Origin of the sequence: Methylotenera sp. (assembly GCF_029946165.1) — a bacterium.
Taxonomy (GTDB): Bacteria; Pseudomonadota; Gammaproteobacteria; order Burkholderiales; family Methylophilaceae; genus Methylotenera.
Genome location: NZ_JAQSDZ010000026.1, coordinates 54,717 through 112,387, shown reverse-complemented (window position 1 = coordinate 112,387; position 57,671 = coordinate 54,717). Strand labels below are relative to the sequence as shown.

The following is a 57,671-nucleotide window of genomic DNA, read 5'->3' as shown; positions in this document are numbered from 1 at the left end:
GCTTTCGCGTTGCATGGTCTTTTCTACAGTTTCCATGTCGGCAAGTGCAAGTTCAGTGTTAATCACTTCAATATCTGAGAGTGGGTCAATTTTGTTTGATACGTGAATCACATTTGCATCTTCAAAGCAGCGTACCACGTGCGCAATAGCATCGGTTTCGCGGATGTTAGCTAGGAATTTATTACCTAAGCCTTCGCCTTTTGATGCGCCTGCTACCAAGCCAGCAATGTCTACAAATTCAACAATTGCAGGTTGTACTTTTTGCGGTTTTACAATGTCGATGAGCGCTTTCATGCGCGTATCGGGCACTTCTACGATGCCTACGTTTGGCTCAATGGTGCAGAACGGGTAGTTTTCTGCCGCAATACCCGCATTGGTAATGGCGTTGAATAGTGTGGACTTGCCCACGTTTGGTAAACCAACAATTCCGCATTTCATATATGTCCAATCAATTGTACTTTGTCATTTCGTGCTTTGGCGTATGAATAATGCGCTTTAGCACATATATTCTTACGGACAAGACCTTTACGGTCTGAAACGGAATCTAGCGCCTTTAAATGCAAGCCACTAGATTCCGACTTTCGTCGGAATGACATCAGTATGTTTATTTTTTAGTATGCAATTTTAACATTGCGCTTTCAAAATTACCTGCAAGAAATAAATCTATAAGCTTGGTGCTTTCATACACCTTTTCATCTATAGCGGCTTGCTCGTCTTTTGTTGCTGCTTTTAGCACAAAATTAATCACTTCATTTCGATCACCTGGATGGCCAATGCCTAATCGCAAGCGCCAGAAGTCTTTTGTACCAAGTGCCGCTTCAATATCTTTTAAGCCATTGTGGCCACCATGGCCGCCACCAACTTTGAGCTTTAAACCGCCTGCTGGTAAATCAAGTTCATCATGAATCACTAATATTTCAGCAGGTGTAATTTTGTAATAATTAGCTAAAGCGGCTACTGATTTGCCGCTGCCGTTCATAAACGTAGTGGGTTTAAGTAGCCAAGTGTCTGGCTTAGCGTTGAGCTTGCCAACTACGCCGAAAAACTTGGCATCCAAAGTTAATTTACTATTGGTTTGTGCGGCGACTTCATCTATCCACCAAAAGCCCGCGTTGTGACGCGTTGCGATGTATTTCTCACCGGGGTTACCCAAACCAACGAATAATTTTATGCCACTCATCATGCAATAGTACCAATAAAAAACGCGCACTTCATAGTAAAGTGCGCGTTAGTTAGCATACTTATAAATTAAGCTGCTGGTGTTTCTTCGGCGGCATCTGCAACGCCACCACGTGTTTTAGCAATAGCTGCAACAGCTGCGTCAGTACCATGAGCTAATTGAACAAACTCAACGCCTTTTGGCAATTTAATTTGTGACAAATGAACAGAGTTACCCATTTCTAGACCAGCTAAATCAATCTCAATGAACTCTGGCAAATCTTTAGCCAAGCAACTTACGTCAGCTTCAGTCAAAATGTGAGCAACGATACCGCCGCCAACTTTAACGCCTGGAGCGATGTCAGCATTGATAAAGTGGAATGGCACTTTAACGTGGATTTTTTCAGTAGCACTTACACGTTGAAAATCAATGTGTTGAATAGTGTTGCGAACTGGGTGCATTTGGAAATCACGTAACAATACGCTTTCTTTTTTACCATCTAGGTTCAGAGTTAATACTGAAGCATGGAATGCCTCATGGCGGAACTCTAAGAACAATTCTTTAGCGTTAATTTCAAGTGTTACAGCCTCTTTACCTGCGCCATAAACAACACCTGGAACTGTACCTGCGCGACGTAGACGGCGGCTCGCACCCGTACCTTTAAGATCACGCTTTACTGCATTAATTTCGATAGACATTTTACTACTCCTAATTTGATACTACTTTTACTGCTAGGCTTTTGATGGCCTTACTACACAAAAACTGCACACCGCGACCAGTATGCAGGGTTAAAAACTTTTAATCCATAAACAATGAGCTAACAGAATCTTCACTACTAATTCTGCGAATCGTTTCAGCTAATAATTCAGCTGTGCTTAATTGGCGAATTTTTCTGCAGTTGGCTGATTCAGCACCAAGCGCAATGGTGTTGGTCACCACTAATTCATCTAATTCAGAATTCATAATACGTTCAGCAGCACCGCCAGATAATACTGGGTGTGTTGCGTATGCGATTACTTTTTTAGCGCCAAATTTCTTAAGTGCGGCGGCGGCTTCGCATAGTGTATTTGCGGTATCCACCATGTCATCCATAATCACGCAGGTACGGCCTGTTACATCACCAATAATGTTCATCACTTTAGCAACGTTTGGCTTAGGACGGCGTTTATCGATAATCGCTAAATCAGAATTTAATTGTTTAGCCGCTGCACGCGCACGGACTACCCCGCCCACATCAGGCGAAACGATCATTAAATTTTCATGATTTTGCTTTAATAAATCTGTTAGCAAAATTGGTGTGGCGTAAATATTATCAACAGGAATATCAAAGAAACCTTGAATTTGATCTGAGTGCAAATCCATTGTTAATAAACGATTAACACCAACACCGGTGAGCATATTAGCAACAACCTTAGCGGTAATTGCTACACGCGCTGAACGCGGACGGCGATCTTGTCGTGAGTAACCAAAGTAGGGGATAGCAGCAGTGATACGGCCAGCAGAAGAACGACGAAGCGCATCTACCATGACCATGACTTCCATTAGGCTGTCATTGGTTGGGTGGCTTGTTGATTGCAATACGAATACATCTTTACCACGGACGTTTTCAAGCAGTTCTACAGTGGTTTCACCGTCGCTAAATGTGCCAACGTGTGCTTGACCAAGTTCAATGCCTAAGTGCTTAGCTACTTCTTGCGCAAGCACTGGATTAGCCGTGCCTGTAAAGACCATTAAGTTGCCGTTAGACATCTGTTGATTTTCCTATTAAACCGTGCCTGTAAACACTGTGCTTAAAGCCTCAGCACAAACTATCAATTAAAACTTGGTAACAATAACTTTAAAAAAATAAAAAGCGCGTAAATCAAAAATCTACACGCTTTGTATTTTAAGCAAAAGCAGCTTTAATTCTGCTTTCTAAATTTTGGCTGAGGAGGAAGGACTCGAACCTTCGGATGCTGGGATCAAAACCCAGTGCCTTAACCAACTTGGCGACTCCCCAATATTTTAATCAGTCTAATTAATTAACCATATGGTTATCCATAAGATTTATTAAAGGGTGCTGACTCAACCCTTTTGCAACAAATCCCTGAATGTTTTTAGGTTTTTTGTTGCATATTTCTACCGCAGTTTTTTCATCGGCTACTTCTAAAAAAACCGAAGCGCCTGATCCACTCATTCTTGCATCGCCAAATTGACTGAGCCAATTTAAACAACCCAAAACAGCGGGGTATTCACTGCAGACTATTTTTTCTAAGTCATTTATAAAATCAGCATTTAAATTACTTACTGTTAATTTAGCCGTCCCAGAAAAGTCCGACATTGTCTTAGGATTCGTATTTTTTGTCAATTGCTTATTGGCAAATATTTGTGCTGTTGACACATGTATATTCGGATTCAGCACAACATAGTATGAATCGCGTAGATTAATCTCGGTTAATTGTTCTCCAATACCTTCTGCCCATGCATTTTTGCCAAAAATGAAGAAGGGCACATCGGCGCCTAATTTCAATCCTAGTGACATCAATTCTTTACGACTTAAGTTAAGTTGCCACAAACTATTTAAAGCTAATAGCACCGTTGCAGCATCTGAGCTGCCACCACCTAAGCCGCCGCCCATAGGGATGTGCTTCTCGACTAAAATATCTACGCCAAGTGTGCAATGGGTATGTTGCTTTAATAGATTGGCTGCACGCACACACAAATCTTGTTCTGCTGGCACACCAGCTACATCATTGACGCGCTTTACAATGCCGTCAGTGGTAGACTTAAGTTTTATGGTGTCATACAAATCAAGTAGACGAAAAACCGTTTGTAGCAAATGGTAACCATCTGCCCGTTGACCTGTAATGTGGAGGAATAAATTAACTTTTGCGGGTGCTAAAAATGATTGAAATTCTTGCATAGGCCAATATTTTAACGCAAACAGGCTGTAATGAGGTTGGGGAAATTAACTTTAAGCGCCATCTTTAATTTTTTTAGATTTTTTTGCCTACTGAATAATCACACGACCATTCAAAGCCTGTACTGGACGATTGTTGCTGTGATGCACTGCCTTCTTAAAGGCATCAATTTGTTCTTTAGAGGCTGTGATAGGGTTTTTCATTAATAGCCAACGTACGCCTTCGCTACATGGTGGTGTGGTCAATGAGCCGCTAAAGCGAAAATAGCCTTTATCTTGTGGCATGAAGTCATTAGGCATGACGCGATTTTTTAATATCACTGGTAGCCCTTCTGTGTCAGGTAACTGCTCCCAAAGTTTTGCTAACGCTGGGTTAGATTTACCTTCGGTGAACATCACGCCTATCACAGCCAGATTTCCTTTAGAATCAGCATGCATAAAGTGAGCTTCCAATGGGAAAGATTTGCCTTGTATAGTATTTTCGCTAGGGGCATGGAACTGCACTTGCTTCAACTGGAAAGCGCCGCTATCAAGTGCAAGCATGTTGCCTTCTTTAAAATTAACTTGCACGGTATGACCATTATTAAAAATATCTTTTGCGGGAAATTTTTGTATCACTCTTAAAGCTTTAATTGCGGCATGAATGCTACCTTCAATATTGATGGGTGACTGATTGCGGCCCGCCTCACAAATTGTATATTCAGGACTAAGTTTAGCCCAATTCTCAGGACCTTCTTTGCCTTCGTAAGTCCAGCGTGGTGTTGGACCAACTTTTTTGGTTTCAGTCACTTTTATTGGAGCTGATTTAGCATTCACCGAGACGGCTTTAGTTTCAGTCGACTTTACTGCTACAGCTTGGGCGGGTACTTCAGGTTTTATTTCTGTGGTTTTTTGCGTATCTATATTTGTTTTGGCTGATACAGGTTTTGACACAGTGGGTGCAATTGTCGGTTTTTGTGCTTGGCAGACATAACGCATGGCTATGTCCATGTCTGTTTCGGGCACTGGCTCAATAAATTCAGCATTTTTAGAATCGATACCTGCTGAGTAAATCAGCTCGCTATTTAAATATTGAAACACTTGAGAAGTGGCAGTTTTTTGTGCGGTACAGTCAAAATACCAAAGTAACTTTGATAAATTATATTGTTTATCGATAGTTTCTGGATTTCTTTGTGGAGTTTTGTATTCAACCTTAACCCAAGCTCTTTTGTATTTATCTTGTTGCAAGATGGATTGCTTATCCAACATTATTTTTTCAACATTGTTATCGCTGAGTTTCACCCATTGCGCCGCTTGGCTATTGTTGCATATAGCAAAGCAGAGCATGAGTACTGAGATTAATCTTTTCATTGCATTCCAACCCTCAACAAATTTATTTCAGCCTAAATTATGCTGAATTAGCCATAATTTTAATGCCGAAGTACGGCTGGGTTTCGACCTTAATTCCTAGGATTGGAGTTTTCTGAATTGAAATTGTGGGGGAGGGCTAAACGCCTTTGAGTTTATTACTTTTAATCGATTGAAGTGAGTTTATAAAACTGGGGCTGGAAATAACGTCCAGTTTTCAACTAATAACTTTAAATAGACTTTTTCGTTTCTAAGTAAGATTTTACTTGGTAAAAAATGACCATTTTGCGCTACATAATTCTCATATTGAATATCCCAGCCATCTTGCTTTAAGGTGCTTAAATGCCCTTGTTCATCCCATGTGCTCGCTTGAACAGTGCTGTTTCTCGGGCGACCTAATGCCCAATCAGCAAGACCCGCTAACGGCAATTGCCAGCCGAGCGTGTTTTGAGTAAGTGTTTCAGTGTCTGCGGCAGTAATACTATTGCCTTTAGCATCTTCTAAAGTAACGTTTTCAGCAGTTTTTTTAATGCTGGCCAGTTGTCCCCCAAGCGGAGAATATAGCGCGATGTCATCGTTCAATTTACGATGTTGCCAGCTTAAGCTGCCTGAAAAGCCTTTACCTTCAGCTTGCACACCTAAGCGGCCTTTAATGCTGAATTGGTCTATGCCAGCAATATCTTGCAAGTGCGCCTGCTGGCGTACTTGTGAAGCGTCAGAAGTGCTTGGCTTTGGTAGTGTGGTACAACTGGCTACCAAAGCAATAAGGCTAAGCGTAAAAAATAAACGTAATAATTTCATCTGTAAATTTTAATTTTTAAATCTTGAGTGAAAGATTTAAGATTTGAATTTACTGGCTGTAGTCATTAACACTTCATTATTTGGATTTCTGCTCAACGCATCATTCCATATCTTTTTTGCCTCATCACGCTTACCTTTTTTCCATAAAACCTCACCCAAATGCGCGGCTATTTCAGGGTCTTGATTCACTCGGTAAGCTTGTTCCAAGTAAGTAATTGCCTTATCTAACTTACCTTTTCTGTAGTAGGCCCAACCGAGGCTGTCGAGCATGTAATGGTCATTTGGACTAATTGATAAAGCTTTTTCTATGAGACTCACTGCTTCATCTAACTTGATGTTGCGATCAGCATATGAGTAACCCAGTGCATTGTAAGCTGCAGCAAAATCTGGTTTTGAGGCTATAGTTTTGCGTAACTCACTTTCCATAATATCTAGTTTGTTAACTCGCTCAGCCGCTAGGGCGTAGTCGTAAACCAATTCTGGAGTATTGGGTAAGTTTTTAACGGCTTTATCCAGTAAATCAAATGCATCTTTATCACGCTTCGCCTTTGCGAGTAATGAAGCTTGCGTTTGAATCACTATAATTTGTTGTTCGGTAGTTAAATCATCAACCGCATCTAGTTTTTCAATAGCTTTATCCACAGATTGGGTGCGTGCAATTAAGTTTGCTAAACCAATTTGCGCTTCTAAAAAGCGGGGACCAGGTTGCACTTTATTAAACCAAGCGATTGCATCTGCTTCACGATTTTGTTTTTCAGTGACTTGTGCCAAATATATATATAGTTGGTCAGGTTCTTTAAATTCTTGAGCTAAGGACTGCTGAAAATACGCTTCCGCAGCATTAAAGTCGCCAGCTTGAAATGAGATTAATCCAACAACCGCTGTGACTTCTGGACTACCTTTACCGTATTGTATGATGATTGGAAATTGCTTTTTAGCAGCGTCATATTGCTTTTGGCTCACCATGATTTTTGCCATGTTGACGCGAACTTCATTTGTATCGGGATATTGGTCTAAGAATGACTGGTAATAATCTATGCCAGATTGCGGTGCTTGATTGAATAAAACTTGTCCTTTTAACAATGCTGCCAAGTTCCAACCTGGTTTAAGTGCTTCGGCTTTCTCTAGCGCTTGCAATCCTACCTTAGTTTGATTTGCCGCATACGCAGCCTGTGCAATGGCGAATTGCGCTTCAGCTAAGTCTGGATAAGGAGCAGCTAGCGATTGCACTAAATTCAAAACGCCCATTTTATCTTTGCTACGGCTGAGTATATTGTTTAGATATAAAAAACCGCCGGGGCGGGTTTCTTCTTTATCGAAAAGTTTCGCCAAATGTGGTTTTGCTGCTTCTAATTGGTCTGTTGCAATCAGAATCTCCGTCATGGCTTGTTGCGCTTCGGTAGAAGTTGGGTCAAGTTCAGACCACAACTTTATACTTGGAGCCGTCATGCCTGGCACATTGCCGTAAGCTGCAACTTTGGCTGCCCGCTCTGCTAGACTAGCGTCTTGGGAAAGTATCGCCAGTTCATAAAAAACTTTACTTGAAGTAGCCAAATCACCGCGTTGCCCAGCAATTTCAGCGACTAGATATTTGAATACAAAGTCCGCTTCAGCATTGGCTGGATTGGATTGTGCCGATTGGCTGCCTGGCCCCCGAGCGACTGATGCACAACCGCTTATTAATAAGGCGCCTGCTATAAGACTTGTACCTATTATATTTTTAACCTTAAACAAATTACTGTTCGATTGGAGTTTAGTTTTCGATAGAAGAGGCATGGGGCGCATAAGTTATTCTGTAATTATTAAGTATGAGTGGGAATTAGCTTCAAAAATAAGGTTTAATAGTCGCGGCAAATTAATAAGTAAGATAATAAGCCATTACTACGGTATTGTACTGTTCTATTTCTTAGTCCGTGACAGGTGCTGCAAGTTCCTACATAATTATGGATTGACTGCAATGAATGTCAATAGAACTTACTGTATTGCTGTTCTCAATGAATTGCAATTCTCAATTAAAGAATAGATTTTTAGCGCTGACAGGCTTGTGATTTATAAAGATAACTGATTGATTTTTAGTCACAATAACCTGTATTTTTGTAATAACAAATAGAGTAACTATTAGAGTAACTATGAATAATTTTACAGTAGAGGCAAACGAGCTCACACGGCTATACGGTGGCAGAGAAGCTGTTAGTAATGTGAGTTTTACTTTAAGCAAAGGTCAAGTTTTAGGCTTTTTAGGTCCAAACGGTGCAGGTAAATCAACCACCATGAAGATGCTGACAGGAAATCTTGCGCCAAGTAATGGCTCTGTCAAAATTTGCGGTATTGATATGATGGAGAGCCCAAAAGAAGCTAAAGCGCTCATTGGATACTTGCCTGAAATGCGCCCTCTATATAAAGAGTTGACTGTAGATGAGTATTTAACCATCGCCGCTAGATTGCATAGAGTAAGCGCTGGCAGCATCAAAAAAGCGGTGGAAGTGGCAAAAGACCGCTGCGGATTAGGTCATATGAGCAAGCGTTTGATTGAAAACTTATCAAACGGTTATCAACAGCGCGTTGGTATTGCTCAGGCTATTATTCATAATCCGATGGTTGTGATTCTAGATGAACCAACCGTGGGATTAGACCCAATTCAAATTCGCGATATTCGTGCCTTGATTCGTGAAGTAGGCGCCGAGCGCAGTGTCATTATCTCAACCCATATTTTGCCTGAAGTTGAAATGGTCTGTGACCATGTGCAAATTATCGATAAGGGTAAGTTGGTCTTTAATGGCGCGATTGACGTGCTTAAAAAACACCGTATCGGCAATAAATTATTAATCGGCATGCACAACGCGCCATCTACAGAAGAAATGTTAAAAATCGCTGGCATCATTGAAGCTGAAAACGTTTCTGCGGGTTTAATGCGAGTTCGTTTTGCTGAAGATGCCGCGCCAGCTGAATCTATCGTACAAACAGCGGTTCAAAATGGTTGGGGCTTGTATCAAATTGCGCCGGATCAAACCAGTTTGGAAGATGTATTTGTGCAACTTACCTATCAAGATCAGCCTGTTGTTGAACAGGCTGCCGCGTAAACTTAAGGTCTCATCATGATTATCAATGTAGCAAGAAAAGAACTTAAAAGTATGTTTGCCTCGCCTATGGGCTGGGTGATTTTATCTCTACTGATGTTTTCATTCGGTACCTACTACTTAAATGGCGTGAATGATTATTTCGCCGTCATGTCGGGTGCAATGCGCCCGGCAGAGCGAACCGGTGTCACGCAGTTCGTTGGGCAAATGGTGTATGGCTTTGCGTCATTCATGGTGTTGTTTGCCGTGCCCTTATTGTCTATGCGATTGATTTCTGAAGAGCGCCGTAACCAAACTTTACCATTCTTATTCAGTGCGCCAATTTCACTTACCGAAATAGTTATGGGTAAGTTTATTGGCTTAGTGGCATTTTTAAGTATCTTGGTGGTATTTATCGGGCTGATGTTATCAACGCTTAACATTTGGGCAGACATCGATTTTGGCTTCATCATTGCCAACTCAATAGGTTTGTTATTGATGATTGCAAGCTTCTCTGCATTAGGTTTATATTTCTCAAGCATGACGCAGCAGCCAGTGATTGCGGCTATTTTGACGTTTATCGCCTTGTTTGCACTAATGTTTTTAGATCGCTTTTTTGCGGGTGATCCAAGCAATATGTTAGCTAGCTTGTCGCTTACACGTCACTTTCAATCATTCTCAGGTGGTTTAATTGATACGGGCGATATTGCCTATTTTTTGTTATTTATCATCACATTTTTAACTTTAACTGTGCGTCGTTTAGATGCCGACCGCTTGCGCGGCTAACTAATCATTGAATTTTCGTTGCTATGCTGCGTTCTTCACAAAAAATTACTCCTTACATATACAACATATGCGGCGTCATAATTTTTTGTTCGCACTTTGCCTAGCTTAGAAACTTAAATGATTAAAAACCTTTAAATATTTGAAATATTAGGTCTTGTAAAATGAATATCAATCGTAAATTACGTTTTCAACTGTTAGTGCAAAATGGCTTTTTTGTCGTACTGTTTTTATTGCTGGTGATATTGCTTGGCTATTTAGCGAGCCAGTATCGAGTTGCAAAAGACATTACACAGGCAAACCGTAATATTCTGACGCAAGGTAGTGTTAACGTGCTCAAACAGATGAGCGCACCTATTAACATTACGGTGTTTGCCACTAAAGATGATGCTTCAGGTGGCGACAATTTCCGTAAAGGTATGATTGACTTTGTTGCGCGTTATCAACGTGAAAAAAAGAACGTTAACCTCACTTTTGTAAACCCTTCAATAGAGCCAAAACTGGCGCAAGATGCAGGCGTTAAAGAAGATGGTGAAGTGATTGTGGAATACAACAAGCGTATTGAACACATCATTCCGCCAATCGCTGAACAAGAAATGACCAATTTACTGGTACGTTTATCTCGCACTAATCAGCAAGCTGTCATGTATTTGGATGGTCACGGCGAGCGCAATTTAATTGGTGTAAAGAATTTCGATCTAGGCGAGTTTGGTAAACAATTAGAGAAAAAAGGCTTTAAATTTGCCAATCCAGATTTAACCATTGCGCAAAACGTTCCAAGTAACGGTGCGATGCTGGTAATTGCTAGTCCGCAAGTGGATGTTAGCGAAGTTGAAGCCAAGAAAATCAAAGCTTATCTTGAGGCTGGCGGTAACTTACTTTGGTTGCTTGATGACGATAATTATCGCGGTATGAAGGAAGTAGCAGAATACCTAGGTTTGAATGTTTCGCCAGGTATCGCGTTGGATATGGCCTCGGCGCAATACGGCGCGGATGCTCGTGTTGCATTCGCGAGTTTATATGGTGAGCATGCAATTACCACTAATTTTATGTTGCGTACTTTATTCCCAGAAGCGCATGAAGTTACTGCGAAAGGTACAGATGAAAATGGCTGGAAAGTTAGTAACTTAGTAGAGGTTGCGCCAAATGGCTGGTTAGCATCAGAAAAGTTAGCTAAAGACGCTAAACCTACCTTTAATGAGAAAAAAGACAAACGAGGTCCAATTAACATCGGTGTCGCTTTAGAGCGTACTTATGGCAAAAAAGGTCAGCGTGTAGTGGTTATGGGTAATGGTAACTTTTTGTCCAACACCTTTATTACCAATGGCGGAAACTTAGACTTGGGCGTTAACATGGTGAATTGGCTTGCAGGTGACGATAAGCTGATTACTATACAACCTATGCCACTTAAAGATATTAACGTGAATATTCCTGACACTGACACAGGCCGCATAGTGGCATGGACTGTATTCCACGGCTTTCAATATTTCATTCCATTTGGCGTGATGATTGCGGGCTTTTATTTCTGGTGGAAACGTAGAAAAGCTTAAGCCAGAATTATTTAATTTCGATTATTTTAATTAAGTTAGTTTTAAGTTCAAATTGTTATAGATTAAGGCATACATGAAAAAACGCTGGTTACTTAATTTGGTGATGTTGGGTGTAGTAGCAAGTTTGATCGCATTTTTATATTTGCGCCCAAAACCAAGTACTGAACAAGAAGCCAGTTTTGATATTTCCTCATATAAGCTTGCGGAATTCAATGCAATTAGCGTGGAATTTCCTGCTAAAGCTGCAGTGAAACTAGATAAGGTGAATGGTTTTTGGCGTTTAAGTGCGCCGATTAACATGCGCGCTGACCAAGCGTCAGTGCAACGCATTTTGTCTATTATCGCAGCGCAATCAAAAGATAGAATTACCGATCCTGATTTAGATAAGTTCGGCCTAAATAACCCACAACTTAAACTTAAACTCATTAGAGATAAAAACAGCCAAGATAAAAATAATATAGAAGAGTTCACATTTGGAACACATAATCCCGTGACGGATGAGCAGTACGTTGCTCATAGGAATGCGGTTTATTTGCTGTCTAACCATTACGCTGAAGTTGCATCTACTCAGATTATTGAGTTAATTGATAAATCACCATTAAAGCCAACAGAAAAAATAGCGGGTTTTGACTTTAGCCACCTAGAGCAATGGACAGATACTAGATTGAACGTCGATTTAACTGAGGGGAAATGGAAAGTTTCAATTGCCGCAGCAAAACCACAGCAGGATGAGATGAATGAATGGTTAGAATTTTCATGGTTACATAATCCTGCTAAATCGGTAGAGATGTATACTCCAGATCGTAAAATTACCTACCCATATGTGTTAATTAAGTTAGCTGATGGTAGCAAAGTACGTTTTGATAAAATTCAAGAATCACCTGATTTGTTGCTAGCCCGTCCTGATGAAGGTTTGATTTATAACTTCCCCTCAGACGCTGGCTTCACGATGTTAAATCCACCCATTAACATCCCAAGTAACTAGCCTTTCTCTATCAATGCATTTCGTTGATGCCTTCATCTTGTCGTACATGCCTTCAGCCTGTCGCCTAGACACTATTGATAAAGAAATGGAATAGAGCTTTATGCCAGAACTCCCAGAGGTAGAAACCACCCGCCGTGGGCTTTTGCCTCTTGTCGGCAAGGTGGTTAAATCCGTTACTATTCGCCATCCCACGCTGCGTTGGCCTATTCCTGCATCTTTGCTTCAAACACTACCGAATCAAACCTTACTTGGGCTGACTCGCCGCGCGAAATATATTTTGTGTGAGTTTGACACTGGCACTTTGTTGTTACACCTTGGCATGTCTGGCCGTGTTCAATTGCTTGATACAAATTACCCGCCAGAGAAACATGACCATTTCGATATAGAATTTACTGATGGTCATGTGTTGCGGCTACGTGATCCCCGCCGTTTTGGCGCAGTATTGTGGTTAGATAACAAAGAGAATAACCATGTTTTGCTAAATAGCCTAGGTCCTGAACCGCTAGATGAGGGCTTTAACGCAAAGTATCTACATACCGCGTTAAGCAATAAAACGCTCGCCATTAAAAATGCGATTATGGATGGTCATGTGGTGGTTGGGGTTGGCAATATATATGCTTCTGAATCACTTTTTAGAGCACGCATACATCCTGAAACGTGTGCTAATAAGCTTAATTTAAAGCAATGTGGAAAATTGGTAGCAGAGATTAAAAGCACCTTGAATGATGCCTTGTCGGCAGGTGGCAGTAGTCTACGAGATTTTTTTGGTGTCGATGGCAATATTGGCTATTTCCAGCAAGAGTACTTTGTTTACGGCCGCACGAATGAGCCATGCAAGGTCTGCGAAAAGCCAATTAAATGTATACGCTTAGGTCAGCGCTCTACGTTTTATTGTGAAAAATGCCAGAAGCGATCATAACGTTTGATTCGAAATCTGTGAAATATTTAAGACTAAGCGCTAACTATAAATACCTTAGCATCAACAGTCCCACTACTTGTAACAACACCAACACTCCAACGACTAAAGTTAATCGTTTTTGCCAGCGAGCCTGATTTTCTTGGGTTTTGATTAAGGCATCAATAGCTTGCCGTATAGGTTCATTTTGTTCGGCTCGCGTTTGTTGTGTTAGAAATTGATGTACTAAACGCGGCATCTGCGGCAAGTTCTTGGCAACATAAGGTAGCTCTTTTTTCATTACCTTTACAATGCTACGCCAGCCTATTTGTTCGCTCATCCAACGTTTTAGAAATGGTTTAGCACTTTGCCATAAGTCGATATCTGGATCTAAATCACGGCCTAAACCCTCAATATTCAGCAAGGTTTTTTGCAGCATCACTAATTGCGGTTGAATAATTACGCCGAATTTACGTGACATTTGAAATAGGCTTAATAGCGTGCGTCCAAATGAAATATCTTTAAGTGGCTTATCGAATATAGGCTCACATATGGCACGTACGGCAGTTTCAAGCGCTTCAACATTCGTGTCTTTTGGTACCCAGCCAGATTCTATATGCGCTACGGCTACGTCGTGATAATCACCATTGAAAAAAGCTAAGAAATTACGTGCCAAGTAGTATTTATCATTATCGGTTAACGTGCCCATAATGCCGAAATCAAGCGCAATATAACGGCCGTCGTCAGCTACTTGAATATTGCCAGGGTGCATGTCAGCATGAAAGAAGCCATCCCGAAATACTTGTGTGAAGAATATTTCCACGCCCTCATGTGCAAGTTTCGGAATGTCTATGCCTTTAGCTCGTAACACGTGGACTTTGCTAATCGGTGTACCTACCATGCGCTGCATCACCATCACCTGCTGGCGGCACCAGTCCCAATATATATGAGGAACTAACAAGCGTTTATCAGGAAAGTTGCTGGCAAGTCGTGTGCAGTTGGCAGCTTCTAGCGTTAAGTCTAATTCGCTATGCGTATGCTCGGCAAATTCTGCGACAACTTCCCGCGGTTTCAAGCGTTTAACTTCGGCAGATATACCTTGTAGTAACCATGCAGCAGTATCTAAAAGTTCTAAATCGTGATTAATCACTTTTGCAATGCCTGGGCGCAATATCTTAACTGCAACAGGCGTGCCGTCTATTAAATGAGCAAAATGTACTTGTGCAACTGACGCGCTGGCAATGGCTGTTTCTTCAAAACTTGAGAACACTTGATTAAGTGGTAGGTTGAATGCTTCATTTACGACTGCCTCAATTTCAGTAAAAGCGACAGGTGGTACTTGGTCTTGTAGTTTAGCAAGTTCATCAGCAATATCGAGCGGAATTAAGTCACGTCGAGTTGATAACATTTGACCGAATTTAACAAAAATCGGACCTAATGCCTCAAGTGCTAACCTAAGCCGTTCGCCCCGAGGTTTGCTTTTGTCACGCCAAAACAGTAAAACATTGATAATGCTTTGTAGTGGTTTTAATGTGGTGTGGCTTAAGATGAATTCATCTAATCCAAACCGTAGTGCAATATAAATGATATAAAAAAGCCGAAAAATGCGCATATATTTAGTCGTTGTTATCTACAGCATTGCTGTTTTTGTTTAATTTTCTGAGACCGTTGTTATAGACTGTTATCTAAGTCTGGCTTGATGCTCTGAGTAAGCTTGGCTAGTTTCTTTTCAAAACGTGCGGCGTCTGCACCTAGCGTATCAACATCTGCATTGAACTGCTCTACGTGGCGTTTTTTAGCGATGAGGGGCATTTCTTCTTGCCAATACTCACTCAACATCTCTGCTAGATTAACGCTGGTTTCTTTCACTGAATTTGCCGCATCGCGCGCAAATGTACCGATTTTATTAGCAGGAATATCGCCTATCAAATTGCTTAAATCATCCTCATAATCCCAGCGCATATTCGAGAACACTTTGGCTAACTCTGCGACTAGTTGCGTATCACCTTCAATGCTAATTTGCCTGTTAGCGGCCTCATCTTTAGCAAGTAATCGTAAAAGTAGACTCGGAGCAATGGTAACGGTAGCATCTGGAATGTTAGTTTCACCTGCGATGGCTAAGTTGCCATTTTCCAAAATCACTAAACTAGCCGAGATAAAGCTCACATTAATTTGTATCGATTTTCCTGCAAATGGCTGTAGCAATTTACTCGCCCAACTATTTTGTGAGATTAGATGTTGCAATAAACGCGTTGACAGTGCTTTGAGCATATTAAGTTTTGTAACCTTTATGTAAAGCGACTACACCAGCGGCAAGGTTGTAGTAATCGACCTTGCTTAAGCCAGCCTCAGTCATCATTTGTTTCAGTGTTTCTTGGTCTGGATGCATGCGTATGGATTCAGCTAAATATTGATAACTCTCGGCATCTTTTGCGAGAATTTTGCCCATAAACGGCAATAGTTTAAATGAATACACGTCGTATATTTTAGAAAGAGGCTGCCACACTTTTGAAAATTCCAGCACCAACAATCTACCGCCCACTTTAAGCACGCGCTGCATTTCTGCTAAGGCTTTATCTTTATGTGTCATATTGCGCAAACCAAATGCCACAATTACGCAGTCAAAGTGGTTATCTGGGAAGGGCAGTTTTTCAGCATCGCATTGCAACGCAGGTACGCTTAAGCCTGCATCCAGCATGCGGTCACGTCCAACAGCTAGCATAGAAGCATTAATGTCGGTGAGTATTACTTGGCCGTCAGCACCCACTTTTTTTGCAAATAACTTAGATAAATCACCACTGCCACCCGCAATATCCAGCACTTTATCACCTGCTTTTACGCCACTAATTTCAATGGCAAAGCGCTTCCAGCCTCGATGCAGGCCAGCTGACATGACATCGTTCATTAGGTCATATTTACTTGCGACAGAATGAAAAACCTCACCCACTTTTTTCGCTTTCTCATTTTCAGCTACGGTTTTAAAGCCAAAGTGAGTACTTTGATTGGTATTAGGATTGCTATCTGGATTGGTGTTGTGTTCAGTCGTCATTTAACTTTATCCGTATTAACTTTCTTTGCGTTTTATGCCAGCAGCACTTAATCGGCCTAAATATTCTAGCCATAGCGCATCGTAGTCTCTAGCCAAATCATACAAGTAGTCCCAGGAATATAATCCCGTGTTATGGCCGTCAGAGAATGTAAGCTTGACCGCGTAATTTCCAACTGGTTCGATAGCAGTAATATTCACATCCTCTTTTCCCATTTGTAATACTTCTTGTCCAGGACCATGCCCTTTTACTTCAGCAGAAGGCGAATAAACACGTAGAAATTCGCAAGATAACTGGCATTCCATATTGTTATCGAATTTGATTTCTAATAGACGCGAAGCTTGATGCAATCGGATGTCAATTGGACGGGGAGTGTTGTTGGTTAAGCCGCTCATAATGTATCTTTTAGATAAAATAAGATAATAACAGAATGACATGGCTTGATGATGATGCATCGAAGCGCCGTTCGTCATCATATTTAGCCCGTCTATCTAAATTGTATTTTAAATGTAAATAATAGTTAATTGATTCAGTTGATAAATTCAAAAATAATGATAGAGTTCTATTAAGTAAAAATGGGTAAGGGTTGACATGGCTGAAGAAAAATCTAACAGTAAACTGGCAAATCAATTTGCAGCATATACCGAATGGCGCAAAGCCTTAGTTGATACAGTCTCTGATTATCGCAGTTGGTTGAATGAGCAAGAGCTCAATGACGGTCAAATCGATCAACGTATCCAGCATTTGTTAGATAGACTTCGTGAAGATAAATTGAACGTTGCATTTGTAGCGGAATTCTCTCGTGGTAAATCGGAACTCATTAACGCAATCTTCTTTGCGGGTTACGGCACAAGATTATTACCTTCAAGCGCTGGCCGCACAACAATGTGCCCCACAGAACTGCTATACGATAAAACTAAGCCTAGTTCAATTATGTTATTACCCATTGAAACGCGCTTATCTGATGCTACCACAACAGAATACAAACGTTATCCAGACGAGTGGAAAACGGTCACCTTTGACATTGATTCAAACGAAAGTATGGTCAATGCATTTAAAGAAGTCAGTAATACTAAAGCTGTCTCAATTCTTGATGCTGAGAAGTATGGTTTGTTTGACCCTAATAGTGCAGACGATGCGCTTAGCCTGAATAAAGATGGCACTATTGATGTGCCAAGTTGGCGTTATGCGATGATTAACTTCCCGCATCCATTACTTGAGCAAGGCTTAGTTATCTTAGATACGCCAGGCTTAAATGCCATTGGTACTGAGCCTGAATTAACCTTGAATATGTTGCCAAATGCTCATGCAGTGTTATTTATACTAGCGGCAGATACAGGCGTTACCAAATCTGAAATTGATGTTTGGCGTCAATATATTAGTGGTACACGCTGGAAGCAAAAAGGCCGGTTAGCTGTGCTAAATAAAATTGATGGGCTTTGGGATGAGCTGAAAGACGAAGAAGAGATTCAAAAAGAGCTTACTAAACAAATCAAATCGAGTGCAGATTTATTGGGTTTAGAGACTAATCAGATATTCCCTATTTCAGCTCAAAAAGGCTTGTTAGCAAAGGTTAACAACGATCCAGAGTTGCTTGAGAAAAGCCGTATTTTAGAATTAGAACGTGCCTTATCTGACGAATTGATTCCCTCTAAAAAAGAAATCGTTCGTGACAACACACAAAATGAAATTGAAGATTTGGTTGCCAGCACGCATTTAATTTTAGATGCGCGACTCTCTGGAATTAATGACCAGTTGCTTGAGTTGCGTGGTTTGCGTGGCAAGAATGAAGACGTTGTTGAACACATGATGAACAAGGTTAAAGTAGATAAAGAGAACTTTGAAAAAGGCTTGCAACGTTTCCAAGCTTTACGCAGTATTTTCTCTCAACATACCAACCGTTTGTTCACACTTTTAGGCATGGAGGCGCTTAAGGTCCATGTACACTCTACACGTGAGACTATGCAAGATGCGAATTTTACAAAAACTATTCGTGATGCGATGGATAACTTTTTCAAGGAGTTGAGAACGCGTTTAGTTTCGTCTGATGCGCAAATAGATGAAATTAAAAAAATGATGGATGTGATGTATGAGAAGTTCTCTAAAGAGCATGGTCTGCGTAAGTCTGATCCGCCTGCTTTCTCAACACTTCGCTATCAAAAAGAAGTGGGTAAATTAGAGCGAGCATATAAAGAGCAATTCAATACTGCTTTTAATATGATTGCTAATGAAAAAATGACGCTGACTACTAAATTTTTTGAAACACTGGCAAGCCGTGTGATTCATGTTTATGAAGTGGCAAACCGTGATATTGAACATTGGCTGAAAGCCGTGATTTCGCCAATGGAGTCTCAAGTACGTGAACATCAACTGCAATTGCGTCGTCGATTAGAAAGTATTAAGCGTATTTATAAAGCGACTGATACTTTGGAGGATCGTATTTTAGAGTTGGAAGCCATTGAAAAGAGCATACAAGCGCAAATAGATGACCTGAAAGTACTGCGTATGCATATGAAGAATGCGTTAGCTTTTGAATCGATTGAAAGTGAATTGGCGGCTTAATAACGAAGTGTGCTAATACAAATAAAAAAGGCTGCAATGCAGCCTTTTTTATTTAACTCTCATTAACTTAAATTACCGACTAGCCAACATTAAACTCTTCATTTTTTGCATAGCTTTTTGTTCGATTTGGCGAATACGTTCTGCTGAGACACCAAATTCATCAGCTAGCTCATGTAATGTTTTGCCACCTTGATCATGCAACCAGCGCGCTTCAACAACGCGACGGCTTCGAACATCCAAGTTTTGGAGCGCATTAGCTAAGCCTGTGGTTTCAGCCATTTCTGTTTGCTTCGATTGCAAAGCTTCTAGTGGCTCTAAACCCTCATCTGGAAGATAGGCAATAGGGCTGTATTGTTCATCGCTATCATCATCAATGTTGGCTTCAAGCGAAATTTCGTGACCATTTAAACGTGCTTCCATTTCCAGCACTTCTTCTGGTTTAACGTTTAACTCTTTAGCAATATGCGCTACTTCCGCAGGCTGTAAGCTATTTAAGCCAGTTTTCATGCTGCGTAAATTAAAGAATAATTTACGTTGTGCTTTGGTTGTTGCAATTTTAACCATGCGCCAGTTGCGCACAATATATTCATGCATTTCAGCTTTAATCCAGTGCATCGCAAAAGATACCAAGCGCACACCACGCTCTGGGTCAAAGCGTTTTACCGCCTTCATCAGGCCGATATTACCTTCTTGAATTAAATCTGATTGAGGCAAGCCGTAACCATTGTAGCCACGTGCAATGCTTGCAACTAAGCGTAAATGCGAGACAATTAACTGACGAGCAGCTTCTAAATCGTTGTCTGCTCTGAACTTCACTGCAAGCGAATACTCCTCATCGGCGGTCAAGACAGGATATGCCTTAATCACTCTAGAATAGTGTTCTAAACTGTCAGATGCGGTTAATACTGGTAAGGTTAATGCGTTACTCATTGAACTATTTCCTCCAATTGTTAGTATATTAGCACTCTTACTATGAGAGTGCTAGTGGCTAAATGGTTCAAATTATTGGCAGTTGTTCTAAACAATTAAAGTTGTTAAATAACAATTAAAGTCGTTAAATCGCAATTAAAGTCGTTAAATCATACTTAATATTTTCTTAGTCGTATTGAAATGAATAATTAGGTCTTAGAATAGTTGCATGGCGAATGGAAGTCTGTTCGTTTGCGAACCTATCTAACTGGTCATCATTGCGTCGTGATTTGACATTGAAAATCAGATTCATCCAAGATTTTTCTTCTCTGATGATGTAAGCAGACTTTCAAATTTTGAATGTCTGTTATCGCACTACCTTCACTTTGGGCCCATAGCCGCCTTTATTTTTCAACAAACGCACGTTCAATCACGTAATCACCAAGTTGACCTATGCGTGGGGAGACTTCAAATCCAAGACTATCCAATAGTGTTTCTGTGTCTTTTAACATTTGCGGGCTGCCGCATATCATTGCTCGGTCATCTTTAGGGTTCATCGGTGGCAAGCCAATATCATTAAATAATTTACCTGAAATAATTAAATCAGTGAGCCGACCTTGATTGCGGAAAGATTCTCTGGTTACAGTGGGGTAATAAATCAGTTTGTTTTTAATTTCTTCACCGATAAACTCATTATTCGGTAATTCTTTCTCAATAAAATCAGCGTATGCCAACTCGTTAATATTTCGGACTCCGTGTACGAGTATGACCTTTTCGAAACGATCATACACTTCTATATCTTGAATCAGACTCATAAAAGGTGCCAAGCCTGTGCCTGTTGAAAGCAAATATAGATTTTTAGCTGGTTTTAAATCATGTATTACTAGTGTTCCAGTTGGTTTGCGGCTAACCAATAATTCGTCGCCCACTTTTAAATGCTGTAAGCGCGAAGTTAAAGGACCGTTAGGCACTTTTATACTAAAAAACTCTAGATGTTCTTCGTAATTTGGACTGGCAATACTGTATGCACGAGTTAAGGGTAATCCATCTACCTCAATACCTATCATTACGAACTGTCCATTTTCAAAACGTAACCCAGGGTCACGCGTGGTTTTAAAGCTAAATAAATTATCGTTCCAGTGATGGACTTGTAATACGCGTTCAGTTGAATATTTACTCATGAAGTTATTCTTTTTTATGTTTTATCAATTGTTTAATGTGCCGGTGTAATTGAAGCAATCAGTTCTGGCACGGCTTCGAACAAATCGGCAACCAGCCCGTAATCGGCAACCTGGAAAATAGATGCATTTGGATCATGGTTAATAGCGACAACAATTTTGCTGTCTTTCATGCCATAAGTATGTTGAATTGCGCCTGACACGCCAATGGCAATGTATAAATCTGGCGCGACAACCACACCCGTTTGTCCCACTTGGATATCATTTGGCGCATAGCCAGCATCCACTGCGGCACGGGTTGCACCCAAAGCTGCACCAAGTCTATTAGCAAGTGGTGATAATAACTGCTCAAACTTTTCTGCACTGCCTAATGATCTACCACCTGAAACCACCACTTTTGCGGAACTAAGTGCTGGGCGATGTGATTGGCTTTGTTGTTGCGACAACCAACGTGATTTACTGGAAATGGCAGGGGCTTCTAATTCCACGATTTCCGCATCTGCGCCTTGTTTTGTTATTGCAAAATTACTCGCATGTACTGTTAAGATTTGAGTAACATCTAAACTTTGTACTGTGGAAATGACGTTACCGGCATATATTGAGCGCGTGTAAGTATTACTTCCATTTATTTGCAATACATCTGTAATCATCGCCACATCTAACATGGCGGCAACACGGGGCAGGATGTTCCGGCTAAATGATGAATTGGCCGCTAAAATAGCTTGGTATTCGTTGGCAATTCTAACAATAATATTGGCGGCATCTTCGGCAAGTAAGTGTTCTAAATGTGCAGCATCGACCCGCAACACCCGTTGCAAGCCCGCAAGGGATGAAGCTTGCTTAGCGACCGCATTTGTTGCTTTGCCAATTATTAAAAGATCCACAGGTGCCCCCCATGTTTGCGCAGCACTAACGGACTGATAAACGGAAGTATTGAGTTGGGCACCGTCATGTTCAGCTAAGACCAGAACCTTTAAAAGCTTATTCATAATGTAATACCTTCTAAATCGCTTAATTTTTGTAGTAGTTCTTGCACGCTATTTACTCTGATACCAGATTTACGCGTAGGCGGCGCTGACACGTTGAGCACATTGAATCGTGGTTCAGCAACTACGCCTAAATCAGTTGCAGCTATCGTTTCAATTTGTTTTTTACGCGCCATCATCAAGTTAGGTAATTTCACAAATCTTGGCTCATTCAAGCGCAAATCTGTCGTGAGCACTGCTGGCAAACTAATGGCCAAAGTTTCAGTGCCACCGTCTACTTCACGGGTCACTATTACTTCATCATTTTCTATATTAATAGTTGAAACATAAGTACCTTGGCCGCAATTCAATAACGCAGCGAGCATTTGCCCTGCTTGACCTGCATCGCTATCAATGGCTTGTTTGCCGAGTAAAATAAGGTCTGGATTTTCCCGTTCAACAACCGCTTTAAGTAATTTTGCAACGGCCAATGGTTGCAATTCAGCATCCGTTTCAACCAATATTGCACGGTCAGCCCCCATCGCAAGCGCGTGCCTTAAGACATCTTGATTTAAAGTATTCCCCAGTGAGACTGCAACAACCTCTCTAGCAATCCCTTTCTCTTTTAAGCGTAAAGATTCTTCAACTGCATTCTCATCAAATGGGTTCATGCTCATTTTTAACCCTTCAATATCAACGTTTGAACCATCTGGTTTAACGTATACCTTAATGTTGTAATCTACTACACGCTTCACTGCGACTAAAATTTTCATCATAATTTCCCGTTTAATTGCAGAGGATTATATAGCTTGATATAATATTTACTTAATTGATTGTTTATATAATATATATCTGCAAATTAGATATAACGACTTCATGAAATATACTTTAAGACAACTTGAAATATTTGTAGCTATAAGCCGCTCAAAGAGCGTTTCACGCGCGGCAGAAGTATTACATTTATCACAATCTGCAACGAGCACCTCCCTTGGTGAGTTTGAACGGCAATTCAACCTCCAATTGTTTGACCGCATAGGAAAGTCGTTAAGTATTAATGAGAGTGGTCGCCAACTATTACCTAGAGCAATAGAGCTCCTAGACCGTGCTAAGGAAATTGAAGCGCAACTATCGGGGCATGCGGGCTTTGGTGAAATGCATATTGGGGCAACGCTAACGGTGGGGAATTACTTGGCGACCCTATTAGTAGCAAAATTTCTGCAAGAACATCCTGAAAGTCGTATTCAGTTACAAGTACATAACACCACAACTATCGTCCAGCAGATTGCTAATTACGAACTTGACCTTGGCTTAGTTGAGGGCGATTGTCATCACCCAGACATAGAAGTGCAACCTTGGATTGCTGATGAACTTGCAATATTTAGTGCGCCAAATCACCCAATGGCCAGGCAAAAAAACATAAGTATCGAAATACTACTAAATGAGACTTGGATATTGCGTGAAAAAGGTTCTGGAACTCGCGAAACATTTGACCGCGCTTTCCAAAACCATCACTCTAAGCTTAATATACGTTTAGAACTAGAACATACCGAAGCTATTAAACGAGCAGTGGAGTCTGGTTTAGGGATTGGTTGTATTTCTCGCCTTGCGCTGAAAGACGCTATTAGGCGCGGTAGTTTATTAGCTCTAGATACGCCTGATATTAAATTAAATCGATACTTTTATTTCTTATGGCATAAACAGAAATATCAAACTGCAGGTATACAGCATTTTTTGAGTCTTTGTAAAGAAATGACCGCTGGATTAATCCGCAGTGATGAGGTTAACTTACCATATATAGCCTGAAAGTAACAGCATGCAACGCGATGTAATGAATTACGATCTTTTAATAGTAGGCGCAGGCCCAGCGGGACTATCTGCGGCTATAAAAGCAAAACAGTTAGCCATTAAAAGTGGTAAAGCGCTTAGTGTTTGTGTAATTGAAAAAGGCGCAGAAATAGGCGCGCATATTATGTCTGGTGCAGTCTTAGATCCAATAGCATTGAATGAACTTATACCCGATTGGCTTGAAAAAGGTGCGCCATTAAACACCAAGGTCACACACGATACTTTTAGTTTTTTGAGCGAGCAAAATAGTTGGGAGATTCCAACCCCGCTTATGCCTCCGCTGATGAGTAACCAAGGTAACTATATTATTAGCTTAGGCGAGTTGTGCCGCTGGCTTGCGTTACAAGCTGAAAACTTAGGGGTGGAAATATATGCTGGCTTTAGTGGACAAACGCCTTTATTCAATGAAGCGCAGCAACTTATCGGTATTATCACTGGCGATATGGGACGTGATGAAGCAGGCAAAGAAACTTCAAATTATGTTGCTGGGATTGAAATACATGCCAAATATACGCTAATAGCCGAAGGTACTCGTGGATCGTTGACCAAAGTGATTGAAAACACGCTTAATTTACGCAAAAAATCCCAACCCCAAAAATACGGGTTAGGTTTTAAAGAAATCTGGCGCATCCCAGCAAGTCAGCATCAACCTGGCTTAGTGCAACATAGTATGGGTTGGCCGCTAAAAGCAGATACTGGTGGCGGTGCATTTATTTATCACTACGGTGAGCATTTACTTTCAGTTGGCTTTGTTGTGCATTTAGACTATAAGAATCCGCATCTTTCACTTTTCGATGAATTCCAGCGTTTCAAAACACACCCTAAAATGCAAGCACTGTTAAAAGACGGTAAGCGTATTAGTTATGGTGCTAGGGCGATTAGCGAAGGTGGCATGCAATCTTGGCAAGAACTCATCTTTGCAGGCGGCGCGTTTATTGGGTGTAGTGCTGGCATGGTGAATGTGCCGCGCATAAAGGGAATTCATAATGCGATGAAATCTGGCATGCTGGCCGCAGAAGCTGCATTTGATGCTATTTTAAATATTGGTGACGCCACTAGTGACAAGTTACTATATGCCTACCCAACGGAGATTAGATCCTCTTGGTTAGTGCGCGATTTGAAGGCCGTGCGCAATGTTAAACCTTTGATTTCCCGCTTTGGTGGCTGGGTTGGAGTGATTATGAGCGGCGCAGAACTGTGGTTAGCCTCATTTAATCTTTACCTGCCCTGGACATTGAAACATCAAATGGCAGACCATGAAACCTTGCGCAAAGCGAGTGAGATGCCAAAAATTGCTTACAAAAAGCCAGATGGTATTTTTAGTTTTGATAAGTCTAGCTCAATCCACTTAAGCAATATTAGCCACGAACCAAATCAGCCATGCCATTTGCAAATGAAAGATCTATCAGTCCCTATTGCAATTAATCTAAGAGAATATGACGCGCCTGAACAAAGGTATTGTCCAGCCGGCGTTTATGAAATTGTAATAGATAAGGTTGATGCGAAACTTCAAATTAATGCGCAAAACTGCATACATTGTAAAACTTGCGATATAAAAGACCCAACACAAAACATTAATTGGGTGCCACCGGAGGGTGGTAGCGGTCCAAGTTATTCAAAAATGTAAACAATTGGGTGGTCCGCTTAGGGCCCTCAAAAGACATTCGCAAATTAGAATACTTGATTGTAAAAATCCCCATACACGATTTTCGCTAAAAACAAAACAAAAAAGCTCCTGAAGTTTTTAAAATTAGTTAAGATAATAAACTAGAAACAAAATCATGTAATTGACGTAAGACCTAGTAGAACCTGTTTTTTTGGAAAATAAGTTTTTGGTATAAACATCCCCTGCAATCCGGTGGGTTTTAATTACAACATAATAAATACGTGCTGAAGTGATCGTCAATAAATAATCGGTATGTACGGAAACAGACGAAATTATTTTTGTATACGTTTTAGTATGAGACTGACATCAAAATAAGACCTTTATCAGTGTTTTTTTGACACCTAATTACAGGAAAATCATGTCCAATCTGACGGCCGATGCCAACATTGTAGCCCTACGTATCTCAGAAAGCCGTTATCGGCGGCTGTTTGAAACTGCGCAGGACGGTATTTTGCTACTTAATGCTGAAACCGGCCAGATTGAAGACGTAAATCCCTACCTGATCGATATGCTCGGCTATTCGCACACCGAGTTCTTGGGTAAGAAACTATGGGAAGTTGGTCCGTTTGTTGACATGAAGGAAAGCAAGGTAATGTTTGTTGAACTTCAAGAAAAAGGCTATGTTCGTTATGAAGACTTACCTTTAAAATCCAAATCTGGAGCGCTGATTGCAGTAGAGTTTGTCAGCAATAGCTACGACTGCGAAGGTATCATGGTCATTCAGTGCAACATTCGCAATATTACCGAGCGCAAAGTAGCAGAAGCTAAAGCACACCGCCATATGCAACTTTATGCCGCATTAAGCCAATGTAATAAAGCCATTGTGTACACCACTAATGAAGAAGCCTTGTTCCAGCAAGTCTGCCATGCCGCAGTCACCTTTGGCGGCATGAAAATGGCTTGGATTGGTATCGTTGATGAGGCAACGCTCCGCGTGCGACCTGTTGCAAGTTTTGGCGAAGGTGCAGAAAATCTGCAAGAACGTGAAGTGTCCATTGACCCAGATAACTCACTCGGAGCAGGCGAAATTGGTACCGCCATGCGTCAGGCGCAGCCATTATGGTGTCAGGATTTTATGAATGACCCGCTAACCGAACCATGGCGCGATCTTGGCAAAAAATCAGGTTGGGCCGCTTCAGCCTCACTGCCGCTATATCGTGATGGTCGCATCATTGGTGTATTTGTTCTGTATGCTGACTTAGTAAATGCCTTTGACAAGCCTGCATGTGACCTCCTGATTGAAATGGCGTCAGACATCAGTTTTGCGCTCGGCAATTTTAGTCTGGAAGCCGCCCGCAAATTGGCGGAGCAGGAACTACGCATTGCTGACACAGCATTTGAAGCACAGGAAGGCATCATTGTCACAGATGCTAATAAGATCATATTACGTGTTAATAAGTCCTTCAGTAGCTTAACAGGTTACAGTACTGAGGAAGTCATCGGCCAGACCTTTACCCTATTCGAGTCAGGAAGACAGGATCAATTGTTCTATAAACAGATGTGGGAGGCACTTAGCCGTGACAACTACTGGCATGGTGAGATTTGGAACCGCCGTAAGAATGGTGATGTACATCCTGATTGGCTCACCATTACTGCCGTGACTAACGCCAAAGGGCAAATTACCCACTATGTCGGTACATACTCGGATTTGTCGCAACATAAGAAAGATGAAGCCGAAATCCACTTGCTGGCCTTTTATGATTCGCTCACCAACCTGCCTAATCGACGCCTTCTAATGGATCGGCTGCAACACGCACTCATCGTAAGCACCAGGCACCGCAAGCACGTTGCGCTACTTTTTATGGATCTAGACAACTTCAAAACGCTCAACGACACTAAGGGACATAACATCGGCGATCTGTTGCTGATTGATGCTGCCAGCAGACTGCTTTCCTGTGTGCGTGAGGGCGACACCGTGGCGAGACTGGGTGGTGATGAGTTTGTGATCATTTTGGAAGAATTAAGTGAACAAGCAGTGCTGGCAGCCACACAAGCCGAAGAAATCTGCAACAAAATATTGAATGCGATAAGCCTGCCCTATTCTTTACAAAACCACAGCCACCACTTAACGGCAAGCATTGGTGTGATTTTGTTTCACAACAATGACTTCACGGCAGATGAACTAATCAAACGGGCAGATGTTTCCATGTATCAAGCAAAAAATGCCGGGCGCAATACTATACGTTTCTACGACCCCTCCATCCAAACAGAGCTTGAAATGTACTCGGATTTGGAAATTGACCTGCGCCGCGCCCTAACAGAACAGCAGTTCAAACTCTACTACCAGATGCAGGTGGACAATAATGCTTGCATCTTTGGCGCTGAAGTTTTAATTCGCTGGCAACACCCTGAAAAAGGCATAATTTCCCCGATAGAATTCATTCCGCTCGCAGAAGATACCGGCCTTATTTTGCCCATGGGTCACTGGGTTCTGGAGGCAGCCTGCTTGCAACTGAAAGCATGGGAGTCAAACTTAAGCACCCGACATCTTGTATTGGCAGTTAACGTCAGTGCCAAACAGTTTCACCAGCACGATTTTGTCGAACAAGTGCTTAGCGTACTCAGGCAGACCGGGGCCGACCCCTCTCACCTGAAGCTGGAATTGACTGAAAGCATGCTGATAGAAAACGTACAAGCGCTCATTACAAAAATGGACAGCTTAAAAAGCAAAGGTATTAAGTTTTCATTAGACGACTTTGGCATAGGCTTTTCCTCATTGTCTTATCTCAAACGCCTGCCATTAGATCAGTTAAAAATAGACCAATCTTTTGTAAGCAGTGTACATAAGAATCCAAGCGATGCTGCTATCGTTCGTACCGTGATAGCATTAGGCCAGAGTTTAGGTCTTGCAGTGATTGCTGAGGGTGTAGAAACTGAGGCGCAGCGAAATTTACTGGCGGTATTTGGCTGCAATCATTATCAAGGATACCTATTTGGCAAACCGGTACCGCTGGAAGAATTTGAGTTATTGCTTGCAAAATGCTAGTGATGGCGTACTTCACATCTAGAAATAGAATAGGAGGAGAAATCAATATATTGGCTACCGCACAGTGAGTACGATGCATCATACTTACTTTATTAATAAATAAACGTCAGTTGCGACTTGTATGACAATTTCTTAACCAAGAGGCTTCTAAAAAAGCAAAACAAATATATTCAACAAAAACCAGTAAAGTCTTAAATTAGTAATGAGTCCATTTGATAGGCTTTGAAAGAGATGCGGCCCTATCGGAGGTTAAGTACGAACTTCCGTATTGGGCCCGATGCGGACACTCAATTTAAAGTAGTGGAATTCCCAAAATTTATTTGATATTAAAAGAGACTTTTATACTAAATCCAGAGGGTAAGTTTGATGCCTCAAGACTTGCTTTGTGTTGATTTGCAATTTCTTTTACTATTGAAAGTCCTAAACCTGCTCCATGCATCTCTTTATTTTGTCCTCTATAGAACCTCTCAAATATATTTTGCAAATCGATTTCAGATACACCTGGCCCAGTGTCAATAACCTCTAAAGTAATATTTTTTTGATCTTTGTATATTGCTATATCAACCTTACCTTGATTTTGGGTATATCTAATAGCGTTATCTAGTAGGTTATTTAGCAGAACTTTTAGCTCATGATAAACACCATTAATCACGATTTTCTCTGATGTAACTAGACCTAAGTCTATAGATTTGAATTGAGCTAATGGTAAAAGTTCTTGAATGCTTTCCTTTGCAAGGTCTATAAAATCAATTGATTTAACTTTCCTAATTTGATTGTTGGGTTCAATGCGCGCCAGAGTAAGTAATTGACTAATTAATTGCTCAGATCGAGCTATCCCACTGTTTAAGTTTTTGATTGCGATATCCCGCTCAGATTTATTTTTTGCTTGTTCAACCAATGTTATTTGTAATCTTAATGCAGTGATTGGAGTGCGTAACTCATGTGCTGCATCTGCAGTAAAACGTTTCACCAACACGATAGTGTCAGAAACCTTACCCATAAAAATATTAAGTGCGTTTACTAATGGTTTGATTTCAGTTGGTACTTTTTCTTTTGCAAATGGTTGTAAGTCAAGACTTTTGCGACTCTCAATCTCCTTAGAAATTATTGATAAAGGATTTAGTGCTTTTTTAATCGCTAAAAATATCAATATGACTAATACAGGTATAAATACTAACTGTGAGGTCATTAGGCTTACAGCTGTTTCTTTGATGGTGAGTTTTCTTAACTTCAAAGATTGCGCAACTTGGATGGTTTCATTATTGATTTTAATTGAATAAAAACGCCATTGTTTACCCAAATACTCTTGTGTTGATAAACCCAGATTATGTGGTGTGGGTACTTTTGCTTCTGGGTGAGAAACGTATAGCATGTTGCCATCTTGCCCTAAAACGCGCACATAAAATTCCTGCTCATGTTTAATTTCCGAGCTAACACCCGTTTGACTTTTATTATATAAATTAGTGATGTCGTGAATTGCGGAGTGTTGAGCCGCAATTGCAGTTGCTACTTGTTGCAAATTGGCATCGTATAATTCGTCCAGCTCACTTTTACTTACTAAATACGACGCCCAACTAATCAGCCCATAAACAATCAGTATAGATATAGAAATATAAATGAGTAAAAAACGCTTTATTGAATGGTTCATTTAGTTGTCTGCATTTTAGGAAACGTATACCCTACGCCGCGCACATTCAGAATAATTTCTGATCCAAATTTACGCCGTATCATGTGGATATGCACTTCAACAGCATTACTCTCTACTTCATCATTCCAACCATATACTTTTTCCTCTAATTGATTTCTAGAAAAAATTACACCTGGGTTTTCAATAAGAGTTTGCATAATGCCAAAGGCTCTTACTGAAAGGCGCTCTGACACATTTTTGTATGTCATTGTGTAAGATGCTGGATCTAAAGAAGTGCCGGCATATTCAATTACAGGATTGCTTCTATTTTCTTTACGCCTTGTTAATGCACGAATCCTAGCTTCTAACTCATCAATCGCAAATGGCTTAAGCAAATAATCATCCGCACCACTGTCTAAACCTTTTACACGATCTTCAATACCATCCCTAGCAGTAATGATAAGTACCGGAGTTGTATTGCCAGTTGCGCGTAATTGCGTCAAATATTCTATGCCAGAACGTTTAGGTAAACCTAAATCTAATAAAATGAGGTCGTATGATTCAACACCAATTGTACGCTCGGCAGCAAATGTATCTTCTACCCAGTTAACTACATGCGTTTTCAATACTTTTTTCAGGCTTTGCCCAATCATCAAATCATCTTCAACTAATAGTATTCGCAAAACCTAATCCCTAATGTTTCGTTAATTTTAAAAAAAGTGGCCAGTTACAAACTCAGTTAAGAATGCCATTTTGCAAGATTTAACTTAATGGAAACTTAACAAAACTATTAAATCTTTAAGTTTCCATTAAGTTTCCATCTTTATTATTGCGATCATTCTAGTTAGAAATGTGATCAAAAATGCAATTTAAATCTACACCGATGATTAAAACCGCTGCTGTTTTATTTGTAAATTTATTAACACTGGCTGGTTGCCAATCTATTCCTGAAATAGCTGATGCCTCTAAAGTACAGCAAAAAATAATCGCATATGACGAGCAGTTAAATAAAAAGAGTGTATCTGAAATAACGTATATAGATTCCAAATTGAAGGTCGGCAGCACACTAACTGAGTTAGAGGCTATTCAGTACGCATTAAATAATAATGCTGCGTTTAAATCGTTATTAATTGATTTAAAAATAGCAAAAGCGGATTTAGTCAATGCGGGTTTGCTACCTAATCCTGAGTTACTTTTTTCATTTGGCGTAACAAATAAGCCTTATAGATATGCCATTGACTTACCTTTGGAAGCGCTTTGGTTACGCCCTATTAGAATCCGCTCAATGAAGACTGAAGCGGATGCAACCACATACAAGTTAATTCAATCAGGCCTAACTCTCATTAAGGATGTGCGGGTAGCTTATGCACAAGCAGTATTGGCACAGGAGCGTTTAAGTGTAGCTGAAACCTCTAGTCAATTACGTTCAAATATCTATGAATTATCTATTAAGAGGATAGAAGCCGGTGACTTGAATGGTAAAGATTTACTGATTGCTAAAAACGACGCGGCAATAGCAAAGCGCGATTGGGAACTGACACAGTACGATATAAAAATAAAACAAGTGATACTTTTAAATTTACTTGGCATTTCTGACAAGCATCGCAGTATTACCTTGTCTGCGAATGTGATTCCAGCTTGCCAAACTGAAGAAGTCGATAGCTTATTAAGTAAATCAATTGCTAAGCGCCCAGACATAATAGCCGCAAAATTTTCAATTGATTCTGCAAAAGAAAAGGTCAAGTTATCTAATTTAAATTGGTTGAAAATTACTGGGTCAGCAGATGCCACAAGTGGTGAAAAAAACGGACACACACTCGGACCTTCTGTGAGATCGACCGTGCCCATCCTTAACCAGAATCAAGGTGTTGTTAACAGAGCAGAGGCAGAGTTAGAACGTGCCGAGCTAAACCTTGAGGTATTAAAGCAGCAAGCAGTTCTAGAAATCAGAACGTCATACCTTCAGTATCAGCAGTCTTGTCATAATTGGAATGTATTGCAAGAAACGCTGATGCCGTCTATTGAACAAACCATTCAACTCACAGAGCAAGCGTATCAAGAAGGCGATATTTCATATCTACAAACACTAGAGGCAAACCGTCAGTTTGTAGATATACAAACGAGAGAAGTGCAATTAAAGGCAGACCTTATAAGCAAGCAGGCTGAGTTAACTCGCAGCCTTAGTCATAAATTTGGAGATAACTAAAAATGGAATTCAAGCCATTTACATTCGATTCTTTTAAAAACAGTCCGAAAGCTGGATTAATTTTACTAGCAGGTTTTTTAATATTAGGCGTGATTGTAGTTTCGTTAATAATGATTACTAAGCCTAGTGAAGTAAGCAATCAACATTTACCAAAACAGGTTGTTACTCAAGAAAGTGAGTTAAATATAGTTCATGTTAGTAATGAGTCTTATCGTAAATTAGGGATTGATACCGCATTACTTAAACGTGAAATGGTTTCAGAAACTAGGAACTACGGTGGTGAGGTAATGGTACCAGTTGGAGGTAAAGCCATTGTGACAGCGCCAATTTCTGGAAAACTAGCATTACCTTTTCAACAAGAACTACGCCCTGGTGCAAAAGTTGTTGCAGGTCAGTTACTTTATAGAATTAAACCTATATTATCAGCAGATTCACGTGCAAGCATGGTGAACGCATTGGCTGATGCGAATAGCTTAGTAAATACGGCTAAATCGCAAGTGGATGCCACTGAAATTGCATTAAAGCGGGCAAAAAAATTATTGTCTGACATAGTAGGCAGCCAGCGCAATGTAGATGATGCCTATGCTAATAATGAAGTTTCACTCAGAAATTTAGAGGCTGCTAAAGCGAAACAGAGCGCACTAGAGCAAGTTGTAAATACAGGTACTATTGCACCAATCGATATTAAGTCACCTCACTCTGGCATCATCACTAATATTTTTTCAGTGCCTGACCAATTGGTTTCAGCAAGCAATCCAATTATTGAAGTATCTGTATTAAATACATTGTGGGTACGCGTGCCAGTGCCTGTAGGTGAAGTCAATGAAGTTGACCAACAGGCTGATGCAAAGGTTAGCCGATTGGGTGCTGAAACAAAAACATTTTTGGCAAAGCCTATCAATACCTCGCCAACGGCTGATCCACTTACAAGCGCCGCACATCTTTACTATGCAATTCAAAATCCACAGTCAGCTTTCCGACCTGCGGAAAGGGTGTCTATCTCACTTAATACTTTTAATAAACAACAAAAAAGGATGACGATTCCTTGGAGTGCTGTGGTATTCGATATTAATGGAGGAAGCTGGGTTTATACACAAAAAACCAATACTGCGTTTGAGCGCAAACGCGTATTCGTAGAGCGGGTTAGCAGTGGTAATGCTGTGATTAATGAAGGCCCAGCCGAGGGCTCGAAAATTGTGGTGAATGGCGCTTTAGAGTTGTTTGGCGTTGAAACTGGTTTCTCACATTAATCCGACGGGTATCTAGTCATGTTAAAAAATATTATTTATGCGTCAGTTAATAATCGTCATGCAGTGCTGTTGTTTTCTTTAATACTCATACTAGTGGGCTTATTTGCAGCAAAGCAAGCGCCTTTAGATGTATTCCCAGAGTTTGCGCCCATCAAAGTCGAAATTCAGACTGAAGCCCCAGGACTATCTACCGAAGAAACCGAGCAACTCATTAGTATGCCATTAGAGCAAATGCTAAATGGAACACCGCAACTTAAAACACTACGCTCTAAATCTGTTGTGGGGTTATCTTCTGTGGTTATGCTTTTTGAGGAAGGTACGGATATCCATGAAGCAAGACAGTTTGTACAAGAGCGATTAAGCCTTGCAGCATCTAGATTACCTGTTGTCGCAAAACCACCTGTGTTAATGCCGCCATTGTCATCCCTTTCGCGGGTATTGAAAATTGGCGTTTCTTCAAAACAGTTATCACAAATGGATGTCAGCAACTTAACCATGTGGACGATACGGCCTAGGTTAATGTCTGTCGCTGGGGTTGCGAATGTTGCTGTTTGGGGACAGCGCGACAAGCAATTACAAATAATAATTGATCCTAACCGTTTGCGTGCGTTTGGCCTAAGCATGCCACAAATAATGAAAGCAGTTGGCGATGCATCTAGCATAGAGTCAGGCGGCTTTGTTGATACGCCGAATCAACGTATCGCACTGCGACATAAAAATTTAAGTACGCAACCTGAAGAACTTGCAAAAACAGTGGTGGATTTTAAAAACGGTTCGGCCGTTAAACTAGGAGATGTGGCTGAAATTACGATTGGTAGTCCCCCACCCATAGGCGATGCTGTTATTAACAATGGGGATGGACTATTGTTGATAGTAGAAAAACATCCGAATGCTAATACAATTGAAGTCACTAAAAATGTGGAACTTGCACTGACTGAGCTAAAGCCAGCGCTTCATCAGCTTGAGATTGATTCAACCATTTTTAGACCAGCGACCTTTATTGAACGCGCGATTCAAAACCTACAAAATGCACTGCTGATTGGTGCGATTTTAGTGATGGTCATTTTGATGATTTTTTTACGCAACAAACGTGCTGCGTTCATCAGTATTTGCGCTATTCCATTGTCTTTAATCACGGCTGTATTAGTACTAACCGCATTTAATATTGGCATCAATACCATGGTGATTGCAGGCCTAGTGATTGCATTAGGCGAGGTGGTTGATGATGCCATTATCGATGTAGAGAACATTATCAGACGCTTAAAATTAAACCAACTTTTAGTGGTACCTAAATCCAAACTCAAGGTGATTGTAAATGCTTCATTAGAAGTGCGTAGCTCTGTGGTGTACGCCACCATGATAGTGATGGTGGTGTTTCTGCCAGTTTTATTTTTAGATGGCATTGCAGGCGCTTTTTTTAAACCATTAGCCACCGCTTATTTGCTTGCCATTCTAGCGTCGTTAGTTGTTGCGCTCACGGTTACGCCTGCTTTATCTTACTTTTTGTTGAAATCTGATTCGGATGAACAAGAAATAAGCCAAGTCACTTGGTTACGTAGCCGTTATGCAAATATATTAGATTTAGTTTTAATCAATCCCAAAAAAGTTGTTATCACCACTGTACTAGCGTTTTCAATGACAGGTGTTGGCTCACTGTTTTTAGGATCGGAGTTTTTACCCGAATTTGAAGAAACCGACTTCTTAATGCATTTTCTTGAGCGACCTGGCTCATCTATTGAACAGATGAAAAAAATGAGCATTCGTGCGAGTAACGACTTGCTTGCCATTCCAGGGGTTAATAATTTTGGTGCGCACATTGGTCGTGCAGAAGCAGCAGATGAAGTAGTCGGCCCAAACTTTACTGAGCTATGGATTAGCGTTGACCCTGAAGTTAATTATGATAAAACTGTAGCGTCAATCAAGAATGCAATGCAAGGCTACTCGGGCATTTTTGCAGATGTACAAACGTATTTAAAAGAGCGCAGTAAAGAAGTGTTATCAGGCACTAGCTCTAGCATTGTGGTGCGGCTTTTTGGTCCTGATTTAGCGGTATTGCGGCAACAGGCAGAAGCAATCAAAAACACTATGCAATTGGTTGATGGTGTTACAGATTTAAAAATTGAGCCGCAGGTATTGGTTCCGCAAATTGAAATACGTCTTAAACAAGATGCCGCACAAAGCTATGGAATTAATACAAACGATATACGTAAAGTGACCAGTATGGTACTAAAGGGAATAAAAGTTGGTGAAGTGTATGAGTCTCAGCAAAAATTAGATGTCGTCATTATCGGCAATACCAGTAGCAAATCAGATTTATCAGCCATTCAGCAGTTACCTATTGACTCGCCTTTTGGGTCGCAATTAAGGATAAAAGATGTGGCAGATGTTTATTTTATTGGTATGCCAAATGAAATTAAGCGAGAAGCGGTATCTAGACGTATAGATATTGTGTCCAATGCTAAAAACAGAGATTTAGGTGCAGTTGCAGCTGATATTGAAAATAGTGTGTTAAAGATGCAGTTTCCAGCTGGTTATTACCCGCAATTTTTGGGTGAATACACAGCGCAAAAAGCAGCCAGAAACAGGCTGGCTGGGCTATCTATTTTGATGTTACTAGCAATTGTATTAATCGTGTACGCAGATTTTAAATCTTATCGACACACACTTGTATTAGTTGCATCTTTACCGTTTGCATTCGTTGGTGGAGTTATTGGGGTGCTGATTTCAGGCGGCGTTGTTTCGCTTGGCTCAATGGTTGGTTTTATTGCTGTATTAGGTATTGCGGCTAGAAACGGTATTTTACTTATCAGCCATTATCGACATTTGATGTTGAGTGAAAAGCTTGAGCTGAGTAGTATTGAACTGATTAAGCGCGGTTCAAATGAGCGGCTAGTCCCCATTTTAATGACGGCACTTGCAACTTCGCTGGCACTATTGCCAATTGTATTTAAAGGTCCAATTTCTGGTTATGAAATAGAGTATCCACTCGCGATTGTTGTGGTGAGTGGCTTACTCACTTCGACTATTTTAAATTTACTTTTGTTGCCTGCTATCTTTTTAAAATACGGCATGAAAAATATAAACAATAGCTATCTTGAGAGAAAGGTTTAAAGTAAACGATGTTTAAAAGTCAAAAAATGCATTATCAACAGGCGTGGCTGATGTTAATGATTTCAGCAGTTTTAATTTTAGCCATTGGTCGTTTCACCAATATTGATTTGATGATTGAGGATTTTTATTACGATGAATCGTTAAAGCGTTTCCCTTGGGCAGATACTTGGTTCGCAAACGACTTCATGCATAGCTATGTTAAAAACGTGATTGTTTGGTTTGGCTATCTTTTAATTTCAATGACTGTGTTAGATGCAGTTTTTCGTTGGGAAAGAATTAGCCCCTTATTGAGATTTCGCTTACGTTTTGTTTCAGCGGCATCGGTAACTGTTCCAGCAGTAATCCATGGTGTAAGACATTTTTTCTCTTTGCATTGCCCATGGAGTATCGACCGTTATGGGGGTAGCGCTCCTTTTTTAAAATTGTTTGATGCGTTGCCTGATGGCATGGTCGCTGGACATTGTTTTCCAGCTGGGCATGCAACTGTCGGGCTATGGTTGGCAGCGTTCTTAATCTTTTGGTTGCCACATAACCCGAAAAAAGCATTGGTGGTATTTTTTGCAGGCATTGCTTTGGGTTTTACGCTGGGCTGGGTTCAGCAAATGCGAGGCGCACACTTTTTATTCCATACGCTTTGGTCTACATGGTTAGCAAGCTTAACTATTTTAACAATGCTGACTTTAACAACGACTTATCTCAATAAGAAAGCTTCATCATGATACGCATAAGTAATTTTTTCATGTTGTTTAAACACACACAAACACAAGTAATACTTTGGGTCACGCTGTTTATGATGCTGACAGGAAATTACGCACTATTCCATGGCATTTTAAATATATATCCATTCACAGGCAGAAACCTACCTTTTTTAATTTCTATGGCGCTATTTTTTACTGCGCTGTCAGCAATCTTTTTACTATTGATAAGCCATGGAAGAGTAACACGCTGGATACTGGCATTGTTTCTAATCGTGGCTTCACAGTCTGCATATTACATGGATCAATTTGGCGTGATTATTGACACCGTAATGATTGATAACATTATGCAAACCAGCAAAGCTGAGTTTGCTGGTTTGCTTAGTACAAACTTACTAATAAGAACATTCTTATTAGGGATTATTCCTGCATGGTTGGTTATAAAATACTGTCCAACACCCGAAGATTTTAAAACTGAGTTTAAGTCCAGATTAAAAGCTGTAGCATTGTGCTTTGTCGCAATAATCTTGTGCATCATTCCCCTTACAGCAGATTACACCTCGTTTATTCGAGAGCACAAAATCGTCAGGTTTTATGCCAATCCAACCTATTCAGCTTACTCGGCTGTTAAGTATTTGTCGCAACAGTCTGTGCATAACACTCACCGCATTCTTAAACACATTGCCGGCGACGCAGTTCTGACTGATCTCCCCACCAGCAAAAAAGAACTTATTATTTTAGTGGTTGGTGAAACAGCACGGGCTGATCGATTTTCTCTCAATGGCTACAAGCGCGATACTAATCCATTGCTTGCAAAAGAAAATATCGTAAGTTTTAGTAATGTGAGTTCATGCGGAACATCCACCAGTGTATCGGTACCCTGTATGTTTTCATCGTTAGGTCGTGCTGTTTACGATAAAGAAAAAGCCTTAGACCAAGAAGACCTCTTAGATGTACTCAAAAATAATGGTATTGAGGTGCTATGGCGTGACAATAATTCAGACTCAAAAGGCGTGGCTACTAGAGTTAAATATGAGGACTTTAAAACCCAGACGCTTAACCCAGTATGCAAGGGCGAGTGTAGGGATATTGGAATGTTAAGTGGTCTCGACAAATACATCATGGATAACAAAAATAAAGACATGTTGATTGTATTGCATCAAATGGGTAACCATGGACCAGAGTACTATCGTAGATATCCAAAAGAGTTTGAACGTTTCAAGCCAGCTTGCCAAACTGGAGAGTTAAGAGACTGCTCCAAAGAAGAAGTTAATAATGCTTATGATAATGTCATTTTGTATACGGACTATTTCTTATCACAGGTCATTGGCTTTCTGAAAAAACATGACGCTGAATATGAAACAGCAATGCTTTACGTGGCAGATCATGGAGAGTCTTTGGGTGAGCATGGTATTTATTTACACGCTGCACCCTACATTATTGCCCCAAAAGAACAAACACATGTGCCAGCCATTCTTTGGACGGGGGTAAATTTTGATTACAAATTAGAGGATATAAGGCCCTACAAAGACAAGGCATTGAGTCATGATGATTTGTTTTGTACAGTGATTATATCGTTTGAGCTACAGTCGAAAATGTGTGAAGCAAAGAATGCCATGTTAGAAAAAAATGTAAACTTTCACTCGCCCACAGAAAAGTCAGATTCTAATTTAGATTAATGGTAATCAATCATTTTAATAGACGTTTATTGACTTCTGCTTTATAACTTTATTTTATAAAGAAAGATAACTCACTGGACGAGATAATTTGGACGTCTGTATATGGACTCCCCCTCAATTGCAAATATTCCGTTCTTTGGCTACTTGGTTGATTGCTCACGTATATCCGGTCTCTGATAACTGTATCTCAATTTGAGATGCTGGACCCTGATGGGCTATTCGCGCGCTGGCTCCCTATCGCATTGACGGGCTTTGATGCCTCAGACATTCTCGGGGTTTGTCAGCGCCGGTTCGACCTGTTGGCCATCAAGCGGTTTATGTTGCAATCATCATGGAATACTCCGTATCAAACGCCTTTGTTAACTCACTATAAGACACTCACTTAAGCCGCCGCTAGTTCAGGCTGGTAATCCAAGCCCTTACGTATCATTGCCCAGGCAACCCTGACAGTTTTGTTTGCCATCGCGACCGCCGCTATATTCGGATGACGGCTATTGGCAATCCGCGTGATCCATTGGCTCAGTCGGTCTTCTTTGTGCTTGGCTACCTGCATCATCGAACGGGCGCCATGTACTAATAAACTTCGCACGTAGGCATCACCACGCTTACTGATGCCAAGCAGTTTGTCTTTGCCGCCCGAGCTTTTTTGCTTAGGCGTTAATCCTAGGGATGCTGCCATCTGCCGTCCATTGTTAAACTGAGAGGCATCTCCCACTGTGGCGAGTAAGGCTGTCGCAATCATCGGCCCCACGCCACGCAGTTGTTGCAATCGTGTTGCGACAGGGTCATTGGCTGCAAGCCATTCAATTTCCTGATCGAGCGCTTTCACACGTTGATCTAGTAATAACAAATCAGACCATGCACCATTGAGCAAGCGACGGAATCGACCACTCAATCCATTCTCCGCATCTTCCAGCCATGCTGGAATTGCGGCACGCAAGTGGGATAATGCTTTAGGCGCAATCAGACCATATTCAGACACCAGACCACGAATCTGATTGGCTTTAGCGTTACGTTGTTCCATCAACCCAGCGCGAACGCGATGGGTTGCTTGGATATCTTGCTGTTCTACTGTTTTGATATTCACAAAGCGCATATGCGGACGACTCATTGCTTCACAGATGGCTGCTGCATCGTTTGCGTCATTCTTATTGCTTTTGACATAGGGTTTGACGAACTGTGGTGCAATCAGTTTGACGACATAGCCCTTGGATTGAAGTAACCGTGCCCAGTGGTGAGCACCACCGCAGGCTTCCATGCCAATCTCGCAGCCAGGTTCAATCTTAGCCAATAACATTTGGATCCATTCGTCACGGTGCAACTTGCGTTGCCAAACCGTCTTCTCATGGTGATCAACCCCGTGTACCTGAAATACATTCTTGGCTAAATCTACGCCAACTCGTACAATTCTCATGATGGACTCCTTCTTTCAATCACTGGTTGTTTGGAAACTCCAGTTTGACACTTCGCTGCCCTTTCGGGGAGGGGGAGTCCATCCCATTGCTTTGGGGACTATTTCTTCATGTGGCGAAGCTAATCCATCTTCACCGTTTATAAGATATGGAGCATTAATATAAGTATATTTTGCATCATCAGAAAAAGGTTTGACTAGTGCAGTAGTGAATCTTTCATAGTCAGATTCTAATCTTTGAATTATTGAATCAACTGAAAAGAAGCCTTTGAAAAGTTCGGTTTGTGCAAGCTGAGGCGTAACAAACTTTCTAATTTAACATGCAAAACCTATTTCGGAGTAATCAGCAAAAGCTCTATCTGTTGATGCGCTATCAGTTAGGGCCACTATATCTGCATTGTCGAAATATCCAGTTTTTAGCGTAAATACTAATACATCATCGTTGTCGTATTGTTTTGCAAATGAAAATCCATAACTCTGATAAATTCTTTTTATTTCGTTTAATTCAGATGGTGCCATATTTAAGATTTTTTTTTATCAGGATAGATACTTTGTTGCAAAAATATTCATTTCATTGTAACAACAAAAGCTGCCTGTTGGCGATGGTTGAGTAGGTTAATATTAGTTTAGATAATAGTGAAAATAAAGATGATTTTTCACATAGCCTATTTTCTAGCTTGAGCATAATTATGCTCAAGCTAGAATTTTGAAATTGAAACTTTAATGTTTTTACTGGCTACCACGTGGCTATTAATTGATAAAATCTGTACATAAAAGCGACCCCAACTCGGAGGCCGCTTTAAAAGCAGACACTCCGCCGTATTCAGATGGGCTTTTAGCTGGTGCTAAGTGTCTGGTTTACTATGAGCAAAGCATTGAACATATCTAATTGACCACCATTGCGTCGTGATGTGACATTGAAAATGAGCCCCATCCAAGCTTTATCTTTTCTTGTGAGCCATTTGTATGATTTTGGATTAGCCCTCGAAAAATCCGAGCGAGTGGCATTAGGATTTTGTTGCAAAAATTCGATGCAAATATTGTAGTAATCATCTACCTTTAGATTGTCAGGGGGAGATATTTTCTCTAGCTTGTCATCAGTGTTTTTACTATTTTTGAATACATTCCGCCATGAACAATATTCCGAGAATAAATCCCATTCCCCAAACAACCAAAATATGATCAGTATTCTTCGCAAAGCGACTGAAGGGGAGCTTGAATTGTATGTCTTCTCAGTAAATAACTTTTGATTGCGGTTGCTAATCAATAAAGCTACTTCTTCAATGCAAGCAAAGTTTTCTAAGAAACTATGGAGCGCTTGGATGAAAACTGGTTTTCTTAGCTTTCCATTTTTTGTTAAAAATCCCATGGTGGCTAGTTGATCATTAATAACTTCAGAAGGAATACTGTTGTCAGCATTCTCAAATTCACACTCAGATGCATGCTCCACAAAGCAGGCCAGATTAAATGCCATCTCTAAATCGATGCCGCTTGGAAATGTCTGCCTGGTCTGCACTGCCTTGGGTAAAGAGTTAGGGTGCATAAAATATTGCTGCCGCATTCTGAAAGGAACCGTTATTTCTGTTAATGCAATTTTATGCCGGGTACAAACAAACACCCCCGGCAACTGTTGTCTTCGATGCCAGTAGGGCGCGCCATATAAATTTACATCTTCTTCGACACAACAATCACACCATCGCCATAGATGCGGAAAACCATTCGAAAGGCTCGCAAGGCCCAGTCGCTCTTTCATGCCTAGTTGTTTGTAGTTTGAATCGTCATAGAGCCCAAGTCTTGCAAATAGGGGCAGGCTTGTCGTTGATCTAACTAATTGATCCACGTCACCATAGGCATCTCCTGTTGCTCGCGAGAAATGAGCAAAATTAACCGCAATATCAGCAACGCGCGGTTGTTTGCTTTTTCCAAACAATTTCTCGCATGTTTCTTGATCGCTTCTATATCCATTGATCTGTCCAATATGCGCGGCCAAACCGTAGATGGTTTCGTCAGGCAGTAAACTGGGCAGGATATGGATGGCCATTCTTTATTCTAATTTATTCCAGATAACTTTGAGTAATTTTTAGCATGTCCCAGAATTTCCTCAAGAAGTTATTATTCCAGTGAATATTTATTGCATATATTATGCATATATGCATAATACTGGTATGAACAATCTAGAATTTAATGTGTTGGCCATACAAGCTGCAAAACGTGCGCGCGCAAATGGCATATCGCAGTCTCAGATAGCAGCGGCGCTAAGCGTTAGTCAGTCTCAAGTTAGTCGAGTTTTATCAGGAGTAAGTAAAAGGCATACAAGGCTCGTGGATGAAATATGCATATATATAAATAATATGCATGAAATTACGCCGTCATCAGTCTTGGAAAACTCAGAGATAACCGATGCAATTGCGAGTGTTTGGGATGGATCTTCTGGCCATGCGCACGCCATCGCTGAAGTTATCAGAAGCTTGAGCGCTTTTGAGAAGACATCTCACATAGCTCAAAGTAAAAATGATTATCAGGAGGATGCCAGATGATTATTCCTGAAATAATGCCAGGGGAATTGGCACTGGGATACTTGTATAGATTCCGCGATATTAATGGATACAAGACAGATAAAAATGCAATTAAGGCGTTACAAAATCGATTTGGTACATCTGGTGAGGGTCAATTGCCTTTGGCTCTCTTGCTTTCTGGAGCGCTGGGTATCTCTTTGCAACAATTTTGTAGGTTGCATACGTTACTTCCATTCGCTAGAGCCATTGCAAGTTATTTGCCTGAATTGTCGCACGGAGACACTAGCGAATTGAGACCTGTTGTTTGTCATAGTATTGGCCTGTCGCAGAAAAATAATGAATCTCTAAAAGTTTGTGAGTGCTGTGTGGCTGAAGACATTGATTACTGGGGATATGCATATTTCAGAAGGGAGCACCAATTAACCGGTGTGAGTTTTTGCAGCAAACATTTTATTCTGTTGTCAGAATCTCCCAGATCGGTTCACCTAAGCATAGATAGCTTGCGGCCAATAGGAAGCATAAATCACGATATGATGGAAAGTGACGATTTTAAAAATGCAGTTATTAATCGTTATTTCACCATCGTTGAATCATGGTCAATGGCGGAGCGGCCTATCCCCGTGTTGAATATTGTGAGTGTGTTGCAAGGACGTGCAAGATTTTTAGGTGTGAGATGGTCAAATAATGGAAACAAACCACTGTTGAGTGACTTGGCGCTTCAAGTTTGTCCGAAGTGGTGGCTTAAGACGATTTTTCCAAATATTGATAAGAAAAGACCGAACCAACGCCTCCCGAATTTAGATGGGGCATTAGTCCAACAAGAAAGATCATTTCGAAGCTCAGCCTATGCATTGGCGCTTAGCCTTATGTTTGACAATGCAGACGAAGCTTTGAATGCGTCTTATGAATGTATTGAATCAAAATCAAGAGCAATTAAAAAAACATTAAAACTGAAAGATGGATTTTGGCAGGGAAAACAGCTAACAGAAAAATTTATCAAACACCGTGGAAATCCTGAATCTATTGCTAAAGATTTGGGTGTGGGTGCTAGACATGTAAGAAACATGATGAAAAAAAATGGACTTCCTTCACTCATGGGATTTAAAGGAAGTGAATTACAAGCATTTATGGATTTTCAGGAGGGAATGAGTTTTGCAGAGGTCTGCAGTAAAAACAGCGTTGATTCTTTAAAGTTGGAGGAGCTTTTACGATCATCAAGCGGGAAGCTGGCTGAGGCATTGCGATCATTCAACAAGGCCGAAATCAACCAACTTCCAACTGATGGGGTTGTTAAACATATTTGTGCCATCAATACAGGCTCTGCAAGCACATCTTTGGAAAGTGAAACAGCTTCATATGATTATGCTTAAATTGTCGAAAAGTCTTCTAAAAAACTTTCAGCAGCATTCATCATGTCGTCGTATTTTGCCATTAGGTCAGGCCGGCCTGAATTTATAGCATTTACTGCATCAGACACTGGCTGGAGGTAGGTTCTAGCAGCGACTCTAAAGTCGTCAAGCAACAGATCATCTTTACCTCGTCTGAAAGCAACTCTATGAGCTGCTATCCAAATAACAATTAATAACCTTTTTACACCTCCTGTCAACTCAAGCAGAAGCTCAGCGAGCTCGATTGATAGCGGAAGTTTCTTTTCGACAAGCTGGTATCTGACTAGCTGAGGGAGGAATGTGTCTCTAAACTCTACATCATTGATGCTTTCAAACCTGCGCAGGTGATGGTATCCAAAGCTGGTTAATCGCTGGAGAGTGCTGAATCTTTTTGATAATGCATTCATTCCATCTGGTGTGCCAGAGCAAAGGAAAGCCATTTGGTAGGTATTTATAAATGTTAGAATTGCCTTTAAACACTTATCTTCGACTATGCTGAGATCAAGATTCTGATTGTTTTTCCGCTTGCGTCGATCTTCCAACGTTGGTAAACGAAAAAAATTCTGAATCTCATCAAGATGAAATATGCCTAAGAAGTGGCTTAACGCCACTTGTCGCCATTCTTCAAACATTCGCATTCCATCACGTTTAGAAGATGCCAGTGCTTCAGCGAATCTATCTTGATATTCAGGTATTGCATTTTTCACAGCCTCATCCCATGCGGTCATGAGGTTAACTGCAAGCTGATCTAATTTTCCATTGGCTGGAACCTCAGCTGAGATCCAGACCACTTGGTGGTGAGGCCCAATGATTCGTGGGAATTTTTGGTGCTGAATGACTTGAGGGTAGTATGAAAGCGCGCGCTGGATAGCTTCTGTTTTACCCACACCAGCATGTCCTACAACTGCTGCCGCAATCGCTGGTGGACTTGGGGCACGATGGCTAATGACTGTGTTGCCAGTGACTATTCCCCAGGTTTGTGACTCCGATGGTGATCGGTAGCTATAGCTTTTACGAATCATCAAATCGACAGTATCGAGCAGCTTAATGCCTTCACCAGACGCAATATGAAGATCCTTAAGCCTTAAAAGATGATGCAATCTAATCTCATATGGAATCTCGGCAATATTTTTAGGTATATTTGGCAAGTGAGTGAGTATTTTTGCCCCCTGCAAAACCGATGGGATTGGTCCTAAATGCTCGATCAGTAAATTCCCCTGATAAGGCTCAAACGGGTCATTTTTATTCATTAGAGTCATCCACAAGGTTATGTTCATCCAGAATATTTTTCATAATTTTGGTGAAATCTTCAGCTTCATCCTGATCGACTTGTTCTGATGAATTTGATTTTAATGACCTATTTGAAGGTTGTGAAGTTGTGATTTCGTGCTCAAGCGCTCTGGTGTGTTTTATCGGCGGTTGGGGGATCTGGTGCTGATCAAGAGCCTCAGCCGTGCGCCTTTTACCTTGCTGAACTATTTCATCTTTTTTTGCGTGAAATTTAATTTCCTGGACTGATTTATCATGAGCTTGCTGCTGTTTTTTTAATTTTGAATAGGCTAAAGCATCAGCGTGCTCATCGAATGATAGCTCTGAAGAGGCCGTTGAATGGTCTGACAGCTGCATTTCAAGCATGCCTTTGCCGCCTCCATTCGGTGTCCATATTTTTGATACTGAGCCAGGAAAATAATGACCTTGAATTTTCCATCCACCAAGATTTCTGGCCACCACAGCCCAGTCTCGATCCTTAGCCGTATTAGTGACGTAATGTTTTCCGCCCAGCATAATGCCATTCCTAGTCACACTTGTATTGGCAGTTGGCAGTAAAGATGTGATTAATTCAGATTGAGGCATTAGCTTTTGAAAACCAATTCCAACACTGTGACCCCAGTTCCAAAGACCTGCTGGTGTTGGATTAACATCTGCTGCACGCATATGGGGATCAAGTCGATGATCACGGTTCGCAGTTAGGTTGTATTCAGAAAAAACAGCATGTAGGTAGTGAGTATATTCACGTACGGTTAGCCCAGCTTCCGTGCGGTCAAAATTTCTTAGCTCATATTCCTTTCGCCGTGCATCGATTGCACCTGGCACAAATTGGAATTGTTGGTCTTTCTCAATGCGATGCAAAACCTCAACTAACCCTTTCAAGTCACCACGATACGGTGGGGCGTAACTCATGGTTGAAATTAATCTGGCACCAGTGTAGCTGGCACCCAAAGAAAGATACTCTCCACGGTCACACATCAGAACCGCAGCCATTGTTGGTTGTGGCTCCAGGGTAAACATTGGTTTGTAGCCATACATTTCTGCTATTAAGTTTGGATCTGCTGAAGCGCAAAATAAGGCAATCTTAGCCATATTCCAGGATGGACCTGCGAGGCATACATAGAAGCCAACTACTGCCGTAGACCATATATCTACGATCATATACACAATTGGGCGTCCAACAATCCAAGTTCGGTTTACTGACGACCTCAGGTAAATGTCACCAATCGTTGAATCTATGGCCCAGGTATGGCCCGGACCAGAAACTCCCTCCCAGTTTTTACCAATCAGACCACGCATGTTGGCTGTAAAATGATGCTTGGTTGTTTTATGTATGAGTTGTTCGATTGTTGAAATGTTCGTCTTTAGCACGCGCTGGATCTGCCGTTTATTAGGGTACTCACCAAGCTCAGGATGAACAGGCAATAACTTTCCGTTGATATCTTTTAGCTTCGCCATAAATACGCTATTTATAATAAGTTTACAGCGCTGCGGCATCAGAGGTTTTGGATTTTTAATCCCAATATCTGCAGCCAGAATCATATTTTTCCATTCAGTTGAGACCCCTGGCTGGGTTGTGATTGATTCCCCCATGGTTGTAATCTCAATTTTTTCACGCACAGTTCGGGCGCCAGGTTTTTTTCTGCCACCAGGATCACATGGCCTTAACATTCCTGGTGAGCCGCAGCGATCAAACCTTGGGCGAAGACTTGATTCCGTGAATCCATAGCGACAAAGTGCAGAAAATAATTTATAGATTTGTGTCGTACTAAATCCGCTGGCTTCCACCCCTTGTTTAACCAGACCACCAAGGTTATTGTCGAGTAGGATCCTGTGCTTTAAATTATCTATATCCAGAAATCCTCGCATCGCAGTTAAGCGATTGGCGAATAGTTTCTGCTGTTTGTCATTTATGATTGGTTTTAGAAATATGGCATCTGGTTCAATATCAACAGCCTGTAATAACTTTGATTCATGAAGAGAAAGCAAGTCTTCACGATTTGCCCAAATTAATCCTGTGAACAGCCTGATAGGTTTTATATTATTTGTGGGTTGTTTGGTTTTAGGCCGACCACTGTGTTTTGGCTTGCTATCAGAAGGCGTGTCAAGGCGCACCAATATTATTTGGTTATAAAGAGGTAAATCTAAAATAATCCGATGTATTTCGAGGTAAGAATTTTTTGAGATAGTGATGACTTGGTTATGCATCAATTCCATGATGTCCTCCTGCTTGCAATAGGATTGAACTTCCAAAACTCTTCAGCACTTATCAGAGTTATCGGTAAATGAGGGCGCCATCCTCGCGTCAGATCTAGTAGTACCTTGCCAGACCATACACATTGCCAAAACGCACGTTGGGCAAGATCCATAGAGCCAAAAACTTCAGCAAAAGCACACAAACATGATGTCAATGAACGCCCATGAAAATGTTGTATGTTTTCAGCGACTGTAACGATGTGCTCATTATTAGCTGCTAAGCCCAGCGCCCATGGAATGGAATTTCTTAAAGTAAAAGCTACCTCAGGTAGATATTCATTAGGCGTAATCAGAAGCCATTCAACGCCACGAGCCTTCCAGTAAGCACTTTCAATATCAAGCAGCTGTTTAGTACGCTTCTTTTCTTGGGAGTTGATTGGTTTATGCGCAATAGCCAGAAGATAATAGCCTCCATCTGGTCTGGATAAAGTAAGTAACAAATCCGTTGTCATTACCCAAGCCGCAGAGCGACCATTTCCGTTGAGCCGTGGATGTTTAATACCTAAGTCGCTTGCAATCTGGCGCGTTCCTGGGAAGGTGCCACCATAGCGAACGTTATATGGGAAAAGCTCATGCATCCCTTTTTCATACTGCAATGGGAATTGTTCTCTTATGTCTATTAGGTTTTGCAGCATTGTGCAAAATTGAAATCCAATCCATTCCCCGTCAGACAGAAATTCTCTTTGACGGCCATTCCACATCTGGAGATGTGATCGACCGATACTTGATGGATCACTTCGACTAACACGGTGCCAGGGTAGATAGTTCTCAAATATTCCTAATCCCCTTCCGATTCTTTCGTAGCGGTCGAGCAAATCAGGGGTAAATCTTTTAGTTTTTCTCATCATAATTCCATATTTTTAGGCCAAGCAAACCCGTGGCAAGCAGGTTGCGATTAAAAAATAGACGAGGGGGGATTGACGGCCTTCTTCCAAAGGCCTAATATTAGATTTATTGAAGATCTAAACGGGTCCCACCCAAGTAATTAAAAAAAACGCGTATCGTCAAATACGCGTTTTTTTATTGCTGTTTAATATTCATGACTTTCCCTCTTCAAATATTGTGAAATGAACTTTTCATAATACCCAAGTCTTTTATATATCTCAATAATTATTATACTTATCAATAAGTTACAGTGATTATGAGGTATAACATAAACTATTTTGAGAAGTTAAAAGCCAAATACGTCATGAAAAAGTTAGATTTTTCAGATGCACAGGCCTTTAGTGAAAATTTCATTTAATACTTATCCAACCAAGTTCCAGTTCCCCCTTTACCTGTTTTTTCACATGCTCGGCATTTACTCTTAAATCCTAATTCAGGTTTAAATTGGTTTAGTGAATCTCCGCATTCAACGCAGATACGTCTAGAGGTTTTTCTTGCATTATGTAGGACTCGCCATATGCTAACTTCATGAGTCTTTGTTATAGGATTGAAGTCTACTTCCAACTGGCCGTAGGCGTCATTCACACGCGTAATCTGCATCGAGTAACCCTTTAGTTCCTCTATAAGCACTTCAACCATGCCTTTCCAACCTTCTCCATAGCTGACATCGATATGATTTGAAAGAACAAACTTCTTTCCTTTCGCTAAAGTTTTAAAGTGTTCAAATGCATTAAATTTAACATGGTCTTTGTTTTGTTCAAAAGAATCCGATAGCATGACGTTTTTCCTTTTTATCATATTTGATATCTGCTACATGGATCATTGAGCGTCGATCCATGATGGCTCTTAGTACAGCAGCCTCTAAAGTCATCCTTATCTGCCTTGGTGGCAAGTCCGTTAGAATGTTTATTACTTCCGCATCAAGGTCAGGATTAATGACTTTGCCGAAAACTTTATCGGTCCTAATTTTGGTGTAAATGCTTTTGATGACATCCGGCATATCAGACTTCGTTGGTTGGCTGATATTGATTACCCTCATTCTCGAAAGAATTGCTTCTGGAATGTTCCCAATATAATTGCCAGTTAATACCCAGATAATTTTACTTGCATCGATTTCCACTTCCAATGCCTCGTCCTTGAAGCGCTTGGCAGAATGTGGCTCAAGCAATCCATAGAACGAATTCATTGGATTAAATCCTGAATTACCACTACCCTTATCAATTTCATCAATCATGATGATGGGATTCGCAATTGAGCTCTCAGACAGAGATTTTGCAATAAAGCCTACTGAGGCATCACCCCATTGGAGGTTTCCACCTGTGAGTGCGAAGCTTGCACTAGCTGTGTTCATGGAAATCTCAAAGAATGGAAGCCCCATGAGTTTTGCCAGTTCACTGACAAATAGAGTCTTACCGAGACCAGGATCACCAATTAGTAATACTGGGTTGGCCTCATAAGGCATATCCAATTGATTGAGCGCAATGGCGTTGCCTTCAAAGAACTCAATTGCCTCAGTAAAGTTTGGAAAGCGCTTTCTAAGGTCGCCAAAGATGCTAAGATTTTTGATTGCACCAAGTTCCCTCTCGGTATTCCAGAGATGCTTTAGTACGTGACCGACTTTTGATTTTATGTCATCAGCGCGATGACGGAGTTCGTTGACTCTATTAACCACATGTTCGTGATTTGCGATTGTAAAAGAATGAATAGTGCTCATGGTAGCTCCTCAAAGCCGCCAAAGCATTACGGCGGCTGATTACGAAATAGGTTCTTTGAAGCGAAGCGAAGGCATTCGTCCAGTAGATCCTATTCGCTTGAGATAAAGCGAAGGATGTTTAGCTATTGTTAGGTAAGTGTTCATTTGAGATACATGTTAGCGAATAAAAACTGCTGATGTCAACTGAATAATTGTAAATAATTTAATGTAACATATTGAATTAATTACATTAATATTTTAAATTTAGTGTAAATCTTAACTTTGTTAAAGAATTTAACGACATTAACAATAGTGGGGTATTTTTATGTGCTTGATTTTATAGATAGCCGATTTAACAACTTTAATTGTTCAGAACAGCAGTGTTTATCCTTAACAATTATAGATAATTATATATCGATAGTCCTATGTGGGTATTTTGCTTGCCCTGATCAATATTTTAGATAAACACTAAGTTTGATAGCATTAATAACACTTTATGGCAGCCAGGAGCTATCAGGTCGCCAATTAACGACCCATTCAGGAATATCACTGGCAGGCATCGGTCGAGCTATGCCATACCCTTGAGCGAAGTCACAACCCAATTGCAATAGTGCTGCACCATGAGCGATGGTTTCTACACCCTCGGCGATCACTTCACGCTGGAATGATTTAGCTAAGCCTACTACGCCTTGAACAATGGCTAAATCATTAGGGTCAATCAGCATATCATGTACAAAGCTCTGGTCGATTTTAATCAAGTGCACTGGCAGACGTCTGAGATATGTGAGTGATGAATAACCTGTACCAAAGTCATCTAAAGCAAAGCGTACACCAAGGTTAGAGCAAGCTTGCATGGTGCCAGATGCTTGCATCAGGTCACTTAACGCGCTGGTTTCCAGTACCTCTAATTCTAAACAACGCGGGTTAACTTCAGGATGGTCCGCTAACAAAGCTGCTAAGCGAGTGGCGAAGTTATCTTGTTGTAATTGATATGCACTAATGTTTACGCTTATTGGGAGATGTGATCCCATGCTTTGCCATTGGCTGATTTGCTTCAGTGCAGTATCGATAATCCATTCACCTAAGTCTAGACTCACGACATGGCCCTCTATCAGAGGTAAGAACGATAAAGGCGAGACTAATCCGCGCACGGGGTGTTGCCAGCGTATCAGTGCCTCAACACCGATCACTTCACCAGTGCGCATATTTACCTTAGGTTGATAGTGCAGTACAAACTCATGTCTATCCAAAGCAAAACAAATATCACCTATACTTTCTTGTTGAATCTTGACCGCATCATTTTGTGCGGTATCAAACAAGTGATAACGGTTCTTTCCAGCTTGCTTAGCTGTATACATGGCTTGGTCTGCGTGACGCATGAGTTGATCAACATCTGCCGCATCCTGAGGGTAAATGGTGACACCAATGCTGGCAGAAACACTCAATATTATCCCACTTATGTTAACAGGGGTAGCAGCTGCCTTTAGCAGCCGTTTTAATACAGGCTGACAATCTTCAGTTTTAGCTAAACCCGCTAATATCGCAACAAACTCGTCACCGCCAATGCGAGCTAAGGTATCACCCTCACGCATAGCCTCTTTCATCAGTTGTGACAACGTAATGAGGAGTTCATCTCCTACATCATGGCCATGGGCATCGTTCACAGCTTTAAAGCCATCTAAATCCAGAAATGCGACAACTAATGACTGTTGGTGGCGTTGGCACTGCACCATGGCTTGGCCTAAGCGGTCTGCCAGCAATACTCGGTTAGGCAGATTGGTCAAGATGTCGTAATGGGCAATGCGCTCTAACCTGCTTTGTTGTTCTTTTATGGCGGTAATATCGGTAAATAATGCAACGTAGTTTTGCACTTGACCAGCAGTATCGTGCACCGCACTGATGGTGAGGATTTCAGCATAGACTTCGCCATTCTTACGGCGATTCCAAATTTCGCCTATCCATTGTCCTGTAGTGGTAATTGCTTGCCACATTTTGTCATAAAACTCTGGAGATTGGAGCCCTGATTGGAAAATGCGAGGGTTTTCCCCTAGCACTTCATCACGAGTGTAGCCAGAGATTAAGCTGAAGGTGTCATTCACTTCAACGATGCGGCCTGTAGCATCGGTAATTAAAATTCCTTCACGGGCGTTGACGAATACGCTGGCAGCCAGTTTCATTTTATCTTCAGCATGTTTACGTTCAGAAATGTCTTGAGTAACAGCCAACTGAACTAACTCGCCGGTAGATTTAAAGCGTATCGGGGCCGAATAGGTTTCCATTTCACGCTTATTGCCATCTAACGCAGTAATCTCAAACTGCATTGCACCTGACTTATTCGTACAGATAAGTTCGTTAAATTTTCGGTAAGCGTCTCGATCTTTGGGTGAAATAAGATCATAGACACTTTTCCCAATGGCATCAGTGGGTGATTTAGCCCCTATCATGACAAGACCAGCAGGGTTCATTTCTAATAGAGAGCCATTACTTGCAACAATTTTGACGCATATAGGGGTATTGTCAATCACAGCTTTCAAGTGCATCTCATTCAACCGTTGTTCTTCATGCAGTTTCTGGATACTGTCCGCCATTTTGTTAAAGCTGTGTCCTACCAATACCAATTCGTCATGTGTGTCGAGATTCACGCGTTCTTGCAAATCGCCTGTAGCAAAAATATGAGCAGACGCAACCAGCCTCAAAATACTTTTTTTCGTGACTAAATAAATGGCGATAGTCAAGTAAATCACGATTAAAAATAGTAGTAACGCAATGCTGGTGCTTAAGCGAAGCGTAAATTCAGCCTGTTGAATTCTGGTTTTTAGTAGTTGCTGTAATTTAGGTGTTAATGTTTGATAAATCTGCTCATAACCCGCATCAATAGCGGCTTTTGATTTTAAGAAATAATCTTCTGGAGTTACTTCAAATTGACTACTAATAACTTCTGAATTGATGTTGTTGATAGTGTATTGTGCTGCCATGGAGAAATGGTTTGAGTTTAGAGACCGTGAGTTAGGTATAGTGGAATTAAAGTGATTTGTCTTATCTAGTCCGGTGGTGAAGTTATAAAGCGCATTTTTAAATTCACCGACAAGCACATTTAATTGGATTTTTTGCGCTTCAGATATTTGCTTTTTATTTAAAATACCTGAACCATAAGCCCGCAATTGCCCAAGGCGTTCAAGTGCTTGTGGCAGCTCACTACTAATTGAGTTGATTAAATGGTAGGTATCAATTTGAGGGTCTGCTGATAAGTCATACTCATCAACGACCACCCCCTCTATAGTGATTAATTTATAGACAAGCTTGGTATGGGCTTCAAAATTGTCTCTAACACTCCAATTTAAGCCCTCTTTACGAATAATGATCCAGTCATCGTTGATACTTTTCCACTCAGTACTTGATGTAATCTTGGCTGGCAGTGACTTCTGAAGAGTATCGAAAGCTACAACGGTTTCTTTTTCTATCGTAATGCGCTGCTCTTTTAATACTTCAGAGCCAGTTAATGTAGCTATGGAAAGCCCGCGATGCAGTTGAACAAGTTGTAAGGTTCTGGAGAGCGGCTTAATCATTGATGTGCCATCTAACTCAAGTTTTGAGGTGACAATGGTATGTTGAAGACTTGTGTATAGATTATAAATCACCACAAAGATGGCAGACAGCAGCAGAAATCCGATTAATGCAGATCTTTTACTAAAGTCTAAACGCCCCATGAGGTTAGTGGCGGGACGGAAGAGGCTTTGAATAAGCCTGTGTTGGTTTACGTTAATCAAAATGTCCTATTATTTACAAATAAAGTCTTTCTATTGTATTTAGCATCGCTAGACATAGAGAGTGGCTAATTTATTTACATTTGTTGCTTTCAGTTATTAGTACCAGAACATTGAGCTATGGCCGATTTAATAATTTATCAAAACATACACTTACTACTCAATCGTCAAACAAAAATATAACCTTAAAAAATTTAAGGTTCGCACTGTAAATAAAAAAATAATTTCGGATTTGATTTACATCAAGCCCAAGGCAAGTAAGTTTTAATTTTTGGATATCTTAAGATATAACTTGTCTAAGCTAGCGTTGATAGACCAACATTCATTCTGGGTTTATGGCTATTTTGAGGAACACAAACTCGCACTAATAAGATTAGGTGCCCCAGCAGAAATAAGGTTAATTTGTTCTAATAAAATATTAAAAGGTCACGTATAAAGCTTTGCCCGCCCTGCAGCTGCCAGGTATTCTTGAGATAAGAAAATTAATTTAGATTGTAGATTTCTAGATACTAATTCAAACCTACCATTCAGCAAGTCAGAGGCTTTAATGTCTACTGAATAGGAAATTAGCACTCTTGCAGTAAATATATATGAAATTTGTGCCTAGTATTAAGGTTAGCTCAGTGAAATTACATAAGGCGGATTCACTTTTGAAGTGCAACGCCTGTAAGTTCTAAAAATACCTGATGAGGAGAATTAAATCCATGCCTTTTTCTAGGTCTTGTGATTCAATCTTCTCATCGCAGTGTCAATTTCTTCATCTGTAATTGTTCTAAAATCCCGGTCTTTCGGGAAATATTATCGAATCAAACCATTGGTGTTTTCTCAGTACCACGTTCCCATGAAGCGTAAGGGTGTGCAAAGTAAAATTCGTGGCCAATTGGGTGGCAACGGTGGCATGTCCTGCAAACTCACGTCCATAGTCACTGGTAATCGTCGTGACATGCGCCTTGAGTGGCCGCATCAACGCTACCATCGCAGCACTTACTTCGTCTGCGGTTTTACGCGTTACTCTCTGGATCAATCCAGTCTTGCGCTCAACCGAGCTGACGATTGCCATTTTATGGTGCTTGCCAATATATAGTATCTGCCTCCCAATCCCCAATACGACTTCTTGTTTCTACAATTTCAGGGCGAGCATCAATCGATAGTCGATTGGGAATGATGCCGCGCCTGTCTAACTTGCCATCACGTTTCCTGCGTTGCTTCTGGCAGCGTAATCTTTTCCAGAGCAACCCCCACCAGCACGTTTGTCAGCATAGATGCGCTGATAAACCGTTTCATGGCTGATGGCAATCTGACCACTGATTTTCTCAGGGCTCCATTCCTCTAGCAACTTCTCTCTGACAAAATCCCAGGTTGCCGCATCTTCCTACATCGTGTATGTAACCCGACAATCACGACAAAGATGGAGTTGTAATTTTCTCAACTATTTAATTAGTTTAATTAAAATCAATAGGTTAGTGTTATTTTATGCATTGGCATGAGGATTGCTTATTAAGAATTAACTAGTATTCTTAATGAGGTGTGTCGCATGTCCAACTTGCCAATTTATCTTGATTATTCAGCCACTACACCTGTCGATGTACGTGTTGCGAATAAAATGATTCCATACCTGACTGAGATTTATGGTAACCCTGCATCTCGAAGTCATGCTTATGGCTGGGATGCCGAGGCGGCCGTCGATTTGGCGCGTGAGCAAGTAGCTGCTTTAGTTAACTGCGATCCTAAAGAGATTGTTTGGACTTCTGGTGCGACAGAATCAAACAACTTAGCCATTAAGGGTGCTGCGCATTTTTATGCAGGTAATGGTAAGCATTTAATTACTGTTAAAACTGAGCACAAAGCCGTGTTAGACACCGTTCGCGAGCTTGAACGTGAAGGGTTTACAGCCACTTATCTTTCACCATTAGAAAATGGTCTTATAGATATAGAGGCTTTTAAAGCCGCCATTCAACCCGATACCATCGTGGTTTCTATCATGTTAGTGAATAATGAAATTGGTGTTATTCAAGACATCGTCACCATCGGTAATATCTGCCGTGAAAAAGGCATTATTTTTCATGTGGACGCTGCACAGGCTACTGGTAAAGTTGAAATTGATCTTGAGAAACTCCCCGTTGATTTAATGAGTTTTTCTGCTCATAAAACTTATGGTCCTAAAGGTATTGGCGCATTGTATGTTTGTCGCAAGCCGCGCATTCGTCTTGAAGCACAGATGCATGGCGGTGGACATGAGCGCGGCTTTCGCTCTGGTACGCTACCGGTACATCAAATAGTTGGTATGGGTGAGGCATTTAGTATTGCTAAGGCTGAAATGGCAGAAGAAAACGCTCGTATCAGAATCTTGCGCGATAAGCTTTGGGCCGGTCTTGCAGGTATTGAAGAAGCTTACCTAAATGGTGATTTGGATCAACGCGTACCACACAACCTCAACGTCAGTTTTAACTACGTTGAAGGAGAGTCTCTCATGATGGCGGTTAAGGGCATCGCGGTTTCTAGTGGCTCTGCTTGTACTTCATCGAGCTTAGAGCCATCTTATGTGCTTCGTGCAATCGGTCGTGAAGACGAGCTAGCACATTCATCCATACGCTTTTCAATTGGTCGCTATACCACAGAGGCTGATGTTGATTACGCAATCGATCTTATTAAAACCAAAGTAGGGCAGTTACGCGACCTATCACCGTTATGGGATATGTTTAGGGCAGGTATTGATATTGCCTCAGTAAGCTGGGTACATGGCACAGAGTCACATCGCGACCCTGAAGCAGTGGCAGCGTAATACATCATTAGGAGAACAAAATGGCATATAGCGACAAAGTTTTAGATCACTACGAAAATCCACGCAATGTGGGTGCTTTTGATGCAGAAGATCAAGATGTTGGTACTGGCATGGTCGGCGCGCCCGCTTGTGGCGATGTGATGAAATTGCAAATTAAAGTGAATGAAGCTGGATTTATTGAAGATGCTAAGTTTAAAACTTATGGCTGCGGCTCTGCGATTGCCTCGTCCTCATTGGTGACTGAAATGTTAAAAGGCAAAACACTAGATCAAGCTTTAGATATTAAAAACACCCATATTGCCGAAGAGCTGGCTTTACCCCCAGTAAAAATTCACTGCTCAGTGCTGGCAGAGGACGCTATTCGCGCCGCTATCTCTGATTATCGCAGTAAAAATGTGACTGAATCTGAAGGCTACAACGCCTGTAAATCTGCTGCTTAAATCTTAATTTTGATGGAGTATTGATATGTCTGATACCGCTACAATTGAATCAACCGAGCTTGCTGA

At 40.9% G+C, this 57,671-nt stretch carries 48 protein-coding genes and 1 tRNA gene (2 of these 49 cut by a window edge); 20 read left to right on the top strand and 29 right to left on the bottom strand.

All coding sequences use genetic code 11. The features are described 5' to 3' along the window. The 9 genes from ychF to PSV17_RS13775 form a co-directional block, all read right to left on the bottom strand. Positions 1-438 carry the beginning of a redox-regulated ATPase YchF gene (ychF, locus tag PSV17_RS13815; RefSeq protein ID WP_300483704.1) on the bottom strand. The gene continues 648 nt to the left of window position 1, outside the view, so the window shows 438 of its 1,086 coding nt (coding positions 1-438); its start codon is at positions 436-438; the stop codon falls past the left edge of the window. A 166-nt stretch (positions 439-604) separates the two neighbouring features. Next, positions 605-1,180: an aminoacyl-tRNA hydrolase gene (gene pth, locus PSV17_RS13810; RefSeq protein ID WP_300483719.1), complete on the bottom strand. Its 576-nt coding sequence runs from the start codon at positions 1,178-1,180 to the stop codon at positions 605-607. A gap of 68 nt (positions 1,181-1,248) precedes the next feature. After that, positions 1,249-1,857, bottom strand: a complete 609-nt coding sequence (locus PSV17_RS13805; protein WP_300483701.1) for a 50S ribosomal protein L25/general stress protein Ctc — start codon at positions 1,855-1,857, stop codon at positions 1,249-1,251. 100 nt (positions 1,858-1,957) lie between these two features. Next, a complete protein-coding gene (locus PSV17_RS13800; protein ID WP_300483699.1) occupies positions 1,958-2,908 on the bottom strand; it encodes a ribose-phosphate pyrophosphokinase in 951 nt (316 codons plus the stop codon). 173 nt (positions 2,909-3,081) lie between these two features. Next, positions 3,082-3,158: transfer RNA gene (locus tag PSV17_RS13795), tRNA-Gln, on the bottom strand. Positions 3,159-3,176: 18 nt separating this feature from the next. Beyond that, positions 3,177-4,061, bottom strand: coding sequence for a 4-(cytidine 5'-diphospho)-2-C-methyl-D-erythritol kinase (gene ispE / locus PSV17_RS13790; RefSeq protein ID WP_300483696.1), 885 nt, complete (start codon positions 4,059-4,061; stop codon positions 3,177-3,179). A gap of 87 nt (positions 4,062-4,148) precedes the next feature. Beyond that, positions 4,149-5,408 carry a carbonic anhydrase gene (locus PSV17_RS13785; protein WP_300483693.1) on the bottom strand — a complete coding sequence of 420 codons (1,260 nt, stop codon included), beginning with the start codon at positions 5,406-5,408 and terminating at the stop codon, positions 4,149-4,151. A 180-nt stretch (positions 5,409-5,588) separates the two neighbouring features. Continuing rightward, on the bottom strand, positions 5,589-6,206 hold the full coding sequence (lolB, locus tag PSV17_RS13780) for a lipoprotein insertase outer membrane protein LolB (protein WP_300483691.1): 618 nt from the start codon (positions 6,204-6,206) through the stop codon (positions 5,589-5,591). A 36-nt stretch (positions 6,207-6,242) separates the two neighbouring features. Beyond that, entirely contained in the window at positions 6,243-7,982 is a 1,740-nt protein-coding gene (locus PSV17_RS13775; RefSeq protein ID WP_300483689.1) for a tetratricopeptide repeat protein, read from the bottom strand. 353 nt (positions 7,983-8,335) lie between these two features. Between PSV17_RS13775 and PSV17_RS13770 the strand changes: the two genes are divergently transcribed. The 5 genes from PSV17_RS13770 to mutM all read left to right on the top strand — a co-directional run bounded on the left by PSV17_RS13770 (position 8,336) and on the right by mutM (position 13,499). Next, positions 8,336-9,286 carry an ATP-binding cassette domain-containing protein gene (locus PSV17_RS13770; protein ID WP_300483687.1) on the top strand — a complete coding sequence of 317 codons (951 nt, stop codon included), beginning with the start codon at positions 8,336-8,338 and terminating at the stop codon, positions 9,284-9,286. 15 nt (positions 9,287-9,301) lie between these two features. After that, positions 9,302-10,048 carry an ABC transporter permease subunit gene (locus tag PSV17_RS13765; protein ID WP_300483684.1) on the top strand — a complete coding sequence of 249 codons (747 nt, stop codon included), beginning with the start codon at positions 9,302-9,304 and terminating at the stop codon, positions 10,046-10,048. A gap of 161 nt (positions 10,049-10,209) precedes the next feature. After that, positions 10,210-11,595 carry a GldG family protein gene (locus tag PSV17_RS13760; protein WP_300483683.1) on the top strand — a complete coding sequence of 462 codons (1,386 nt, stop codon included), beginning with the start codon at positions 10,210-10,212 and terminating at the stop codon, positions 11,593-11,595. A 73-nt stretch (positions 11,596-11,668) separates the two neighbouring features. Continuing rightward, complete coding sequence (locus tag PSV17_RS13755) at positions 11,669-12,580, top strand: DUF4340 domain-containing protein (protein ID WP_300483681.1); 912 nt, start codon at positions 11,669-11,671, stop codon at positions 12,578-12,580. A 100-nt stretch (positions 12,581-12,680) separates the two neighbouring features. Then, on the top strand, positions 12,681-13,499 hold the full coding sequence (gene mutM / locus PSV17_RS13750; protein WP_300483679.1) for a bifunctional DNA-formamidopyrimidine glycosylase/DNA-(apurinic or apyrimidinic site) lyase: 819 nt from the start codon (positions 12,681-12,683) through the stop codon (positions 13,497-13,499). A 43-nt stretch (positions 13,500-13,542) separates the two neighbouring features. Here the strand turns inward: mutM and ubiB are convergent, their stop codons facing one another. From ubiB to PSV17_RS13730, 4 genes are read right to left on the bottom strand one after another with little or no spacing between them, the layout of a single operon-like run. Then, a complete protein-coding gene (gene ubiB / locus PSV17_RS13745) occupies positions 13,543-15,087 on the bottom strand; it encodes a ubiquinone biosynthesis regulatory protein kinase UbiB (RefSeq protein WP_300483678.1) in 1,545 nt (514 codons plus the stop codon). Positions 15,088-15,146: 59 nt separating this feature from the next. Beyond that, positions 15,147-15,746 (bottom strand): SCP2 sterol-binding domain-containing protein, encoded by a 600-nt coding sequence (locus tag PSV17_RS13740; protein WP_300483676.1) that lies wholly within the window; start codon positions 15,744-15,746, stop codon positions 15,147-15,149. A gap of 1 nt (position 15,747) precedes the next feature. Next, positions 15,748-16,524: a bifunctional demethylmenaquinone methyltransferase/2-methoxy-6-polyprenyl-1,4-benzoquinol methylase UbiE gene (ubiE, locus tag PSV17_RS13735; RefSeq protein WP_300483674.1), complete on the bottom strand. Its 777-nt coding sequence runs from the start codon at positions 16,522-16,524 to the stop codon at positions 15,748-15,750. Positions 16,525-16,539: 15 nt separating this feature from the next. Continuing rightward, a complete protein-coding gene (locus PSV17_RS13730) occupies positions 16,540-16,917 on the bottom strand; it encodes a DUF971 domain-containing protein (RefSeq protein ID WP_300483717.1) in 378 nt (125 codons plus the stop codon). A 196-nt stretch (positions 16,918-17,113) separates the two neighbouring features. Between PSV17_RS13730 and PSV17_RS13725 the strand changes: the two genes are divergently transcribed. Beyond that, positions 17,114-19,084, top strand: a complete 1,971-nt coding sequence (locus PSV17_RS13725) for a dynamin family protein (protein ID WP_300483671.1) — start codon at positions 17,114-17,116, stop codon at positions 19,082-19,084. Between the two features lie 72 nt (positions 19,085-19,156). Here the strand turns inward: PSV17_RS13725 and rpoH are convergent, their stop codons facing one another. The 4 genes from rpoH to PSV17_RS13705 form a co-directional block, all read right to left on the bottom strand. Beyond that, a complete protein-coding gene (gene rpoH / locus PSV17_RS13720) occupies positions 19,157-20,014 on the bottom strand; it encodes an RNA polymerase sigma factor RpoH (RefSeq protein WP_300483668.1) in 858 nt (285 codons plus the stop codon). Positions 20,015-20,397: 383 nt separating this feature from the next. Next, positions 20,398-21,174: a ferredoxin--NADP reductase gene (locus PSV17_RS13715; protein ID WP_300483665.1), complete on the bottom strand. Its 777-nt coding sequence runs from the start codon at positions 21,172-21,174 to the stop codon at positions 20,398-20,400. 32 nt (positions 21,175-21,206) lie between these two features. Then, complete coding sequence (locus tag PSV17_RS13710; protein ID WP_300483662.1) at positions 21,207-22,160, bottom strand: FAD-binding protein; 954 nt, start codon at positions 22,158-22,160, stop codon at positions 21,207-21,209. Then, on the bottom strand, positions 22,157-22,909 hold the full coding sequence (locus tag PSV17_RS13705) for an electron transfer flavoprotein subunit beta/FixA family protein (RefSeq protein ID WP_300483660.1): 753 nt from the start codon (positions 22,907-22,909) through the stop codon (positions 22,157-22,159). Before PSV17_RS13705 ends, PSV17_RS13710 begins: the two co-directional genes overlap by 4 nt. 103 nt (positions 22,910-23,012) lie before the next feature. Between PSV17_RS13705 and PSV17_RS13700 the strand changes: the two genes are divergently transcribed. The 3 genes from PSV17_RS13700 to PSV17_RS13690 all read left to right on the top strand — a co-directional run bounded on the left by PSV17_RS13700 (position 23,013) and on the right by PSV17_RS13690 (position 28,633). Continuing rightward, a complete protein-coding gene (locus tag PSV17_RS13700) occupies positions 23,013-23,939 on the top strand; it encodes a LysR family transcriptional regulator (protein ID WP_300483657.1) in 927 nt (308 codons plus the stop codon). A gap of 10 nt (positions 23,940-23,949) precedes the next feature. Continuing rightward, positions 23,950-25,608: an electron transfer flavoprotein-ubiquinone oxidoreductase gene (locus PSV17_RS13695; protein ID WP_300483656.1), complete on the top strand. Its 1,659-nt coding sequence runs from the start codon at positions 23,950-23,952 to the stop codon at positions 25,606-25,608. A gap of 397 nt (positions 25,609-26,005) precedes the next feature. After that, entirely contained in the window at positions 26,006-28,633 is a 2,628-nt protein-coding gene (locus tag PSV17_RS13690) for an EAL domain-containing protein (RefSeq protein WP_300483654.1), read from the top strand. A gap of 316 nt (positions 28,634-28,949) precedes the next feature. Here the strand turns inward: PSV17_RS13690 and PSV17_RS13685 are convergent, their stop codons facing one another. Further along, positions 28,950-30,281: an ATP-binding protein gene (locus PSV17_RS13685; RefSeq protein WP_300483652.1), complete on the bottom strand. Its 1,332-nt coding sequence runs from the start codon at positions 30,279-30,281 to the stop codon at positions 28,950-28,952. Then, a complete protein-coding gene (locus tag PSV17_RS13680; RefSeq protein ID WP_300483649.1) occupies positions 30,278-30,943 on the bottom strand; it encodes a response regulator transcription factor in 666 nt (221 codons plus the stop codon). Before PSV17_RS13680 ends, PSV17_RS13685 begins: the two co-directional genes overlap by 4 nt. Before the next feature lie 179 nt (positions 30,944-31,122). Between PSV17_RS13680 and PSV17_RS13675 the strand changes: the two genes are divergently transcribed. Genes PSV17_RS13675 through PSV17_RS13655 form a run of 5 tightly spaced genes read left to right on the top strand, consistent with a single transcriptional unit; the run spans position 31,123 to position 39,201 of the window. Next, positions 31,123-32,466, top strand: coding sequence for a TolC family protein (locus tag PSV17_RS13675; RefSeq protein WP_300483647.1), 1,344 nt, complete (start codon positions 31,123-31,125; stop codon positions 32,464-32,466). Between the two features lie 2 nt (positions 32,467-32,468). Then, positions 32,469-33,716, top strand: a complete 1,248-nt coding sequence (locus PSV17_RS13670) for an efflux RND transporter periplasmic adaptor subunit (protein ID WP_300483645.1) — start codon at positions 32,469-32,471, stop codon at positions 33,714-33,716. Positions 33,717-33,734: 18 nt separating this feature from the next. Next, positions 33,735-36,827, top strand: coding sequence for an efflux RND transporter permease subunit (locus PSV17_RS13665; RefSeq protein WP_300483642.1), 3,093 nt, complete (start codon positions 33,735-33,737; stop codon positions 36,825-36,827). 8 nt (positions 36,828-36,835) lie between these two features. Further along, on the top strand, positions 36,836-37,546 hold the full coding sequence (locus PSV17_RS13660) for a phosphatase PAP2 family protein (protein WP_300483641.1): 711 nt from the start codon (positions 36,836-36,838) through the stop codon (positions 37,544-37,546). Continuing rightward, on the top strand, positions 37,543-39,201 hold the full coding sequence (locus PSV17_RS13655; protein ID WP_300483639.1) for a phosphoethanolamine--lipid A transferase: 1,659 nt from the start codon (positions 37,543-37,545) through the stop codon (positions 39,199-39,201). The genes PSV17_RS13660 and PSV17_RS13655 overlap by 4 nt, the downstream gene beginning before the upstream one ends. Before the next feature lie 382 nt (positions 39,202-39,583). Here PSV17_RS13655 and PSV17_RS13650 read toward each other — a convergent pair whose 3' ends face one another. From PSV17_RS13650 to PSV17_RS13640, 3 genes are all read right to left on the bottom strand, one after another. After that, positions 39,584-40,615, bottom strand: coding sequence for an IS110 family transposase (locus PSV17_RS13650; RefSeq protein WP_300483637.1), 1,032 nt, complete (start codon positions 40,613-40,615; stop codon positions 39,584-39,586). A gap of 312 nt (positions 40,616-40,927) precedes the next feature. Continuing rightward, positions 40,928-41,131, bottom strand: a complete 204-nt coding sequence (locus tag PSV17_RS13645; protein WP_300483635.1) for a hypothetical protein — start codon at positions 41,129-41,131, stop codon at positions 40,928-40,930. A gap of 316 nt (positions 41,132-41,447) precedes the next feature. Further along, a complete protein-coding gene (locus tag PSV17_RS13640) occupies positions 41,448-42,653 on the bottom strand; it encodes a TniQ family protein (RefSeq protein ID WP_300483633.1) in 1,206 nt (401 codons plus the stop codon). Between the two features lie 124 nt (positions 42,654-42,777). Between PSV17_RS13640 and PSV17_RS13635 the strand changes: the two genes are divergently transcribed. Further along, positions 42,778-43,149 (top strand): helix-turn-helix transcriptional regulator, encoded by a 372-nt coding sequence (locus tag PSV17_RS13635; RefSeq protein WP_300483630.1) that lies wholly within the window; start codon positions 42,778-42,780, stop codon positions 43,147-43,149. Beyond that, positions 43,146-44,498 (top strand): TniQ family protein, encoded by a 1,353-nt coding sequence (locus PSV17_RS13630; protein ID WP_300483627.1) that lies wholly within the window; start codon positions 43,146-43,148, stop codon positions 44,496-44,498. Before PSV17_RS13635 ends, PSV17_RS13630 begins: the two co-directional genes overlap by 4 nt. On the opposite strand, the gene PSV17_RS13625 is transcribed toward PSV17_RS13630, so the two are convergent. The 6 genes from PSV17_RS13625 to PSV17_RS13600 form a co-directional block, all read right to left on the bottom strand. Continuing rightward, positions 44,495-45,775 carry an AAA family ATPase gene (locus tag PSV17_RS13625; protein WP_300483715.1) on the bottom strand — a complete coding sequence of 427 codons (1,281 nt, stop codon included), beginning with the start codon at positions 45,773-45,775 and terminating at the stop codon, positions 44,495-44,497. The genes PSV17_RS13630 and PSV17_RS13625 overlap by 4 nt on opposite strands. After that, positions 45,759-48,002, bottom strand: a complete 2,244-nt coding sequence (locus PSV17_RS13620; protein WP_300483624.1) for a transposase — start codon at positions 48,000-48,002, stop codon at positions 45,759-45,761. The genes PSV17_RS13625 and PSV17_RS13620 overlap by 17 nt, the downstream gene beginning before the upstream one ends. Further along, positions 47,993-48,676, bottom strand: coding sequence for a TnsA endonuclease N-terminal domain-containing protein (locus PSV17_RS13615; RefSeq protein WP_300483712.1), 684 nt, complete (start codon positions 48,674-48,676; stop codon positions 47,993-47,995). Before PSV17_RS13615 ends, PSV17_RS13620 begins: the two co-directional genes overlap by 10 nt. A gap of 604 nt (positions 48,677-49,280) precedes the next feature. Further along, positions 49,281-49,703 carry a hypothetical protein gene (locus PSV17_RS13610; protein ID WP_300483622.1) on the bottom strand — a complete coding sequence of 141 codons (423 nt, stop codon included), beginning with the start codon at positions 49,701-49,703 and terminating at the stop codon, positions 49,281-49,283. Further along, positions 49,684-50,640 (bottom strand): AAA family ATPase, encoded by a 957-nt coding sequence (locus tag PSV17_RS13605; RefSeq protein ID WP_300483619.1) that lies wholly within the window; start codon positions 50,638-50,640, stop codon positions 49,684-49,686. Before PSV17_RS13605 ends, PSV17_RS13610 begins: the two co-directional genes overlap by 20 nt. 473 nt (positions 50,641-51,113) lie before the next feature. After that, positions 51,114-54,386: an EAL domain-containing protein gene (locus tag PSV17_RS13600; protein ID WP_300483617.1), complete on the bottom strand. Its 3,273-nt coding sequence runs from the start codon at positions 54,384-54,386 to the stop codon at positions 51,114-51,116. An 853-nt stretch (positions 54,387-55,239) separates the two neighbouring features. Between PSV17_RS13600 and PSV17_RS13595 the strand changes: the two genes are divergently transcribed. Beyond that, positions 55,240-55,467, top strand: a complete 228-nt coding sequence (locus PSV17_RS13595; RefSeq protein ID WP_300483615.1) for a hypothetical protein — start codon at positions 55,240-55,242, stop codon at positions 55,465-55,467. A 93-nt stretch (positions 55,468-55,560) separates the two neighbouring features. Here the strand turns inward: PSV17_RS13595 and PSV17_RS13590 are convergent, their stop codons facing one another. After that, positions 55,561-55,719 carry a hypothetical protein gene (locus PSV17_RS13590; RefSeq protein ID WP_300483612.1) on the bottom strand — a complete coding sequence of 53 codons (159 nt, stop codon included), beginning with the start codon at positions 55,717-55,719 and terminating at the stop codon, positions 55,561-55,563. A gap of 198 nt (positions 55,720-55,917) precedes the next feature. Here PSV17_RS13590 and PSV17_RS13585 point away from each other — a divergent pair, with 198 nt between their 5' ends. The 3 genes in view from PSV17_RS13585 to erpA are tightly spaced (at most 25 nt apart) and all read left to right on the top strand, a layout consistent with a single transcriptional unit that may run on beyond the window. Then, on the top strand, positions 55,918-57,165 hold the full coding sequence (locus PSV17_RS13585; RefSeq protein ID WP_300483610.1) for an IscS subfamily cysteine desulfurase: 1,248 nt from the start codon (positions 55,918-55,920) through the stop codon (positions 57,163-57,165). A gap of 20 nt (positions 57,166-57,185) precedes the next feature. Next, complete coding sequence (gene iscU / locus PSV17_RS13580) at positions 57,186-57,605, top strand: Fe-S cluster assembly scaffold IscU (protein ID WP_300483607.1); 420 nt, start codon at positions 57,186-57,188, stop codon at positions 57,603-57,605. 25 nt (positions 57,606-57,630) lie between these two features. Further along, on the top strand, positions 57,631-57,671 hold the 5' end (the start) of the coding sequence (gene erpA / locus PSV17_RS13575) for an iron-sulfur cluster insertion protein ErpA (protein WP_300483604.1). 337 nt of this gene lie beyond the right edge of the window; the window shows 41 of its 378 coding nt (coding positions 1-41); it begins with the start codon at positions 57,631-57,633; the stop codon falls past the right edge of the window.

What these genes read in the sequence shown, in the direction of transcription:
- pth (WP_300483719.1), bottom strand. Translation starts at nt 1,180, where the DNA reads ATGAGTGGCATAAAATTATTCGTTGGTTTGGGTAACCCCGGTGAGAAA.
- PSV17_RS13805 (WP_300483701.1), bottom strand. Translation starts at nt 1,857, where the DNA reads ATGTCTATCGAAATTAATGCAGTAAAGCGTGATCTTAAAGGTACGGGT.
- PSV17_RS13800 (WP_300483699.1), bottom strand. Translation starts at nt 2,908, where the DNA reads ATGTCTAACGGCAACTTAATGGTCTTTACAGGCACGGCTAATCCAGTG.
- ispE (WP_300483696.1), bottom strand. Translation starts at nt 4,061, where the DNA reads ATGCAAGAATTTCAATCATTTTTAGCACCCGCAAAAGTTAATTTATTC.
- PSV17_RS13785 (WP_300483693.1), bottom strand. Translation starts at nt 5,408, where the DNA reads ATGAAAAGATTAATCTCAGTACTCATGCTCTGCTTTGCTATATGCAAC.
- lolB (WP_300483691.1), bottom strand. Translation starts at nt 6,206, where the DNA reads ATGAAATTATTACGTTTATTTTTTACGCTTAGCCTTATTGCTTTGGTA.
- PSV17_RS13775 (WP_300483689.1), bottom strand. Translation starts at nt 7,982, where the DNA reads ATGCCTCTTCTATCGAAAACTAAACTCCAATCGAACAGTAATTTGTTT.
- PSV17_RS13770 (WP_300483687.1), top strand. Translation starts at nt 8,336, where the DNA reads ATGAATAATTTTACAGTAGAGGCAAACGAGCTCACACGGCTATACGGT.
- PSV17_RS13765 (WP_300483684.1), top strand. Translation starts at nt 9,302, where the DNA reads ATGATTATCAATGTAGCAAGAAAAGAACTTAAAAGTATGTTTGCCTCG.
- PSV17_RS13760 (WP_300483683.1), top strand. Translation starts at nt 10,210, where the DNA reads ATGAATATCAATCGTAAATTACGTTTTCAACTGTTAGTGCAAAATGGC.
- PSV17_RS13755 (WP_300483681.1), top strand. Translation starts at nt 11,669, where the DNA reads ATGAAAAAACGCTGGTTACTTAATTTGGTGATGTTGGGTGTAGTAGCA.
- mutM (WP_300483679.1), top strand. Translation starts at nt 12,681, where the DNA reads ATGCCAGAACTCCCAGAGGTAGAAACCACCCGCCGTGGGCTTTTGCCT.
- ubiB (WP_300483678.1), bottom strand. Translation starts at nt 15,087, where the DNA reads ATGCGCATTTTTCGGCTTTTTTATATCATTTATATTGCACTACGGTTT.
- PSV17_RS13740 (WP_300483676.1), bottom strand. Translation starts at nt 15,746, where the DNA reads ATGCTCAAAGCACTGTCAACGCGTTTATTGCAACATCTAATCTCACAA.
- ubiE (WP_300483674.1), bottom strand. Translation starts at nt 16,524, where the DNA reads ATGACGACTGAACACAACACCAATCCAGATAGCAATCCTAATACCAAT.
- PSV17_RS13730 (WP_300483717.1), bottom strand. Translation starts at nt 16,917, where the DNA reads ATGAGCGGCTTAACCAACAACACTCCCCGTCCAATTGACATCCGATTG.
- PSV17_RS13725 (WP_300483671.1), top strand. Translation starts at nt 17,114, where the DNA reads ATGGCTGAAGAAAAATCTAACAGTAAACTGGCAAATCAATTTGCAGCA.
- rpoH (WP_300483668.1), bottom strand. Translation starts at nt 20,014, where the DNA reads ATGAGTAACGCATTAACCTTACCAGTATTAACCGCATCTGACAGTTTA.
- PSV17_RS13715 (WP_300483665.1), bottom strand. Translation starts at nt 21,174, where the DNA reads ATGAGTAAATATTCAACTGAACGCGTATTACAAGTCCATCACTGGAAC.
- PSV17_RS13710 (WP_300483662.1), bottom strand. Translation starts at nt 22,160, where the DNA reads ATGAATAAGCTTTTAAAGGTTCTGGTCTTAGCTGAACATGACGGTGCC.
- PSV17_RS13705 (WP_300483660.1), bottom strand. Translation starts at nt 22,909, where the DNA reads ATGAAAATTTTAGTCGCAGTGAAGCGTGTAGTAGATTACAACATTAAG.
- PSV17_RS13700 (WP_300483657.1), top strand. Translation starts at nt 23,013, where the DNA reads ATGAAATATACTTTAAGACAACTTGAAATATTTGTAGCTATAAGCCGC.
- PSV17_RS13695 (WP_300483656.1), top strand. Translation starts at nt 23,950, where the DNA reads ATGCAACGCGATGTAATGAATTACGATCTTTTAATAGTAGGCGCAGGC.
- PSV17_RS13690 (WP_300483654.1), top strand. Translation starts at nt 26,006, where the DNA reads ATGTCCAATCTGACGGCCGATGCCAACATTGTAGCCCTACGTATCTCA.
- PSV17_RS13685 (WP_300483652.1), bottom strand. Translation starts at nt 30,281, where the DNA reads ATGAACCATTCAATAAAGCGTTTTTTACTCATTTATATTTCTATATCT.
- PSV17_RS13675 (WP_300483647.1), top strand. Translation starts at nt 31,123, where the DNA reads ATGCAATTTAAATCTACACCGATGATTAAAACCGCTGCTGTTTTATTT.
- PSV17_RS13670 (WP_300483645.1), top strand. Translation starts at nt 32,469, where the DNA reads ATGGAATTCAAGCCATTTACATTCGATTCTTTTAAAAACAGTCCGAAA.
- PSV17_RS13665 (WP_300483642.1), top strand. Translation starts at nt 33,735, where the DNA reads ATGTTAAAAAATATTATTTATGCGTCAGTTAATAATCGTCATGCAGTG.
- PSV17_RS13660 (WP_300483641.1), top strand. Translation starts at nt 36,836, where the DNA reads ATGTTTAAAAGTCAAAAAATGCATTATCAACAGGCGTGGCTGATGTTA.
- PSV17_RS13655 (WP_300483639.1), top strand. Translation starts at nt 37,543, where the DNA reads ATGATACGCATAAGTAATTTTTTCATGTTGTTTAAACACACACAAACA.
- PSV17_RS13650 (WP_300483637.1), bottom strand. Translation starts at nt 40,615, where the DNA reads ATGAGAATTGTACGAGTTGGCGTAGATTTAGCCAAGAATGTATTTCAG.
- PSV17_RS13645 (WP_300483635.1), bottom strand. Translation starts at nt 41,131, where the DNA reads ATGGCACCATCTGAATTAAACGAAATAAAAAGAATTTATCAGAGTTAT.
- PSV17_RS13640 (WP_300483633.1), bottom strand. Translation starts at nt 42,653, where the DNA reads ATGGCCATCCATATCCTGCCCAGTTTACTGCCTGACGAAACCATCTAC.
- PSV17_RS13635 (WP_300483630.1), top strand. Translation starts at nt 42,778, where the DNA reads ATGAACAATCTAGAATTTAATGTGTTGGCCATACAAGCTGCAAAACGT.
- PSV17_RS13630 (WP_300483627.1), top strand. Translation starts at nt 43,146, where the DNA reads ATGATTATTCCTGAAATAATGCCAGGGGAATTGGCACTGGGATACTTG.
- PSV17_RS13625 (WP_300483715.1), bottom strand. Translation starts at nt 45,775, where the DNA reads ATGACTCTAATGAATAAAAATGACCCGTTTGAGCCTTATCAGGGGAAT.
- PSV17_RS13620 (WP_300483624.1), bottom strand. Translation starts at nt 48,002, where the DNA reads ATGGAATTGATGCATAACCAAGTCATCACTATCTCAAAAAATTCTTAC.
- PSV17_RS13615 (WP_300483712.1), bottom strand. Translation starts at nt 48,676, where the DNA reads ATGCTGCAAAACCTAATAGACATAAGAGAACAATTCCCATTGCAGTAT.
- PSV17_RS13610 (WP_300483622.1), bottom strand. Translation starts at nt 49,703, where the DNA reads ATGCTATCGGATTCTTTTGAACAAAACAAAGACCATGTTAAATTTAAT.
- PSV17_RS13605 (WP_300483619.1), bottom strand. Translation starts at nt 50,640, where the DNA reads ATGAGCACTATTCATTCTTTTACAATCGCAAATCACGAACATGTGGTT.
- PSV17_RS13585 (WP_300483610.1), top strand. Translation starts at nt 55,918, where the DNA reads ATGTCCAACTTGCCAATTTATCTTGATTATTCAGCCACTACACCTGTC.
- iscU (WP_300483607.1), top strand. Translation starts at nt 57,186, where the DNA reads ATGGCATATAGCGACAAAGTTTTAGATCACTACGAAAATCCACGCAAT.